The 57671-nt window shown below is 69.5% G+C and carries 36 protein-coding genes and 3 rRNA genes (2 of these 39 only partly in view); 18 read left to right on the forward strand and 21 right to left on the reverse strand.

The features are described 5' to 3' along the window. Nucleotides 1-462, forward strand: the 3' portion of a protein-coding gene (locus tag TA3x_RS17180; RefSeq protein WP_435015882.1) for a hypothetical protein. The gene continues 657 nt to the left of window position 1, outside the view; only the last 462 of its 1119 coding nucleotides appear in the window; its start codon lies beyond the left edge, outside the window; it ends in the stop codon at nucleotides 460-462. Between the two features lie 44 nt (nucleotides 463-506). Here TA3x_RS17180 and TA3x_RS17185 read toward each other — a convergent pair whose 3' ends face one another. The 3 genes from TA3x_RS17185 to TA3x_RS17195 form a co-directional block, all read right to left on the reverse strand. Further along, nucleotides 507-749 carry a hypothetical protein gene (locus TA3x_RS17185; protein ID WP_435015883.1) on the reverse strand — a complete coding sequence of 81 codons (243 nt, stop codon included), beginning with the start codon at nucleotides 747-749 and terminating at the stop codon, nucleotides 507-509. A 424-nt stretch (nucleotides 750-1173) separates the two neighbouring features. Next, nucleotides 1174-2127 carry an ROK family protein gene (locus TA3x_RS17190; RefSeq protein WP_435015884.1) on the reverse strand — a complete coding sequence of 318 codons (954 nt, stop codon included), beginning with the start codon at nucleotides 2125-2127 and terminating at the stop codon, nucleotides 1174-1176. Continuing rightward, on the reverse strand, nucleotides 2124-2735 hold the full coding sequence (locus TA3x_RS17195) for an SIS domain-containing protein (protein WP_435015885.1): 612 nt from the start codon (nucleotides 2733-2735) through the stop codon (nucleotides 2124-2126). The genes TA3x_RS17190 and TA3x_RS17195 overlap by 4 nt, the downstream gene beginning before the upstream one ends. A gap of 133 nt (nucleotides 2736-2868) precedes the next feature. Here TA3x_RS17195 and TA3x_RS17200 point away from each other — a divergent pair, with 133 nt between their 5' ends. From TA3x_RS17200 to TA3x_RS17220, 5 genes are all read left to right on the forward strand, one after another. Beyond that, nucleotides 2869-5073, forward strand: coding sequence for a glycosyltransferase family 39 protein (locus TA3x_RS17200; protein ID WP_435015886.1), 2205 nt, complete (start codon nucleotides 2869-2871; stop codon nucleotides 5071-5073). A gap of 115 nt (nucleotides 5074-5188) precedes the next feature. Continuing rightward, on the forward strand, nucleotides 5189-7096 hold the full coding sequence (locus TA3x_RS17205; protein ID WP_435015887.1) for a hypothetical protein: 1908 nt from the start codon (nucleotides 5189-5191) through the stop codon (nucleotides 7094-7096). Further along, entirely contained in the window at nucleotides 7093-7899 is an 807-nt protein-coding gene (locus TA3x_RS17210; protein ID WP_435015888.1) for an inositol monophosphatase family protein, read from the forward strand. Before TA3x_RS17205 ends, TA3x_RS17210 begins: the two co-directional genes overlap by 4 nt. A 216-nt stretch (nucleotides 7900-8115) precedes the next feature. Further along, nucleotides 8116-11529 (forward strand): hypothetical protein, encoded by a 3414-nt coding sequence (locus TA3x_RS17215; RefSeq protein ID WP_435015889.1) that lies wholly within the window; start codon nucleotides 8116-8118, stop codon nucleotides 11527-11529. Beyond that, on the forward strand, nucleotides 11526-18464 hold the full coding sequence (locus TA3x_RS17220) for a hypothetical protein (protein WP_435015890.1): 6939 nt from the start codon (nucleotides 11526-11528) through the stop codon (nucleotides 18462-18464). The genes TA3x_RS17215 and TA3x_RS17220 overlap by 4 nt, the downstream gene beginning before the upstream one ends. Nucleotides 18465-18536: 72 nt before the next feature. On the opposite strand, the gene TA3x_RS17225 is transcribed toward TA3x_RS17220, so the two are convergent. Together TA3x_RS17225 and TA3x_RS17230 are read right to left on the reverse strand one after the other, a co-directional pair. Beyond that, nucleotides 18537-19829, reverse strand: a complete 1293-nt coding sequence (locus tag TA3x_RS17225) for a DUF1501 domain-containing protein (RefSeq protein ID WP_435015891.1) — start codon at nucleotides 19827-19829, stop codon at nucleotides 18537-18539. Between the two features lie 85 nt (nucleotides 19830-19914). Beyond that, nucleotides 19915-21546 carry a DUF1553 domain-containing protein gene (locus TA3x_RS17230; RefSeq protein WP_435015892.1) on the reverse strand — a complete coding sequence of 544 codons (1632 nt, stop codon included), beginning with the start codon at nucleotides 21544-21546 and terminating at the stop codon, nucleotides 19915-19917. A 363-nt stretch (nucleotides 21547-21909) separates the two neighbouring features. On the opposite strand from TA3x_RS17230, the gene TA3x_RS17235 reads away from it, so the two are divergent. Continuing rightward, on the forward strand, nucleotides 21910-22398 hold the full coding sequence (locus TA3x_RS17235) for a hypothetical protein (RefSeq protein ID WP_435015893.1): 489 nt from the start codon (nucleotides 21910-21912) through the stop codon (nucleotides 22396-22398). Between the two features lie 31 nt (nucleotides 22399-22429). Then, nucleotides 22430-23902 carry an RtcB family protein gene (locus TA3x_RS17240; protein WP_435015894.1) on the forward strand — a complete coding sequence of 491 codons (1473 nt, stop codon included), beginning with the start codon at nucleotides 22430-22432 and terminating at the stop codon, nucleotides 23900-23902. A gap of 54 nt (nucleotides 23903-23956) precedes the next feature. Here the strand turns inward: TA3x_RS17240 and TA3x_RS17245 are convergent, their stop codons facing one another. The 6 genes from TA3x_RS17245 to TA3x_RS17270 all read right to left on the reverse strand — a co-directional run bounded on the left by TA3x_RS17245 (nucleotide 23957) and on the right by TA3x_RS17270 (nucleotide 32312). Further along, on the reverse strand, nucleotides 23957-26266 hold the full coding sequence (locus TA3x_RS17245; RefSeq protein WP_435015895.1) for a redoxin domain-containing protein: 2310 nt from the start codon (nucleotides 26264-26266) through the stop codon (nucleotides 23957-23959). Nucleotides 26267-26960: 694 nt separating this feature from the next. After that, nucleotides 26961-27521, reverse strand: coding sequence for a PEP-CTERM sorting domain-containing protein (locus TA3x_RS17250; RefSeq protein WP_435015896.1), 561 nt, complete (start codon nucleotides 27519-27521; stop codon nucleotides 26961-26963). 324 nt (nucleotides 27522-27845) lie between these two features. Then, nucleotides 27846-29294 carry an adenylosuccinate lyase gene (gene purB, locus TA3x_RS17255; RefSeq protein ID WP_435015897.1) on the reverse strand — a complete coding sequence of 483 codons (1449 nt, stop codon included), beginning with the start codon at nucleotides 29292-29294 and terminating at the stop codon, nucleotides 27846-27848. Continuing rightward, a complete protein-coding gene (locus TA3x_RS17260; RefSeq protein WP_435015898.1) occupies nucleotides 29275-29817 on the reverse strand; it encodes an SUKH-3 domain-containing protein in 543 nt (180 codons plus the stop codon). Before TA3x_RS17260 ends, purB begins: the two co-directional genes overlap by 20 nt. Before the next feature lie 132 nt (nucleotides 29818-29949). After that, nucleotides 29950-30444 carry a DUF2948 family protein gene (locus TA3x_RS17265; RefSeq protein ID WP_435015899.1) on the reverse strand — a complete coding sequence of 165 codons (495 nt, stop codon included), beginning with the start codon at nucleotides 30442-30444 and terminating at the stop codon, nucleotides 29950-29952. 638 nt (nucleotides 30445-31082) lie between these two features. Beyond that, nucleotides 31083-32312: a Glu/Leu/Phe/Val family dehydrogenase gene (locus TA3x_RS17270; RefSeq protein WP_435015900.1), complete on the reverse strand. Its 1230-nt coding sequence runs from the start codon at nucleotides 32310-32312 to the stop codon at nucleotides 31083-31085. A gap of 130 nt (nucleotides 32313-32442) precedes the next feature. On the opposite strand from TA3x_RS17270, the gene TA3x_RS17275 reads away from it, so the two are divergent. The 4 genes from TA3x_RS17275 (at nucleotide 32443) to crcB (ending at nucleotide 35473) form a co-directional block, all read left to right on the forward strand. Then, nucleotides 32443-33210 carry a creatininase family protein gene (locus tag TA3x_RS17275; protein WP_435015901.1) on the forward strand — a complete coding sequence of 256 codons (768 nt, stop codon included), beginning with the start codon at nucleotides 32443-32445 and terminating at the stop codon, nucleotides 33208-33210. Between the two features lie 33 nt (nucleotides 33211-33243). Continuing rightward, entirely contained in the window at nucleotides 33244-34167 is a 924-nt protein-coding gene (locus TA3x_RS17280; protein ID WP_435015902.1) for a copper-binding protein, read from the forward strand. 359 nt (nucleotides 34168-34526) lie between these two features. Beyond that, nucleotides 34527-34886 carry an ArsR/SmtB family transcription factor gene (locus TA3x_RS17285; RefSeq protein ID WP_435015903.1) on the forward strand — a complete coding sequence of 120 codons (360 nt, stop codon included), beginning with the start codon at nucleotides 34527-34529 and terminating at the stop codon, nucleotides 34884-34886. 143 nt (nucleotides 34887-35029) lie between these two features. After that, on the forward strand, nucleotides 35030-35473 hold the full coding sequence (gene crcB / locus TA3x_RS17290; RefSeq protein WP_435015904.1) for a fluoride efflux transporter CrcB: 444 nt from the start codon (nucleotides 35030-35032) through the stop codon (nucleotides 35471-35473). Between the two features lie 26 nt (nucleotides 35474-35499). Here crcB and TA3x_RS17295 read toward each other — a convergent pair whose 3' ends face one another. Further along, entirely contained in the window at nucleotides 35500-37929 is a 2430-nt protein-coding gene (locus TA3x_RS17295; RefSeq protein WP_435015905.1) for a DNA topoisomerase 3, read from the reverse strand. Nucleotides 37930-38703: 774 nt separating this feature from the next. Here TA3x_RS17295 and TA3x_RS17300 point away from each other — a divergent pair. The 3 genes from TA3x_RS17300 to rrf all read left to right on the forward strand — a co-directional run bounded on the left by TA3x_RS17300 (nucleotide 38704) and on the right by rrf (nucleotide 43922). Then, nucleotides 38704-40214, forward strand: a 16S ribosomal RNA gene (locus TA3x_RS17300). Nucleotides 40215-40813: 599 nt separating this feature from the next. After that, nucleotides 40814-43621, forward strand: a 23S ribosomal RNA gene (locus tag TA3x_RS17305). A 192-nt stretch (nucleotides 43622-43813) separates the two neighbouring features. Continuing rightward, nucleotides 43814-43922: ribosomal RNA gene (gene rrf / locus TA3x_RS17310) — 5S ribosomal RNA — on the forward strand. The 16S, 23S and 5S rRNA genes sit together here, the layout of an rRNA operon. Nucleotides 43923-44036: 114 nt before the next feature. Here the strand turns inward: rrf and pap are convergent. Further along, nucleotides 44037-45512 carry a polyphosphate:AMP phosphotransferase gene (pap, locus tag TA3x_RS17315; protein WP_435015906.1) on the reverse strand — a complete coding sequence of 492 codons (1476 nt, stop codon included), beginning with the start codon at nucleotides 45510-45512 and terminating at the stop codon, nucleotides 44037-44039. A 767-nt stretch (nucleotides 45513-46279) separates the two neighbouring features. Here pap and TA3x_RS17320 point away from each other — a divergent pair. Further along, complete coding sequence (locus TA3x_RS17320; protein WP_435015907.1) at nucleotides 46280-47194, forward strand: YybH family protein; 915 nt, start codon at nucleotides 46280-46282, stop codon at nucleotides 47192-47194. Between the two features lie 200 nt (nucleotides 47195-47394). Next, a complete protein-coding gene (locus TA3x_RS17325) occupies nucleotides 47395-48669 on the forward strand; it encodes a hypothetical protein (RefSeq protein ID WP_435015908.1) in 1275 nt (424 codons plus the stop codon). A 7-nt stretch (nucleotides 48670-48676) separates the two neighbouring features. Here the strand turns inward: TA3x_RS17325 and TA3x_RS17330 are convergent, their stop codons facing one another. Further along, a complete protein-coding gene (locus tag TA3x_RS17330) occupies nucleotides 48677-49135 on the reverse strand; it encodes an SgcJ/EcaC family oxidoreductase (RefSeq protein WP_435015909.1) in 459 nt (152 codons plus the stop codon). A gap of 285 nt (nucleotides 49136-49420) precedes the next feature. Here TA3x_RS17330 and TA3x_RS17335 point away from each other — a divergent pair, with 285 nt between their 5' ends. Continuing rightward, entirely contained in the window at nucleotides 49421-50581 is a 1161-nt protein-coding gene (locus TA3x_RS17335; protein WP_435015910.1) for a formylglycine-generating enzyme family protein, read from the forward strand. Here TA3x_RS17335 and TA3x_RS17340 read toward each other — a convergent pair. The 7 genes from TA3x_RS17340 to TA3x_RS17370 form a co-directional block, all read right to left on the reverse strand. Next, a complete protein-coding gene (locus TA3x_RS17340) occupies nucleotides 50575-51852 on the reverse strand; it encodes an FAD-dependent oxidoreductase (protein ID WP_435015911.1) in 1278 nt (425 codons plus the stop codon). The two genes, TA3x_RS17335 and TA3x_RS17340, sit on opposite strands and share 7 nt — an antisense overlap. Further along, entirely contained in the window at nucleotides 51849-52145 is a 297-nt protein-coding gene (locus tag TA3x_RS17345) for a (2Fe-2S)-binding protein (RefSeq protein WP_435015912.1), read from the reverse strand. The genes TA3x_RS17340 and TA3x_RS17345 overlap by 4 nt, the downstream gene beginning before the upstream one ends. A gap of 43 nt (nucleotides 52146-52188) precedes the next feature. After that, a complete protein-coding gene (locus tag TA3x_RS17350) occupies nucleotides 52189-53304 on the reverse strand; it encodes an NAD(P)/FAD-dependent oxidoreductase (RefSeq protein WP_435015913.1) in 1116 nt (371 codons plus the stop codon). Beyond that, nucleotides 53301-54248 carry a 4-hydroxyproline epimerase gene (locus TA3x_RS17355; protein WP_435015914.1) on the reverse strand — a complete coding sequence of 316 codons (948 nt, stop codon included), beginning with the start codon at nucleotides 54246-54248 and terminating at the stop codon, nucleotides 53301-53303. The genes TA3x_RS17350 and TA3x_RS17355 overlap by 4 nt, the downstream gene beginning before the upstream one ends. A gap of 67 nt (nucleotides 54249-54315) precedes the next feature. Continuing rightward, complete coding sequence (locus TA3x_RS17360; protein WP_435015915.1) at nucleotides 54316-54663, reverse strand: hypothetical protein; 348 nt, start codon at nucleotides 54661-54663, stop codon at nucleotides 54316-54318. A 50-nt stretch (nucleotides 54664-54713) separates the two neighbouring features. Beyond that, nucleotides 54714-55625 carry a dihydrodipicolinate synthase family protein gene (locus TA3x_RS17365; protein WP_435015916.1) on the reverse strand — a complete coding sequence of 304 codons (912 nt, stop codon included), beginning with the start codon at nucleotides 55623-55625 and terminating at the stop codon, nucleotides 54714-54716. 109 nt (nucleotides 55626-55734) lie between these two features. Next, nucleotides 55735-57671: the end of a PVC-type heme-binding CxxCH protein gene (locus TA3x_RS17370; protein ID WP_435015917.1), read on the reverse strand. 2521 nt of this gene lie beyond the right edge of the window; 1937 of the gene's 4458 nt are visible here — the last part of the coding sequence; its start codon lies off the right edge, out of view — the gene reads right to left on this strand; it ends in the stop codon at nucleotides 55735-55737.

Below are 57671 nucleotides of genomic sequence, written 5' to 3' on the forward strand. Positions count from 1 at the left end.
GCCGGGCTCGGGTTCGCCGACGTGGTCGATCTGGCGGGCCGGGTCGAGCCGAGGGTGGATGCCGACGTCCGGGTCTGGCTGTTTCACATCCTCCGGTCGGGCCGATCGTTGGCCATCCCCGCGACGGACCCGGAGGCCCCCGGCATCGGCCTGGCGATCTGCCACGCCCGCGAGGCGAGCTTCCCCCGGCCCCTGGACGGGCCCGGCCGCGTCGACCCGGTGACGGTGGTCCACGAGGTGCTCCACCTGTTCGGCGCCTCGGACAAGTACGGGACCCGGCTGGAAGCCTACCCGCGCGGGTCCGTCGGGGCCCGCGACGTGATGAGGCTCGACCATGCGACCCTGGATCGCCTGGTGGTGGGGCCGCTCACGGCGGCGGAGATCGGCTGGCTCGGCCGGGTCGGTGACCGGCGACGAAAACCGCCCGCCGCGACCGAGGCCGGTCGGGGCGGGCGGGAATGAGGCCGGGTTAAGGGGGTCCATCCGGGATCCGACCGGGGGTCGGATCAGTTCGCGTCGGCCGGTACTTCCGACCTCGCGATGGTGTTGGCCAGGTTCGCCGCGTCCGAGGCGCGACGGACATCGGCATATTTCGCGAGCGGGGCGGAACGCGTCCCGTCGACGTAAACGCCGTACACCGCATATAGACCATGCAACTGACCCGTCTCCGCACGCTGGAACAGCCCCGAACGGATCAGGGATGCGAGGTTCCGCTGCCAGAGCTGGGTTTCGGCCAATTTCGTCTGCATGGCGAGCCCCTAAATCAAGAGTGGATGGACCGCTCCGTGGCCGAAGGGCGACGGTCAAACACCGTTCGCCCTTTCCTATTCTAAACGCTCATTCCGTCATCGCCGTCCTGTCCCGTCGAAAATCGAAAAAGGACTCGTCATCTCCATGATTGCCATCGTCGCTCGAACGTCCAGAGGGGAGTTGTCGCGGGGAAGTTCGCACAGATCCGAAAAAGTTGCAAAGCCAAGTTGGCAAACCGTTCCCGCAATCGCCCCGATTTGTCCTATCGGCCGCATTTCGTGGCAATCGCCAGGTGATCTAGCGAATCCTGGGCCATCGTCCAGCACGATCCGGCCCATCCCCCCTCTGATCTGGAAAAATACGCAGGGGAGCCCCCAAATTGCGGCGGTCACATTCCGCCGACGTGAAGGGGGCTGCCGCGATTCATGGCGTGGTGCCCGACTCGTGCTCATCCGAGGGCAAGGCATGGCGGGCCAGGGCCAGGGCGCCGTGGATCACGACCGACTCGCCCAGGGCGGCCGTGACGACGTCGAAGGTGCCCCGGACCGGGGGGAAGGCCCGCTCGTCGATCCGGCGGCGGATCGGCTCGATCCACCAGGGGTCCGGGATCAGGGAGACGCCGCCCCCCAGGATGATCCGCCGGGGGGCGATCATCGTCACGGCATGGGCCAGCACGGTGCCGACCGCTTCGGCCGCCTCGGCCAGGATCGCCGCCGCCCCGGCATCCCCCGCGACGGCGGATCGGGCGACCGTCTCGGCGGTCGCGCAGGGATCGCCCCGGCGGTCTCGCGCCGTCTTGCCGATCGACCAGCCGGAGGCGATCGACTCCAGGATCCGGGGGCCGTCCGGGCCGTCGACCCAGACGTGGCCGATCTCGGCCGCGCCGGAGCCGGCCCCGCGATAGATCCGCCCACCCACGATCAGGCCGCCGCCGATCCCGCTGCCGATCGTCACGTAAAGGATCGGGTCCAGCCCCACCCCTGCGCCGAAAAGGGCCTCTCCCAGCCCGGCGGTGTCGGCGTCGTTCTGGATCGCGACGCGGCCGACGCCGAGGGTGCGGCCCGCCCATTCGGCCAGCGGGAAGCCATCCCAGCCGTCGACCTGGTGCGAATGTGTGACGATCCCCCGGGCCGCATCGACCGGCCCGCCGAAGCCGATGCCGACGGCCTCGGGGCGTGCGCCGCCGGCCTCGGGGCGATCGAGCAGGGCCCGGTACGCCTCCTCGATCTGGGCGAGGATGCCGGGGGCTCCGGCCTCGGGGCGGATCGTCCTCCGCTCCAGGGCCGGGATCCGGCCGTCGCCGCGTCCCAACCCGAGCTGGAGCTTGGTGCCGCCGATCTCGATGCCGACGACCAGGGGGCCGGGCGTCGGGCTCAATGCGAGGCCGACAGGCTGGGGGAGGGCATCGCCAGGGCGAACCGGCGGTTGAGGTCGTCGATGATCCAGTGGTAGGCGACCTGGTGGATCGACTCGACGATCCCCATGTCGTCGCTGGCGACGTGGAGGTTGTGGTGGCCCATCGTCTTGAGGACGCCGCCGTTAAATCCGGTAAAGCCGACCGTGGTCAGCCCGTTGGTGTTGGCCCACTCCACGGCGCGGAGGATGTTCGGGCTGTTGCCCGACCCCGAGATCGCGATCAGCAGGTCGCCGGGCGAGGCCAGGTTCTTGAGCTGCTCGACGAAGATCCGCTCGTAGCCTTCGTCGTTGGCCCAGGCCATGATGCCGGCCGTGTTATCGGTGAGGCTCAGGACCTTGAGGCGCTTCTGGGCCTCGAAGTCGCGGAGCGTGCACTTGGCCAGGTCCTCGCAGAGGTGGGACGCGTTGGCCCCGGAGCCGCCGTTGCCGATGATGAAGACGAACCGGCCGGTCTGGTAGACGTCGTCGATGAGCTGGCTGACCGTCTCGAGCTGGGTGAGATCGAGGGCCTGGATGTCGCGACAGACCTGCTCCAGGTAATCCTTGGCGCCCAATGTCGATCCCAACATGCCGATGGCTCCTCCGCTAGCATCCGTCCTGGGCTCTGATGACGATCCGTGGGCCGATTGTAACCGCTGCCCCGCCGACGGACAATCGACGGTCAAGCGGGCCGATCGATGCGGGAAGGGCGAGGGCGGACGGATGATGGGATGGGCGTGGTTGGTGCCGGGCGTCGGGTTGCTGGTCGTCGCGGCCTATCTGATGGCGGGGCGGGGGTTGCGCCTGCCGGCGGGGGCGCCGGCCCGGCTCGGTGCCGTGTTGATCGGCTGGTGCTGGGCCACGCTCGGCGTGGAGGCGTTGGGTTCGTTCGGGATGCTCCGGCCGGGGCCGCTCACGCTCTGGTCGGCGCTCGGGCTGGCGATCGCCGCCCCCATCGCCCACCGGCGGGGCCGGATACCTATCGGCGAAACGAAGCCAACCGGCGGGCCGTGGGAAGCGTCCGCCGTGCTGAGCCTGGGGCTGGTGATCTGGGTGTTCCTCCGGTTCGGGCTCCCGTCCCTGCTGATGCCGGTCAAGGTGGTGAGCGACGGGCCGATCTATCACCTGTACATGGCCGCGCGATGGTGGAAGGCGGGGCGGGTCTTCCCGGTCGCGACCCCGTTCGGCGAGGTGGGGGCCACCTACTTCTGGGCCAACGGCGAGGCCTGGTTCGCCTGGCTCATGACCCTGCAAGGGGGCGACCGCCTGGCCCGGGTCGGACAGATTCCATTCCTCGTCGTCGGGGCGATGGCGGCCCACGCGATGGCCCGGCGGTTGGGGTCCGGGACGAGCGCCGCCCTGATCGCCGCCGGCTGGTTCGTGACGCTCGGACCCCTGATGATCTTCGGGTGCGAGCCCAACGTCGACGCCCAGTTCGTGGCGGGTTACCTGCTCGCGGCCTATTTCTTCCTCCGCTACGCCCTGGAGGACGACGGGGCGACCTCGCTGGCCCTGGGGGCGGTCGCGGCCGGGCTGACCTGGGGGACCAAGCCGACGGGAATCGTCTTCGTCCCGGTCCTGCTGGCCGGGGTGGCCGTGCTGATCGTCGCGCGTCCGGCCCCGCTGTGGACCCGGATCGGGCACCTGGCCCTCCTGATCTTCATGCCGCTGCTGGGTATGGGCTACTGGGCGGCCCGCAACGCGGCCCTGACCGGCAACCCGTTTTATCCGCTCCACCTTTCGGTGTTCGGCCGGGTGATCCTCCGGGGCTGGTTCGAGCCGGAGGTGATGCGGTTCAGCGTCTACTACATCCCCCGCGAGGACTGGCGGGCGTTCGTCGATATCCTGGTCTCGGTCCTGGATGCCCGACTGGCGCCCGCGTGGCTGGCGGCGATCGGCGGGGCCTGGTGGATCGGCCGCCGCGATCGCGTGGATAGGGCGCGGTGGGTGTGGGCCCTGTCCGGGCTGGCCGTCCTGATCGTCGCCCTGTACTGGCTGGTGATCCCGTACCGGACCCAGCAACGGTTCATGCTGCCCGCCTTCGGCCTGGCCGTCACGCCCCTGGCGCTGACGCTGGACCGGGCCCGGTGGCTGAGGTGGGCCGGGGCGGGCCTGCTGGCCGTCCACGTCCTGACCCCCCAGCCGTGGCCGCTCTCGGGGCCCGACGACCGGATCCCCTGGGACATGACGCCGGTCATCGCCAATGCCATCCCGGCGCCGATCACCGTGCCGACCGGCCCGCCCATGTGGCGGCAGCTCATCGCGGAACCGGGCGGGATGGCCCAGGCCGTGAGCCTCGGCCTGTGGGGGCTGGGCGCGATGGCCGTCGCCTGGAGCTGGTCCCGGCTGGCACGCGACGGCTCGCGCCGGGCCTGGGTCGTGGCGGGGGGGCTGACGGCGGCGGTCACGCTCGGGTCGGGCTGGGCGATCCGCGTCGGGGCGCCCCCCTCGCCGTTCCCGTTCTTCCGGGATTACTTCGTCGGCTGGACCGAGCTGGAGGCCCGCGCCGGGGCGACGGGGGCCCGGATCGCCTATGCCGGGACCAATATCCCCTACTACCTGATGGGCGGGGACCTACGCAACGAGGTCCGCTACATCAACATCGACGCCCATCGCGACTGGCTGATGCACGACTACCACCGGGCCGCGTCGTCGCTGGGGCTGCCGGAGACCTGGCCGAACCCCTATCCCGGCTGGGATCGGATGCGGCCCGACTACGCGGCCTGGCTGGCCAACCTCCGTGCCGCGGGGATCGAGATCCTGGTCGTGGCCCGGGCCAACGTCTCCGAGGGGTCGCACAACGTGGCCGACGCCGAGGGGTTCCCCGTCGAGCGGGGCTGGGCCGAGTCGCACCCCGAGTCGTTCCAACCCCTGTACGGGGTCAACCCGCCCGATCCCCTGTTCCGCTTCTATCGGGTCGCCCCCTGAACCCTTTTTCCGAATCCGCGACGGATTGCCCCGCGAGATCGCACTAACCAAGGAGAGAAGTCCGTCCCGCGTCTTGGCGGGAGGCGGGCGAGGACGGTTCCCGGAGGAGAGGACGATGCGGTTGACTTTGCGGACCCTGGTCGCCTGGCTCGACGACACATTATCTCCCAACGAGGTCCGGACGATCGGGCAGCAGGTCTCGGAGAGCCCGTTCGCCCAGGAGCTGGTCGAGCGGGTCAACCGTGTGACGCGGCAGAGGCGGCTGGCGGCCCCCCTGACCACCGGCCCCGACTCGACCGACCCCAACGTCGTGTCAGCTTACCTGGACAACGAGCTGTCGCCCGACCAGGTGGCCGAGTTCGAGAAGAAGTGCCTGACCTCCGACGTCCATCTCGCCGAGGTCGCCAGCGTCCACCAGATCCTGAGCCTGATCGGCCACAAGGCCAAGGTGCCCGCCGACGCCAAGGCCCGGATGTATCGCCTGGTCAAGGGCCGGGAGGCCAGCCCCCAGGCGCAGCCCCCCGCCCGCGAGCGGAAGCCCTCGCCGGCGCCCGAGCCGGAGCCCGCCGCGCCATCGATCGGCGTATGGCACCCGTCGGCCGCCTCGCCGGGCCGGTCGATGCTCGAACGGTTCGGCCCGTTCGCCGTGGTGTTCGGCCTGATCGCCGTCCTGGGCTGGACGGCGGCGCAGAGCCTCCGGAACGAGCCGGCGCCCGTGGTCGTGAAAAACGAACCCAAGCCCGTGGTCGAGCCGGTGGCCCCGGCCCCCGTCGCCCCCAGGCCGGCCCCCGAGATCCCCAAGGCGATCGAGGTCGCGGAGGCCCCGCCGGCGATGCCGGCCGAGCCGGCCGAGGATGGGACGGTCGCCACATTCGACGAGATCCAGGGCGTCGTCCTCCGGTTCGTCCCGGAATCGGCCTCGTGGGAGCGCCTGGCGGCCAAGGAACCGATCAAGGCGAAGACGCGGCTACTCAACCTCGCCCCGTTCCGCAACACCTTGAAGTTCCCCAAGGGGGACGTGGACCTGGTCGAATCGACCGAGGTCGTCGTCGACCAGCCTGAGGCGGAGCAGGCCGGGCGGCTGGACCTGCACCGGGGGATGCTCGCCCTGCGCAGTTCCGCGACGCCCGCTCCCTTCGCGATCGGCCTGGACGGGCAGGTCGTCTCGATCCGGCCGTCGGGCGGGGCCGACATCGGCGTGGACCGGCTCCCGACCCTCCGGCCGGGGCAGGCCGAGCCCTCGGCCGGCAAGCTGCGGATCTACATCCCCTCCGGGGAGGTGGTGCTCCGTTCCGGCGAGGCCGAGGAGCGCATCAGCGGGCCGGGCGGGATGGCATTCCTCGCCTCGGGTAAGTTCGACGAACGGTCGCACCAGCCAGCCCCGACCTGGGTCGCCGACCCGTCGCCGACGTCGTTCGCCAAGGAGATCGGAGACCAGTTCGTCGCCTACTTCCGCGCCGACCGGCCGATCCTGGCCAACCTGGTCGAGGCGATGGACGACAGCCAGAAGGACGTGAAGCGGATGGCCGTCCAGGCCCTGGCCGGGATCGGCGACCTGGAATCGGTGGTGGCCGTGCTCGAAGGCGAGGCGGACGCCTCGTCCCATCGCGCGGCCGTGGATGCCCTCCGCACCGGGCTGGCCCAGGGGGGCGAGCCGGCCAAGGCCGTCCGCGAGAGCCTGAACCGCCAGTACGGCGAGGAATGGGGCGTGGTCACCGAGAGGCTGCTGGTCGGCTACCCGGCCGAGTCCGCCAGGGACGAGGCGATCATGTCCCAGCTGGTCGGCTATCTCGGCGCGGCCCCGGGCCGGGGCACCCGCTCGCTGGCCCTGGACAACCTCTGCGAGCTGACCCACCGCGACAGCATGGAGTACGACCCGTCCCAGCCCGAGGGGAAGGGGCTCAAGGCCTGGCAGGACTTCCTCAAGAAGGAATTCAGCTCGTCCTCCCGGAACCCCTCCGGCCCCCGCTCCGAACGCCGCCCCGATGCCTCGATCCGGGCCCGAACGGGGGCCGGGGCATGATCGTCGACCTTGGTCCCCACCTCCGGGTCGCCGAAACGGCGGCCCGCGAGGCCGGCTCCGTGCTGCTCGGCCTGTACGGGAAGGTCGCCGCCCGCGAGAAGCGGCCCGGCGACCTCGTCACCGAGGCCGACACCGCCAGCCAGGCGCGGATCGCCGCGATCCTGGCCGACGCCTTCCCCGACCACACCCTGCTGGCCGAGGAGGACAACGTCCAGCCCGACCCGGCCAACCCCTGGCGCTGGGTCGTGGACCCGCTCGACGGCACGATCAACTTCGCCCACGGCTTCCCCTTCTGGTGCGTGTCGATCGCCCTGGAATATGCCGGGCGGCTGGTGGTCGGGGTGATCCACGACCCCCTGGCCGGCCGGACCTATTCGGCCCGGCTGGGCGGCGGGGCCACGCTCAACGGCGAACGCCTCCGGGTCGGCCCAGCCCCCAGCCTGCGCGAATCCTTGATCTCCACCGGGCTGCCCACCGACTTCGCCGACGACGCCGACCGCCAGCTCGCCCTCCTGAGTCGGATGTCGACCGGGACCCACTCGGTCCGGCGGACCGGGTCCACCGCCTTGAACCTGGCGTTGGTGGCCGCCGGCGGGCTGGATGCCTTCTATGCCACGTCGATCCACCCGTGGGACGTGGCCGCCGGGGTCGTCCTGGTCCGCGAGGCGGGGGGCATCGTCTCGGCGCTCTCCGGCGGGCCTTATGACATGTACCGCCGGCAGATTCTGGCCACCAACGGCCTGATCCACGCCGAGGCGGCGGCGGCCCTGGTCTCGGCCTGGCCGGACCTGGCCGCGATCTGATCCTCCCCGATCTCGGTCATTTCACCCAAAGCCCCAACAAATGGGCCTCGCCCCGCGTAGTGGTGGCAGCGTGGGGCGAGTCCCGGATCGTTGGCCGGGGCCCGCGAGCCGTGGTAAAGTTGACCGGACCGGCGAGGTCGATGCGAACTCCGCCATCGCCCCGCGCCGGCCCGATCTCCCGGAAGGTCATGACCGTTGCGTCATCCGAACCGACTGTTGACCTGGGGAATGGCCGCCGCGCTGCTGGCCTTCGGGGTGTCTCCGGCGCCCGACGGGCCGCCCCGGGCCGAGGCCCCGAAGACGTCGGCGGTCCCGTTCTTCCTGGACGTCCCGGCCGACCGCGAGACGTTCTGGAACCGCTTGCTGCGGCCCGACTTCGTGGTCGTGGATGGCGCCGAGTTCCAGGGCCTCCGCGATCGCGAGGCCGCGAAGCCCCCGGGCGGCACGAGGCCGCCGATCATCCTGTCGGTGGCCGCCGCGGGGCGGGTGGATGGCGACTGGGCCCGGCTTTCGATCGCCTTCGGGATCGTGGTCGAGCGTGACGGCCCGGCCTGGGCCACGGTCCGGCTCGACGGCCTGACGCTGGCGAGGGCCTCGGTGGGCGGCAAGGATATCCCCGCCCGGGTCGGCGAGGATCGGGCCTGGCAGGTAGAGCTCCCCGGGCGGGGCGAGCACCTCGCGACGATCGAGGTCCTCGCCCCGGTCCGGGGCGCCGCCGACTCGCGCCGGCTCGACCTGGCGATCCCGCCCGCCGCCTCGACCCGGATCGACCTGGACGTCCCCCGCGACGTCCTGACCGCCTCGACCGCGGCCAACGAGCCGATGGCCGTCGCCCACCCGGGCGGGTCCGACGGCCCGGCCTCGCGGATCTCGGCGCGGCTCAACCCCCGGGCGAAGCTGGAACTCGTCTGGCGCGAGCGGGCCAACCCCGCCGTCCTCCTGCCGACGCTGCTGGCCGTCCAGGGGGAGATCGCCCTGGAGGTGGAGCGCGGGTTCCTCCGGACCCGGAGCCAGTGGATCGTCTCGGCGGTCCGGGGCTCGGTCGACCGGATCTCGTTCCGCGCCGGGCCGGGCGAGGAGGTCCTGGACGTCGAGGTCGACGACGAGCCGGCGGTCTTCGAGGGGCGGGCCGAGGCGGGCCGGCTGGTGGTCCTGATCCCGCTGGACGAGCCCCTCCGGCCCGATCGCCCGAGGCGTTTGCGGGTGACCGCCCGGCGGGCGATGGCCTCGATCGACGCGACCCGGGTCACCTTCCAGGGCTACCCGTTCGACGAGGCGAAGGTCCAGACCGGCGTCCTGGCCATCAGCCGGGCGGGGCCCCTGTTCCCGGTCCCCACGGCGGGCCGGGGCCTGCGGCGGATCGACGCCCGCACCGAGCTGCCCGAGCGGCTGCGGGCCCGCCCGGACATCCTGATGGCCTTCGAGTTCACCGCCCAGCCGTTCGAACTCGGCCTCCAGATCGAGCCCGAGCCCCCCCTGGTGCGGATCGACTCCCGGGCCACCGTCACCCTGGAACCCCAATCGGCCCGGGTCGATTCCCGGTTCGACTGCCGGGTCACGCAGGGGCGCCCCTTCGAGCTGTCGTTCCTGATCCCGGAGGGCCTGGACCTCGAATCGGCCGGGCCGCCCGAGGTGGTCGAATCGTCCCGGGTGGTGGCCGAAGGCCCCGCCCCGCCCCCGGGCTCGCCGCCGATCGCCGGCGCCCGGGTGCTGACGATCGCGCTGGCCCGGGCGGCGCGGGAGGCCGAAACCTTCCAGGTCTCCCTGAAGGGCAGGGCGGAGATCGACGCCGGCCCGCCGGTCTCGATCCCCCTGTTCTGCCCGCGCGAGCCATCTTCGGGCAGCGTGGTGGTCGTGGGATCGCGCGACCTGGCCATCGAGCCCGGCGACGGGCGGCCGTCCCCCTTCCAGGTCAACTGGGGCGCGGTGCCGCCCGGCTGGGCCTGGCCGGGCGGCGCGGCCCCCCCACCGGAGGCGTCCCTGCTCTGGTTCCGCCACGACGCCGGGGCCCGGGATCTTCCGCTCCGGATCACGGCCCGCCCGCTGTCGCTGCGGCACGGCTCCGCCACGACGGCGACCATCGATCGCCGGGGGGCCGACGTGGTCGATGACATCGAGGTCGCGGTCGCCCACGGGGCGATCTCCGGCCTGGACGTGATCCTGCCCCCCGAGGTCCCGGACCGGTGGGAGGTGGACGGGGTCGACCTGGCCGGCCGGGACCCGATCGGTCAGGAGCCGGACGGCTCGCGCCGCCATCGGCTCCGCTTCGCCCGGGAGGTCTCCGGCGGGTTCCACCTCCGGTTCCGCTATCGCCTCCCATTCGCCGAGCCGGTCGCCCAGGGGCGCGACGGCTCGTTCCGCCTGGCGACGATCCGGCCCGCCGAGGGGACGTGCACCGGGCGGCAGGCCCGGCTGGCCTCCCAGCCCGGCCTGGCGATCGAGGCCCAGGCCCCGGGGTGGACCGCCGAGCCGCCCGAGCCCGCCGCCCCGGCGGAGGCCGGCCCCTCGACCCGCCGGGTCCTGGAGCGGGCCGACGATGCCCACGCGCCGATCACCGTCATCGCCCGGGCCGAGGTCGCCGTCCCGCTGCCCGCGACGATCGTTTCGCGGGCCTGGATCCGGACCCTCCAGCGCTCCGACGGCGACCTGGAGACGGCGGCCTGGTTCCGCGTCGAGTCCCGGGACAACGCCGTCTCCGTGGCGCTGCCCCCCGGCTCCCGCTGGATCCGGGCCCGGGTCGCGGGGGCCGAGGCGGTCGCCAACGACATCGAGGTGCTGGACGCCGACCGCTATCGCATCCGGATCGCCCCCGGCGTCAACCCGGGCCCGACCCTGGTGGGATTCGAATACGTGGTCCCGGCCGCCGCCAACGTCGGCCCCCTCCTGCCGCCGGTCATCCTGGGCGATGCCGTGGTCCAGCAGACCTGCTGGGAAGTGCAGGTCATCGGCACCCGGGTCGGGGTCGGGGTCCCGGCCGGCTGGACCGACGAGAACCAATGGTATCGCGACGGCGTGATCTGGAAGCGGAGGCCCTGGAAATCCTCGGCCGAGATGGCCGCCTGGGTGGCCGGCGCGGACACCTCGCCGGCGACCCCGCACGACCTGGGCTCGGGGGAATCCTACGGGCGGCACGGCTACCTGTTCAGCCGGGCCGGATCGTCGGCGCCCCTGCCATTCCGCATCGAGTCGAGGTTCGCCCTGGTCGCCATCTGCTCCGGCCCGGTGCTGGCGATCGGGCTGCTGGTCCTCGCCCGGAGGCCGCCCCCCCGATCGCTCGCGATCCTCGGGCTGATCCTGGCCTTCCTGGCCGGGACGTTCGGCGAGGTGAGCGTGATCCTCCTGGTCCTGCAATCGGCGAGCCTGGGGCTGATCCTGCTGGTCGCCGCGGTCGTCATGCAACGCTTGATCGCCCGGGGCGACGTCCCGCCTCGCCCGGCGGCCGCGGCCCGGATGGTGGTGAGCCCATCGGCGGCGTCTTCCCCGCAGGGGGAACCCGACGAGTCGACCGTGATCCGCGCATCGAGGCCCGCCGATGCGATGTCGACCGCCGACCATCCCGCCTCGGATCCGGCCTCGATCACGAGGAAAACCCCGATCGCCCCGTCCACCGCATCACTGGGCCCGCAATGAGCCGACCCCGGCCCCGCAAAATTCCGGCCCGGCCCGTCGCCCTGGCCTTCGCCCTGCTCGCCGTCGCGATCGGCGGGGGCGCGGACCTGCCGGAGATCGTCCGGGTGCGGGTGCCGTCGGCGAAGGTGTCGTCGCTGTTCCCCCCGGGATCCGACCTCCGGGTCCTCCCGTTCGACCAGTTCGAGGACCTGATCGGCCGCGCGGCCGCTCGGCCCGGTCCCGCCCCCACGCCTCGGCTGGCGCGGGCCCTCCACGCGGCCCGCTGGGAGGACGGGATCCTGTCCGGGCGGTCGGAGCTGGTGCTCGGCCCCACCCCGCCGCCGGGGCCCGGCCTCGTGGTCCTCGACCCGTGGTCCCCCGCCGTGACCGGGGCCGGGGACGGGGCGAATCCCCGGGCCACCCCCGATGGCCGGCTCGCACTCCAGGTCGGCCCGGGCTCGCCGGGATCGGCGGCCCTGGACTGGAGGCTCCGCGCCCGGACCGGGTCGGAAGGGCGGGTCTTCTCGTTCGACCTGCCGGACGTCGAGGCCTCCCGCCTGGTCCTCGACCTGCCCCCCGACCTCGTGCCGGAGCTGGACGTCGGCAACCGGCTCGGGCCGACCCCCGGGCCCGCCCCCGGCCGCCTGCTCTGGGCCTTCGAGGCGGCCCGGGGCCGGATCAACCTGCGGCTCCGCGAGGGGTCCGGCCGGGAGCCCGGCGGATGCTGGGTCGAGGGGATCGTCCGGATCGACCTGGCCGCCACCCCCACCAACTGGCGCGGGGACTGGACGGTCGTCCGGCCGATGGAGGCATCCGGCCCCCTGATCCTGGAACTCGACGCGGGCCTGGAACTGGTCGAGGTGGCCGGGCCACGGGTCGCCGCGTTCCGGGCGGAGGACGCCGGGGCATCGACCCGCGTCGTGGTCACCCTGGCCGAGGAAGGGGAGATGACCTTCCCGCTCTCCGTGGTCGCGATCGCCCGGGCCCCGGCCGAGGGAAGGTGGTTGGTCCCTTCGGCCCGGTTCCCCGGCTCGGTCTGGATCGGCGACCGCGTGGCGATCCGCCCGGATGCCGGCCGGGTGATCGACGCCTGCGCCGAACGCCAGGGCCGTCGGGTCGCGGCCCGGCCCGAGGACCCGTTCGAACGCGATGCGGTCGTGTTCGAGTCGGACCTCCAGGGGCATGTCGCCGAGATCACCTTCCGCCGCCCCGTCCCCGACGCGGTGGTCGAGGTGCGGGGGATCCTGAGCCTCGGCGACGGTCCGCCCCGGCTCGAAGCCGCGACCACCTGGACGATCGCCGGGGGGAAGATCCCGGATCTGGTCATCCCGCTGCCGGCGGGCTGGGCCATCGATCGCGCCACGGGGGCCGACGGCGCGGCGGTCCCCTGGCACGCCAGCCTCGACGCCGGCGGGGCCTCCCGGATCCAGTTCCCCCCCACGGCGATCGGCGATGCCTCGAAGCCCGCCCTCCTGACCGTGTTCGCCACCGCGCAGGGCGCGGGCTCGACCGGGCCGATCGACCTGCCCCGCATCCGGCCGGCGGCGCCCGGCGTCCGGGTGTCCGACGAGGTCTGGACGGCCGACCTGGGCCCCGGCCTCGCCATCCGCCCCCTGGAGGCCGAGGGCCTGGCCTGGATCGACGCCCCGGCCCCCGCCCGGCCCACGGTGCCATCGCCGCCCCGGCCGGAGGTCGCCCGCGAGCCCCTGGCGTGGCGCTGGACCGGCGACGACGAGGCCCGCGCCCGCGTCGAACGCGAGCCGGACCGGCCCGCCCCCCGCGCCGACCTCCGGACCGTCGCGACGGTCGCGGCGGGCCGGCTCCGGGTCGACTGGACGATCGCCATCGACGCGACCGACGAGCCGGTCCGCTCGATCGCGCTGCACGACGACGGGACGAACGACCTGTCGCAGGCTTGGCGATGGGCCGAAGCCGCCGGGCCGGCCATCGAGACGCGGCCGGTCGATTCGGTCGATCGCCGCGAGGCGGGATTCCCGGCCGGGGGCCGCACCTGGGTCGTCGAGTTCACCCCGCCCCTGAAGGGCCGGGGCGAGTTGAAGGCGCGCATCGAACGCCCCTGGGACGGGGGCGGCCCGGTGCCGATCCTGGGCCTGGATCGACGGTTCCGGCCCCGGGGCCTGGTCGCGGTCGACGTCGAGGCCTCGGCCAGGGTCCGGGTCGACTCGACCGGCTTCGTGGCGATCGACCCGCTGTCGAGCCGGGCCGGCGACGCGGGGCCCGGCCCGCTCCATCGCCGGGCGGCGTTGCTGGTCCGCCGCTCCCCCGAGGCGTCCGTCCGGCTCTCCGCCGAGCCCGGGGTGCCCGACCCGGCGGGGGGCCTGATCCGCGAGGCGACCCTGACCACCCAGGTCTACCCCGGCAGCCGGTCGCGCCATCGCCTCGACCTGCGGATCGCCAACGACTCCGCACGGTCGATCGCGCTGACCATGCCCCCCGGCTCGGAGCTGGATCGGGTCCGCCGGGACGGATTGGCGATCGCCGCGACCCCCGCCGGCCGCTCGATCTCGGTCGCTCTCCCCGCCCCGACCGCGACCCGGCCCACCTGCATCCTGACCCTCGACTACCGGACCGACGAGGGCGGGAAGACGGCCCGGATCGATCCCGTCGGGCTCCTGCCGACGTGCTCCTTCGGGTGCCTGTCGCTGGTCTGGGAGTTGACCCTGCCCGCCCCCTGGGAGGTCGGATCCGCCGGGCCGGGCCTGACGGCCGTCGCCCCCCGCCCCGATCCGTCGCGCTGGTCGCGATGGCTCGGCGTCGCGGCCTCGGACGCCGAGACACCGGCCCGGGCGGCATCGGCGGAGGGACGGGCGGCCATGCTGCGCGATCTGGACGCCATCGCCGAGGGGATGACCCCCGGCGAGACGGTTTTGGGCGACTACCTGATCCGGCTCGACGCCGGGCGCCGGCCGGTGGTGGTCGACCGCCTGTCCCTGGCCGATGCCGGGCTGGGCCCGCGCTCCCGGCTCGACCTCGGCGAAGACCCCGGCCCCGCGCTCGCGACCCTCAAGGCCCTGGGCCTGGAGGTCGAGCCGGTCGGGGGCGATCTCCTGATCCGGGGCCGTGCCGACGCCGCCCGACCGCTCTCCGGCGAGGAGGCAGACCGGATCCATCGGGCCGCGACGACCCGATCCGACGAGGCGGACCGCTACCAATCGGCCTCGCGGTGGTGGGGCGAATCGACGCCCCGCGCCCTGTCGGTCGGCGAGACGGCCCAGTCGCGCGCGGACTCCGCCGGCTGGCGGACCTGGCGGTTCGTCTCCCCCCGCTGGCCGACGCCGGGCCGGTGCGGCGTCGAGATGATCGATGCCCGTCGCGACGCCTGGATCGGCTGGACGATCGCCGCGGCCGCGCTGGCGACGGCCATCGCGATGCGGGGCGGGTCGATCCGGCGACGCTGCGTCGCGCTGGCGGCGGTCGCGCTGGCGGGCACGCTGGTCATGGCCTGGTCCTGGCCCGAGCCGTCGCCGGTCGCGTCCGGCCTGGCCCGGGGCGCGCTGGCCATGATGGCCTGGTGGGCCGGCCGCCTCGCCATCGCCCCGCCATCATCCCTCGGGGGCGGCGGCACGACCCGGCCGACCGGGACGCGTGCCCAGGGCTCGACCCGCCTGGCCGGGATTCTGGCCGTCCTGATGCTGTCGACCGCCTCGCCGGCCGCCGATCCGGCGGGCCCCGCCCCGATCCGGGTCGTCCTCCCCTACGACGGCCCGCCCGACCCCGACGCGAAGCCCGACCGGGCGGCGATGCTCCTGGCCGACTTCGACCGGCTGACCCGCCTGGCCCGCCCCGAGGCCCCGGCCCCGTCGCCTTCCGCCACGCTCACCGCCGCCCGCCACGCCGTGACCCGGGAGGCGGAGGGGCGGGTGATGGTCGAGAGCCAGTATGACCTCTGGGCGGAAGGGGAAGGGGAGGTCGCCTGGCCCCTGCCCATCGGGCCGGCCCGCGACCTGGAGGCCACGGTCGACGGCAAGCCCACCCCGCTGACCATCGCCGCCGACGGCTCCGAGGCCCTGGCCCCGCTCGGGGGCCCCGGGGCGCACGCGATCCGGTTTCGCCGCTGGGTGCCCCTCGCGGCGATCGGCAACCAGGGGGAATACGCCCGGGTGCCGATCAACCGGGCGGCGTTCGCCCGGATCATGGTGGCCCGCGACGCCCGGGCCCATTGGGTCGAGATCCCCGAGTCGCCGGGCTCCCCGAGGATCCTCGATGCGGGGATCGAGGGGACGCTCGGCCCGGTCGGGCAGCTGGAAGTCCGCTGGTATCCGGAGCCGAGGCCCGACGCCTCCTCGTACGGGCGGGCCGTCGAGATGGCCGCCCTGTGGGACATCCGGCCGGCCGGGAACCTGGTGCGCTACCGCCTGACGCACGACGAGGAAGACGGGGTCTCGACGATCCGACTGGCCCTGGACCCAAACCTCGTCGTCCGAGAGGTTTCGATCCCGAACCTGGTGGCGACCCGCCGCGAGGGGACGCCGTCCCGCCCGGTCTGGGTCGCCCACGTCGACCCGCCCTGGCCCCGGGGGGTCGCGATCGAGGTGGCCGCCTGGAAGTCCGTCGCCCGCGATGCGGCCGAACGCCGCCCGCCCCGCGTCGGCCCGGTCGGCGCGACCCAGGTGCTCGGCACCCTCTCCCTGCGACGGCCGGCCGACTGGTCGGGCCGGTTGGCGATCGAGGGCGGGCTCGTCCCGTCGGCCGAGGCGTCCGCACTGAAGGCGTGGGGCATCGCCCCGAACGGCGATCGCCTGATCCCGTCCGGTACGGCCCGATTCGAAGGCCGCCTGCCCGCCGTGGCGGTCGCGTCGGCGCCCATCCCGGCGAGGCGGACCGCGAAGAACCGGGTCGTGGTCACGCCCCGCCCGGGCCGGCTGGACGCCACCATCGAGGCGGCGATCGTCGACGTCGAGGGGCATGCCTATGATGCCGAGGCGGCGTTCCCGGCCGGATTCCGGATCCTCCGCGTCGAGGCGGATGGCCTGACCTCCTGGCGACAACCGGCCGCCGACCGCATCCGGCTCCGGTTCGACGGGCCGCCGAAGCCCGACCGCTCGGCCCGGATCACCGGCTTCCACCCCCTCAAGCTCGACCCGTCGCGGTCCTTCCAGTGCCCGATCCCCTGGCCGACCTGGGAGGATGCGGCGGAGGAGCCCGGGACCCTGGTGGTGGCCGGACCGACCCGCTACCCGGTCGCCCCCGACGGCGGCGTCGTCGTCGCGACCGCCCCGACGCCCTCGGATGTGGCCGCGGGCCGGACGACTTTCCGGGTCGAACGCCCCGCGAGCCTGGCGCCGATCCGCTGGACTTCCCCCCCGGCGCGGGTGGATATCGCGATCGACAGCGACCTGACCCTGTTCCCCGCCTCGGTGGCCTGGACGGCCGCGATCCGCTGCAACGTGTCGGGAGGGCCGGCCGAATCCCTGACCTGGACCCTGCCGACCGCCTGGGCCCGGGAGGCCCGCCTGGAAATCCTGGGGCAAGGCCATCGCCTGGACCTGGAGACCGACGGCGACTCCACCCGCTGGACGGTCGTGCCCGACCGGCCGATCTGGGGCCGGGCCCGGATGATCCTGAGATCGTCGAGGCCGTTCGAGCCCGGCACGGAATTCCTCTTCCCCAACCTCGCCCCCCTGGCGACGCCCGGCCGGGGGTCGATCGGCCGCTACGACCTGGGGATCGCCAACGTGTCCGGCCTGCCGCTCGAGGTGGCCGGGTCGCCGGGGCTCCGGGAGGAGGACGCGGCCCGGCACCGCATCGAGGAGTCGCCGCTGCCGGCCGGGCCCGCCGATCGGGCTTTCCAGGTCTCGGGCGAACGCTGGTCGCTCCGCTTCTCGGCGGGGAGCGAGGACGACACGGGCCGCGACCCCGGCGACCCGCCCGGCGCCGAGGTGCTCCAGGCCCTTGTGGATTGCTCGCTCGGGTCCGACGGGCAGGCGTCGGGGCGTGCCACCTACGAACTGGCGAGGCGGCCGGCCCCGTTCCTTGCCGTCCGCCTCCCCGCGGGCAGCCACATCCCCTGGGCCTCGGTGGACGGGAGGATCGTCGCGGCGATCCGCGACGGCGAGGCCCGCTGGCTGATCCCGATCGGCGCCCGGCCGGCCCGTCGCGCCTGCGTGGCCTGGCAAGGGCCGCCCGTCCCGAAGGATCGTGCGGGACGCGGCCCGGCCCCGCTGATCCTGCCCGCGCCGGAGCAGGAGGACGTCCCGACCCTGGTCACGACCTCGGCACCCGGGTCGATCGTCGTGACGACCGGGCCCGGCCGGTTCGAGCAGATCACCGGGTCGACGTGGGATGTCGAGGGGGCCGAGCGGCTGGCCCGGATCATCGTGGATGGCCTGGCCGAGTTCGACCGCGAATCGGCCGCCGACCGGGAGGCGATGGTCGCCGACCTCGTCGCCTTCGAGTTGAAGGCGCGGGCGCTGGACCGGGCCGAGCCCCCGAGGACCACGGCCGATCGGTCGATGGTCGAGGCGAGGGCGTCGCGGATGCTGGCCGCCCGGACCTCGATCGCCGAGGCGACCCAGGCCACCGGCCTCGACGACCTGATCCAGGAGGCCCGGATGATGGTCGGGCTGGCCGCGATGGACGACGAAGCCTATGCCGAGGCGGCCCCCTGGCCGCCCGATACGATCCGGATCCGCCGGATCGGCACCACCTCCTACTTCCGGGGGACGACCCCGTCGGCCGACCGCCCGACCGGGCTGATCACGGTGGCCGGACCCTCCCCGGCCCGGCTCCGGCCGGGCGGCGGGCTGTTCGCCGACCTGGCCATCGGCCTGGGCCTGACGATCGCCCTGCCGTGTGCCCTCCTCGGGCTGGCCCGACCGGGGCGGCGGGCGGCATGGGCAGCGATCGGGCTGATGGCCCTCGGCCTGCTGGCCGCGAGCCCGGGCCTGGGGGTGGCCGCCCTGGCGATCGGGCTGATTGGCCGGGCCGGCGATTGAGCCGGCGCGCAAGGGCGGGGGCCGGCCCCGGGTGAGGACGGCCCCCGCATCGGTTTCGCCGGGTTCGGGCGATCAGGCCCGGGAGAACAGCTGCTCGATCGGCTTGCCGCCATCGACGACCTTGATCGGCCGGCCGCGCGGGGTGGTGTAGGAGGTGCTCTGGTCGATCCCCATCCCCTTGGCCATCGAGGCGACCAGGTCCATCACGCCGACCGGGTTGTCGGTGATGTCAACGCCGTCCTTGTCGGTCGCGCCGATGGCCCGACCGCCGACCATGCCGCCGCCGCCCATCACGACCGACCAGCTGCGCGGCCAGTGGTCGCGGCCGGCGTTCTGGTTGATCTTCGGGGTGCGGCCGAACTCGCCCATCCAGACGACCATCGTGTTCTCCAGCAGGCCGCGCTGGGCGAGGTCGGCAACCAGCGTCCCCATGCCCTTGTCCAGCTCGGGCAGGAGGCGGTCCTTGAGCGTGGTGAAGGCGTTGGCGTGGGTGTCCCACCCGCCGAGGGAGACCTCGACGTAGGTCACGCCGGCTTCGACCAGGCGACGGGCCATGAGGCAGCCCGAGCCGAACGACCCCTTGCCGTAGGCATCGCGGACGGCGGCCGGCTCATCGGCGAGGTTGAAGGCCCGGGTGTAGCGCGAGTTCATCATCCGCAGCGTCTTGGCGTAGACCGACTTGTGATCGATGGCGCCCTGGCCACGCTTCTGGGCGACGAAGTTCCCTTCGGTCATGCTGAGCATCTTGACGCGGCGGTCCATCCGCAGCTCGTTGACGCCGGCCGGGGGCTCCAGGTTGGCGATCTTGCTGTTCGGGTTGTTGACCACGAACGGGGCGTGCGCCATGCCCAGGAATCCCGCCCCCTGGCCCGATGAGTTGATCGAGATGCAGTGGGGCAGGTCGAAGTTGTCCAGCTTCTCGCCCAGCTCGTAGGAGAGCACCGAGCCGAACGCCGGGTGGACGACGGTCGGGTTGGGGGCGTAGCCCGTGTGCATCATGTACGAGCCGCGGTCGTGATTGCCTTCCTTGGAGTTCAAGGACCGGATCACGTTGAGATGCTTCATCTCCTTGGCGATCGTGGGCAGGTGCTCACAGATCTGGATCTCGGAGGAGGAGGTGGCGATCGGCTTGAATTCGCCGCCGTTCCGGTCGCTCTCCGGCTTCAGGTCCCACGTATCCATGTGGCTGGGCCCACCGCCCATCCACAGGACGATCAGGCTCTTGTTGTTCTTGCGAAGCTGCTGCGCGTTGGCCTGCATGGCCCCGGCGAGCTGCATCGCGGGGATGGCCATCGCCGTGGTCGCCATGTGCCCCATGAAGTGGCGGCGCGACATTCCGGCGGGGACGATGAGGCGGTCGGACATCGGACGGAACCCCCGGTTTGCCTCTCGGGCGAGGCGGCCCATGCCGGGGCGCCGCCGACGGGCGGCGCCCCATTCCCCGATCAACCTAGCGATTCAGCACGAATTCGTTGGAGTTGAGCAACGCCCAGAACATGTCTTCCATGACGTTGATGGTGTCGTAGTTGTTGGAAAGATAGGCCCGGGCCGTGTCCAGCTCGCGCCGGGTCGGGGACCGGCTCAGGGCGGCCATGTAGAGGGCGTTGACGACATACCCTTCCACCGACCCCTTGGCCTGGAGCTGGGCACGGTCCAGGAGGTCGCGGAGGAAGCTGCCGTTCTTGCCGCCGACCGCCTTTTCCATCAGCTCGCCGTTCATCATCATGAGGGCCTGGGGGATGGTCCCCTGGAAGCTCGACCCTTCCTCCCCCTCGTCGTTGGCGAAGGCGAAGATGAACTGGCCCATCCAGGCGTCGCGGCGCTTGGTGTTGTCCTCGCCGCCGCCGGCCTTGTGGGCGGCCGTGGCCACGATCAGGGAGTCGAACAGCTGCTCGGGCGACATCGGCTTGAGGGCCATGTGGCTGAACAGGGTCTCGTCCTTCTCGTTGTCCTTGGTCGCCTGGCTGGTGAGCTGATAGGCCTCGCTGTTCATGATCCAGCGGATCAGGTTCTTGATGTCGTAGCCGCCGTCGCGGAACTCCTGGCCGAGGCGGTCGAGCAGCTCGGGATGGCTGGGCGGGTTGTGGTCGCCGAAGTCGTCCACCGGCTGGACGAAGCCCCGGCCCATGAAGTGGCCCCACATCCGGTTGACGAACGCCTTGCTGAACGCCTCGTTCTTGGGCTCGGTGATGAAGTCGGCCAACGCCTTGCGGCGATTGACGTCCTTATCCTGGCTGATCTTGCGGCCGTCCAGGAAGGTCGGGAAGGCGATCCCCAGCCGGGCGTCGCGGCGCTCGAACGAGGCGAATTTGTCGGTCGGCACGTCGCTCAGCAGGGTGTGGTCGTACTTCTCGGTCCCGGCGGCGTCGGCCGCCATCACGTCCTGCTTCTTGAGGCCCTTGTAGAAGGCGTTGATGCCCCAGAAGTCGGCCTGCTTCCAGTCGTTGGACGGGTGGTCGTGGCACTGGGTGCACTGGATCTGCTGGCCGAGCAGGACCCGGGTCGTGATCGACGTGAGGTTGACGGCCCCCTCGTCCATGTGGGCCAGGGTGAAGTTGACCGCGCCGTTCTCCTTGTTCGAGCCCTCGGCGACGATGAGGTCGCGGGCGAACTCGTTCCAGGGGCGATTCTCGGCGAACCCGCGGCGGAACCAGGCGGTCAGGGCGTCGGGGTCGACGTCGCGATCCGGCCGCTTCCGGCCCAGGAGCGTCACCTTCCACAGGGTCGCGAAGTGCTTGGGATAGTCGGGCGACGCCAGCAGGTAGTCCACCAGCTTGGCGCGGCGGCCCGGGTCCTTGCCGCTGGCGAGGAAGCTGGTCGCCTCCTTGATGTTCGGGATCCGGCCCAGGACGTCCAGGTAGGCCCGGCGGAGGAATTCCTCGTCGGTGGCCGGGCGCGACGGCTTGATGCTGGCGGACTCCCATGACTCGCGGATCATGGTGTCGATGTAGTCGAGCCGGACGGCGGCGGGGGCGGGATTCGTCCCGGACTTGGGGCCGGCGGCGAGGCTCGTGGAGGCGGCGATCAGGGCGAGGCCGCCCGACACGGCCCACGACCAGCGGCGGAGACGATGCGGATTCATCGCCCTGCTCCTGTGGATGGCAACGGATTCGACCGAAGAATGGGCGAGACGAGGGCCGGCAGCGAATGCTCGGGACCGGACCGGTTCACGGTAAGGCACGGAAATCGCTGCGTCAAACGGAAACCCCGGCCGGCCCCATGGCGATGGGCATGAATGCGATCGTGTGACAACGCAGGGTCATTCCCAAGGGTTGTACTCGCGTGGTCCCTGTTCGTGACGCCGACCGCACGGAATGCCCCCTGGCACCCCGGCCACCGATCGTCTCGGGGATCATCGAGGACGCGACCCATGATCCAACCCCAAGGGCCTCGTAAGGTTTCGCGAGAGCGGACGATTCGGGCCCCCTGGCGACGGACGGGCTCGGTGATGTGGGTGACCCTGTGCGTCGCGATCGTCTCGCTCCTGATGCGCGGGTGTTCCAGGAGGATCCCCGACGCCGTCCTGTATGGGGTCTGGGCCCCCCTGGCCATCGTGATCGGGTCGCTTGGCTTCCTGATGGCACGCGGCTTCCTGTCCATGCTCGCGGAGACGGATCAGGGCCGCATGACCGGGATCTGCGGGGAATGCAAGGCCGGGTCGCTCCAGACGCTGGCCCGCGCGAGGCCGGGGCGGGCTCCGGTCTGGGTGGGATCGCGGTGCCGCAATTGCGGGACGACCTATCGTCGGGTGGACGGGCGGATCGTGGGCTTCCCCGCCCCGGTCCCGCCGGATCACCCCGATCCGCAGGGGATCGTGTTCGAGGACGCGGCGGTGGGGCCGCTCGGGATCACCTTCCTGGAAGAGCGGCATCGTGAGCTGGGGGCAGGGGGCGAACAAACCAAGTCCGGCCCGTGTCCGGACTCGCCGGGTTGATCCAAGGCTGAGGGAAAGGACGAGGTCGACGATGGGCAGCAAGGGCGGATTCGCGGGCCCTCTGGAGCAGGTGGGGCCGTGCCACTGGCGGATCGACAAGAGCTACCGCGCCGACATGCGCGTCGATGGCCTGATCTTCGCCGACGAGCACCTGATCGACCAGATCCGCAAGGACCAGGGGCCGGAACAGGTGGCCAACGTCGCCACCTTGCCCGGCATCCAGCGGGCCAGCCTGGCGATGCCCGACATCCACTGGGGCTACGGCTTCGCCATCGGCGGGGTCGCCGCGACCGACCCGGAGCAGGGGGGCGTGATCTCGCCCGGCGGGGTGGGCTACGACATCAACTGCGGCGTCCGTTTGCTCCGCTCCGACCTGGAGTGGGCCGACGTCAAGCCGCGGATCCGCGAACTGGTCGACCGGCTGTTCCGGGACATCCCGACCGGCGTGGGCCAGTCGGGCAAATATGCCTTCAACAAGCCCAAACTGTCCGATCTGATGCACCGGGGGGCGGCGTACGTGGTCGACCAGGGCTGGGGGACCGCCCGCGACCTGGACTTCACCGAGGCCGGCGGCCGGCTCGAAGGGGCCGACCCGGATCGGGTCAGCGAGCGGGCCTACACCCGAGGCTACGACCAGTGCGGGACGCTGGGATCGGGCAACCACTTCCTGGAGGTTCAGGTCGTCGACCGCGTGCTCGACGAGGCCGCCGCGTCCGTGATGGGCCTGCGCGAGGGGCAGATCACCGTCCTGATCCACTCCGGGTCGCGCGGGCTGGGCTATCAGGTCTGCGACGACTTCCTGGGCGTCTTCAAGGGGGCGCCGAAGAAGTATGGGTTCGATTTGCCCGACCCCCAGCTGGCCTGCGCCCCGGTGCATAGCCCCGAAGGACAGGCCTACCTGGGGGCGATGCGGGCAGCGGCCAACTATGCCTGGTGCAACCGCCAACTGCTCGCCCACCAGGCCCGCGAGGTGTTCGCGAAGGTCTTCGACCGGCCGTGGGAATCGCTCGGGCTCGACCTCATCTATGACGTGGCCCACAACATCGCCAAGTTCGAGGACCACGACATCGGCGATGGCGGGCCGTCGCGCGAGGTCTGCGTCCACCGCAAGGGGGCGACCCGGGCCTTCCCGCCCGGCCACCCGGAGATCCCCATGCCCTACCAGGGCATCGGCCAACCCGTCATCATCCCGGGGAGCATGGGCACTGCTTCCTGGGTTTTGGCCGGCCTGCCCGGGAGCATGACCCAGTCGTTCGGCACCACCTGCCACGGCGCCGGGCGGATGATGAGCCGGACCGCCGCCGTGAAGCTCGCCGCCGGACGCCGGATCGACCAGGAGCTGGATGCCATGGGCATCATCGCCCGGGCCCGGGGCTTCAAGGGGCTCGCGGAGGAACAGCCGGCGGCCTACAAGGACGTCGACCAGGTGGTCGAGGTGGTCGACAAGGCGGGGATCTCCAAGAAGGTCGCCCGCCTCAGGCCGGTCGGGGTCATCAAGGGTTGAGCGACCCGAGGCGGGAAGGACCGTTCCCTCCCGCCTCCGCTTCGGCGCTCGATCTCACCGGGCGAGGTTCTTGACCCGCTCGGCCTCCTTCTTGAGGAAATCGACGTCGGTGAACGGCTCGGCCGAGACGCGGGCGAAGCGGATGTTGCCCTCGGCGTCGATCAGGAAAGTCCCGTGCATCGGGGAATCTTCGAAGTCGTCGTGGGCGCGATAGGCACGGAACAGGTCGAGGTTCGGGTCGGCCAGGAACGGCATCGGGAACTTGATCCCATCGGAGTTCCCCTTCAGCTCGCGAGCGGACTCGTCGGTGTCGGTGCCGATGGCCACGACGTCGGTGCCCGCCTTGCGGAGGGCATCGACCTCGGCCCCGACCTCGCGAAGCTGCTGCATGCAGTGGGCACACTTGCCGCCCAGGTAGAACAGGACCAGGACGTTCCGGCCCTTGTGGTCGGCCAGGTTCCAGGGCTTGCCATCCGTGTCGGGCAGGGCGATCGCGGGGGCGGGCGACGGGGCCCAGAGGAGCGGGCCGAGCGGCTCCAGGGGGACGCGGGCATCGTCGGCGGACGGCTCGGAGGCCGGGGCGGCGAGCCGTCCGGACTCGCGCCAGCCATCGACGATCGGGCGGATCCGGGCCAGGACGGGCAGGTCCCGGTCGGCGTGGCGGAGCATCGGTTCGAGCTTGAGGTAGGCCGCGCGGGCCTCCTCGTCCTGCCCGCAGGCGGCCAGGACCTCGACCAGCGCAGCCATCGGGGCGAACTGGTCGGGCTGTTTGGTCACGGCGGAGCGGGCGGTGGTCGCGGCGAAGCCGAAGTTGCGGGCCTTGAGGTGGGCCCGGGCCAGGGCCTCGGGCCTCATGGTCGGCACCTTGGCGAACTGCTCGAAGGCGGCTGCCACGTCACCATCGAGGAGCTTGACGTATCCTTCCAGCTCGGCAACCGCCGATTCCGAGGAATTCATCCCCCCCCCACGCGGGCCGGGCGGGGTGCCGGCGGCCGGGGCCGGGGTGGGCGAGGCCGCCGCGGTCGTCGCCGTGGCGGGGGCGGGTGTCGGGGCGGGCGGGGGCGTCGGGTTGCGGCGGGGGCCGGAGGGCTCGATCGCCTTGAGCTTCGCGAGTCGTTCGGCGAGCCGGGCCTTGTCACCCAGGGCGGCATAGGCGAGGCCGAGCGTGCGATGGCGCTCGACCCGTTCCGGGCCGGTGTTGGACCAGTCGAGGGCGCCGGATTCGGTGGCGGCGATCAGGTCGTTCCAGAGCTCGAACTTGACCAGGGCCTCGGCCCAACGCTGGCGGCCACTCCGCTGGCCCGACCCGCCGTCATTGGGCCCGTTCTTCTGAGGGTCGCGGGGCTGCTCGACCAGGTTCCGGGCGACGGCGATCGCGTCGCGGGCGCGGCCGACGTTTCCCAGCGAGGTGGCAAGCCACTGGTTGTTGTGGAAGTAGTTGTGGATCTCGAACGGCATGACCCGATCGCGGATCATGTAGGCGTGGTCGACGCGGGCCGAGCCCTCCTGCTGGTAGGCGGCATCGGCGTAGCGCCTCAGCTCGGTATAGGTGTGGCCGGGCATGTGCCAGGCGTGGGCGATGCCGGGGGCCGACGAGGCGTAGGCGGCCGCGGCCTTCTCCGCCCGGGCCACCTTGACGTGATCCCAGAGATGGATCCGGTAATGGTGGGCGCCCGGGTGCAGCGGCTCTCGCTCCAGGATCGACTCGATCATCAGGTCGATCGCCTGGCGGCTGCCGATGCCGTCGCTCCCGGCGTTCTGCCAGGTCACCATCGCCAGCCAGGCGCGGGCGTCGAGGTCGCCAGGGAACTCGGCGAGGACCGCTTCGAGCCCGAAGAGGTGATTCTTCTTACGCGTCTTTTCGTCGCCGGCTTCAGCGTACAGTGCGTCCAGCGCGTCGACGTAGAGTTGCTCACGCCGCGACAGCTTCGACGCCTCGGCCTTCTTCTTCGCCTCCTTGAAGAAGCCCTTGGCCCGTTTGGCGTTGTTGACGTTGGCCATCGCCATGCCCCAGTAGGCCATGGGGCAGGCCGGCGAAAGCTTGGCCGCCTGGCGGAACGACCGTTCGGCCTCGAAGTAGAAGAAGGAGTGGAGCTGGGCCACCCCCTGATCAATGAACGCCTGGGCCTCGGGGGACGCGTGCGTGACGGGGAACGGCGTCTTGCCCATGCCGGGGATCAAGGTCGCGGCGGTGCGGGGGCCGGCGTCGAACGCCTCGCCGTGGACCGAGTGGCCGGCGGCGGGCGCGGCCGGGTTCGCCTCGGTGGCCGTCGCCGTGGGCTTGGATGGCTCGTCGCCGCGCGTCGGGGCGACGCCCCCGATCACCAGGGCCACGCCGAGTCCTACGATCCGATCCAGTCGCATGGTGCGATCTCCGAGATGGGGGCAAGCCGATCCGAGGCGGGCCGGGCGGGGGAGGGCCATCCCAGTGTAACCGACGCCACGCATGGGCGCAGCATCGATTCTCGGGATCGGGTCGGCCCGGCCACGGAGCCTCGATGAGACGTGGGGATCGGGGCCGGCATCGGATTCAACACGGCCACCGCGAGCGTCCCCGGCCCGGGCGGCAGGGCGATTGGGACGCAAATCGCCCGGGCCGGTGGGAGGTAGGCTCCGGGACGTAGACCTTTGCGCCAAACGAACCCAGCGGAGATTCTGGCTCGTCCGCCGGCTCGTGAGCAGGTTGGGATCGATCTCCGGTTCGGCGAGTGGTCGAACAGGGCCGGCGATCCCACCCGGGCCGCGACGGAGCGGGCGACATCGAGCCAGGCGAAGCTTGGCCGCGACAGGCCCATGCTTCCGGGCGATGCCGCGAGAGCGGGCCTGGGCTTCGGGAGAGTTCGGACTGCTGCTGCGGACGGCGTTCCGGCGATCCGCATCGAGGCGGGCGAGCGATCAAGGCATGGCGCATTGGCCCAGCGAAGGCGGTCGAGACGCCACGCCGAACCCGGCGTTGGCGCCCTTCAACCCACCTTCGCCGCGAGATTCCGATCCAAGCGGATCAAAGAAATCGGGCCTTTCGAACGGGCCCGATTTGCGGAGTCTTCGCCGGAGTCAATCAGGCCCGCGCCGTCTTCCGACGGCTCCTGTGCCAGGCCAGGCCGGCGGCGGCCAGGGCGAACACGGCGACCGAGGCAGGTTCCGGGACGACCTCGACCTCATACGCGTATGTCACGGTCCCGGTGTCGGCCCCGAACTGGGCGACGATCGTCTGCCCCAGCTTCACGTCCGAGATCGGGTAGGGGAAGTCGGAGTAATAGCCGACCCCGAGGATGATCATCTTGGGATAGCCCAGGCCCGCGGAGTCATAGGAGATCCGCAGGTCACCGGATCCGTCCGGGTTGATGGTCCCGTTGATCGTCCCCCGGATGTGGAACCCGCCCTCGTGGACGCCGGACAGCGGGTCTTCGGGCATCGCGAACCAGTCCAACGAAGGCGTACGGGCGATGATCGTGAACGGGGTGTTGTCGAAGGTCGTCGTGGAACCGGCCACGGGTTTGATCACGAACTCGCCCAGGCGAACGGTCTTGCCGGGTTCGATCGAACCGGATTCTACGCCCTGGAACCGGATGGCTTCCGGTCCGGTGATCGAACTCTTCCAATCTTTGACGCCCGTCATGGGCTGGTCGACCGTTGTGTCGAGCAGGCCAGTTGAGTTGAACACAAGCGATGCAGCGTGCAGAGGTTGTGAACCGACCAACCCCAATACCGCGACCACGCTCGACACCGCCAACATCCGTGTCATCGCCATCATGGCTCGGCTCTCCAAGTGATGCATCCTGCCCAGTCGGGGATTCTACACGGAACAAATGGCCCGAACAAGAGGTCATTGATGGAACCGCTCCGCACCAGGGATGGGCGGGTCCGCCAAGGGATGTCGAAGGGGATCCGACCGGCCCAACCGCGCAGGCCGGGCCGATCGGATCATCGCACGCCGTTCGGCTCAGACGTGGACGTCTCGGGTCTGGCGGAGCCGTTCCGGGTAGCGGAGCCGGACCGGCTCGATCTCCTTGCGGATGAAGGCGTCGACCTGCTCGGGGGAGCGGCCGACGAACTGTCGGGCGTCGAGCACGGCGGCGAGGTCGACGTCCTTGAAGGCCGGGTCCTGGCCGATCCGCTCCAGGAGGTCGTTCGTGCCGTCGCCCTGCTTGATCCGGGCGGCGGCGGCCAGCGAGTGGGTGCGGATCCGCTCGTGGACGTCCTGGCGGTCCCCCCCGGCGCGGACGGCGGCCATCATGAGGTTCTCGGTGGCCATGAACGGGAGTTCGTCGGCCACCCGGCGGGCGATCACGGCGGGGTGGACGACGAGGCCCGGGACCACGTTGAGGTAGAGGGTCAGCAAGGCGTCGACCGACAGGAACGCCTGGGGCAGGGTGAGCCGACGCACGGCGCTGTCGTCCAGGGTCCGCTCCAGCCACTGGGTGGCGGCGGTCTGGCCGACGGCGGCGGGCAGGGCCATGGCGAACCGGGCGATCGAGCACATCCGCTCGGCCCGCATCGGGTTCCGCTTGTAGGCCATCGCCGACGAGCCGATCTGATCGGCCTCGAACGGCTCCTCGACCTCACGCTCGTGGGCGAGCAGGCGGAGGTCCGAGCCGAACCGGTGGGCGGTCTCGGCGATGCCGGACAGGGTGGCCACGACCTGCGCGTCGACCTTGCGGGTGTAGGTCTGGCCGGAGACGGTGTGGACCTCGGAGAAGCCGAACGCCTCGGCCACCTTGCGGTCCAGGGCCTCGACCTTGGCGTGGTCGCCGTCGAACAGGGCGAGGAAGCTCGCCTGGGTGCCGGTCGTCCCCTTCACGCCGAGGAACCGGAGGTCCTCCAGGCGACGCTCGACGTCGCGGAGGTCCATGGTCAGCTCATAGGCCCAGAGCGTGGCCCTCTTGCCGACCGTGACCAGCTGCGCCGGCTGGAAGTGGGTGTAGCCCAGGCAGGGGAGGTCGCGGTATTTCTCGGCGAACGTCCCCAGGGCGTCGATCGTGCCGACCAGCCCGTCGCGGACCATCGTCAGCCCCTCGCGGAGCAGGATCAGGTCGGTGTTGTCGGTGACATAGCAACTGGTCGCGCCCAGGTGGATGATCGGCCGGGCCGTCGGGGCGACGTCGCCGTAGGCGTGGACGTGGGCCATCACGTCATGGCGGAGACGCTTCTCGTGGGCACGCGCGGCGGCGAAGTCGATCTCGTCGACCTTGGACCGCAGTTCGGCCACCTGGGCCTCGCTGATCGGCAGGCCGAGCTCACGCTCCGCCTCCGCCAGCGCGACCCAGAGCTTGCGCCACGTCGAGAACTTGGTATTGGCCGACCACAATTCGGCCATCGCCCGGCTGCTGTAGCGGGCGACCAGGGGATTTTCGTAGACCGAGGCGTCGGGTTCAGGCTTGGGAGATGGCATCGTCGATCGGTGGTTCGAGGAAGAAAAATGGAGAGGTTGGACCCAGGCTCCAACTCAGTGGCTTCAAGCCGTCGGCCCGAAGGATTCGATTGAGCTCAACACGACTTGCCCATGTACGCAACACGAGCCACTTGAGGGCCTTCACGAACGATGAGGCCAGAAGGTCGAGGTCCGCCGTAACATCTGGCTCGGGTCCACCGTCCAGCGTGAGGTGATAAATGTAGCCAATCTCGTCCGCGATGAGGTATTCCACATCCTGTTGTTGCATGGAACCCAAAGGATACATCGAGCGACCGGTGGCCATCTCGGACCAAGATATCTGATTCTTGATTTCTTCGCCCACGAACGGGTCGAGGAGGGCCCACTCAATCGAATCTCCGAATCTCAGGTTGCCATATTCCGAGAGGATTCGCTTCGCCTCCGGGAACACCCGAAAAGTGCCAGGTAAATGCAGCCGCTCCCAGACATCTCGACGTGGGTGCCAACCGGCCATCAGGAGCTTTAACCAGAAGATCAAACGCATCACTGGTTTGACCCTTGGTGCGTCCGTGGCTGGGTCTCGACCCAGGATTTGAAGGCTGAGTCTCGACCCGGCTTGAGGAGGGAGGCGATTGCTGGGTCTCGACCCAGCCTACGAGACTGCCACCCGGTTGTTTCAGGAATTACGCGACGAATAAAGGTAGGGAGTCTCCAGGTCGGTCAGGCGAATATTGCCGAATTCTTCGGCGATCGTGATACGCATCTTCCAGCCGCCGTGGGGGGCCGAGATGAAGATTTCGCTGGCGTCGTCCGTCTCCCAATGAGCCTCCCCGAGGTACAGCCTCTCGATCCATAACTCCTGACCCAAACACGAGGGTTCCTCGAGTTCCCAGCGGACCTCAGAAACAGGGCTGATGGTGAGTCGGGATCTGGCGATATGAAGCTCCGATGATTTGGAATGCTTCGTCAGACCAAGTTCCCAGCAGTCTCGCTGGACGACAATCGTCAGCCTTTTCCCTCGGCGAACCACCTCCGTGTGTTCGAAACGAGCATCATGCAGATAGCTGGAAAGGTATTGGATGTCGTGCGCATGGTTCGCCAATCCGCGTACTTTGAAGCGGAGCGGCTTGACCTGATCGCGGCGAAAAAAGTCCGAGAAGTTGGGCAGCACAATCCAAGGCTCGATGCGGGTGGCTGTGGTTGGCTTGCCAACCACAGGGCCGGCGAGCAGGCTTGGGGGACTTCCTATTTGGTGCGTGATTGAGGTCGGCCGTAACGTCGGCCGATCTCGCACCGCGTAGTCACTGGCACTGTGGTTGGCAAGCCAACCACAGCCACCCGGCGACTGCGATCATGATCGTCCCAAAATACCATCGAGGTAATGCTTGAGGTCGAGAACATCGTGACTCTCAAACGCCGCCTCGTCGAGTTGGATGTTTGAGAATAGTTTCACGATATCAAAACTCAGCCCAATCGAGAGGGATGGGCAATCGCTGGGCGTCGCTTGCAGATCCTCTTTGGAGAGGGCACAGCGGAGGCACTTCATGTAAAGCAAGTTGGGGTCGAATAACGGCTGAATTTTGTGCCGATGACCTCGTATCACTTCGAAGCACGGGGTCGATGATTCGGGAGAATATTCGATCAGATATTTGTGATCCGGGTCGGGCCCAGTATGTGACGCCGAACCCCTTTACGGTTGTGTCAATCTGATCGGGAAATTGTTTCTCCAAATCTTTCTCCTGACAATCGCCTTCACAGGCAATGGGGTGGGTCAAGTCGCGGCCTCACTCGCACATCGGCCGCTCGACACTAAATCCCTCCCAGCACCCGGGCGCGGCCGACGCGGGCGATGGCGAGCATGAAGGCGGCGGTGCGGAGGCTGGTGCCCTTGCGGCGGGCCATGTCGTAGACGGCGTTGAAGCTCTCGACCATCCGCTTTTCCTGCTCGCGGCGGACCTGCTCCAGGGACCAGCGGAAGTGCTGAAGGTTCTGGACCCACTCGAAGTAGCTGACCACCACGCCGCCGGCATTGGCCAGGATGTCCGGGACGACGATGATCTCGCGGGCCTCGAACACGTCGTCGGCGTCGGGCCACGTCGGGCCGTTGGCCGCTTCGACGATCACGCTGGCCTGGACCTCCTTGGCCACGTCGGCGTCGAACACGCCGCCCAGCGCGGCGGGGATCAGGACGTCGACGGGCGTGACCAGCAGGCGGTCGTTGGTGATCGCCTCGGCCCCGGGGAAGCCGACGACCGAGCGGGTGGCGGCCACGTGCTTGTCCAGCTCGGGGATGTTGATCCCCTCGGGCAGGAACAGGGCGCCGTGGGCGTCGGACACGGCGATCACCTTGCCGCCGCCCTGGAACAGGCTGCGGGCGGCATAGCTGCCGACGTTGCCATAACCCTGGATCGAGAAGGTCGTCCCGGCGATCGTCCGGCCGAGCTTGCCGAGCATCTCGCGGGCGATCAGCGAGACGCCGAAGCCGGTGGCTGCCTCGCGCCCGGCCGACCCGTGCAGCTCGACCGGCTTGCCGGTGACGCAGGCGGGGTGGAAGCCGTGAAATTTGGAATACTCGTTCATGATCCAGGCCATCACCTGGCCGTCGGTGCCGACGTCGGGGGCCGGGATGTCCTTGTCGGGGCCGATGAAGTCGTGGATCTGGCCGACGAACTTCCGCGTCACCCGCTCCAGCTCCCCGCGGGACAGGAGGTTGGGGTCGCAGTTCATGCCCCCCTTGCCGCCGCCGAACGGGAGGTCGACCACGGCGGTCTTCCAGGTCATCAGGCTGGCCAGGGCCCGGGCCTCGTCCTGGTCGACGTGGGGATGGAAGCGGAGGCCGCCCTTGAACGGGCCCCGGGCGTTGTCGTGCTGGACCCGGTAGCCGATGAAGTTGCCGACCTGGCCGGAATCCATCTCGATGGCCACCTCCACCCGCAATTCGCGGTCGGGGGTGATCATCAGCGTCCGCATGTTCCCGGTCAGGTCCATGAGGGCCGCGGCCCGGTCAAAATAGTGGTTCGTGGCCTCGAAGGCTTGCATCCGTCGATCGATCCCCGATAAATGAAAGGCGGAGACCACCGGCCGGCCCCTCCTCCCGGATCGTACCGGACCGAGCCTCCGCTCCGCAATGGCGTCCGCATCCGGCCCGCATCGCAGGAAGATCGATCGCATGAATACTTGGGAGTTGCACGAGACCAACTACGGCGAGATTAAGGAGGCCCCTCCGTTCGAGGTCGCCGTGCTCCCCCTGGGGGCCACCGAGCCGCACAACCTCCACCTCCCCTATGGGACCGACACGATCCAGGTCGAGGCCATCGGCCGCCTGGCCTGCGCCCGGGCCCACGAGCGAGGGGCCCGCGTCGTCCTGCTCCCGGCCTTGCCCTACGGCACCGAGACCAACCAGATGGCCTTCCCGATGGCCATGAACCTCCACCCGTCGACCGTCTGCCGGGTGATCGCGGATCTGGTCGAGTCGCTGGCCACGCACGGCGTCCGCAAGTGCGTCCTGCTCAATGGCCACGGCGGCAACGAGTTGAAGTGGATCCAGCGCGAACTGCTGCTGAAGACCCCGGTCAAACTGTTCGCCTGCCACTGGTACAAGGTCGCCGCGGACACCTACCGCGACCTGTTCGAGGACCCGGGCGACCACGCCGGTGACCTGGAAACCAGCATGGTCCTGGCCCATGCCCCCGAACTCGTGCGGATGGACCAGGCCGACCCCGGCTCCCTGGCCGTGACCCGGTTCGACGCCGTGAACCGGGGCTGGGTCGAGATCACCCGCCCCTGGGAACTCCTGACCACGAACTCCGGGGCCGGCGACCCCCGCCAGGCCACGGCCGCCAAGGGCGAGGCCGTCACCCGGACCGTCGTCGATCGCCTCAGCAGCTTCCTGATCGACCTGGCCGCCAGCCCGATCGACGACCGATTCCCGTTCTAAACCGACCGAATCGCATCAAATTGAGATCATTTCATGGCCCGTCGCCTGATCGTCGCGATCGCCCTTGGGCTCGCCGCCGCCCCGGGGTGCGAGAAGCCCACGCCCCGCGCCGAAACGCCCGCCTCGCCGGGCGCGAAGACCTACCAGCTCACCGGGGTCGTCCGCAAGGTCGACCAGGCCTCCGGAGAGGTCGTGATCGCCCACGACGAGATCCCGGGCTTCATGCCCGCCATGACCATGCCCTTCACCCTGGGCGACAAGAGCCTGCTGGACGACGTCCGCCCCGGGGACGAGGTCGAGGCCCCGCTCAACGTCGTCTTCGACGAATCGGGGAAGGCCCGCGACTACAAGCTGGGCGGCCTGACCGTCTCCAAACCCGCCCCCGAAACGGCCGTCTCGACCGACCCGCCTCGCCCCGAATCCGCCGTCCTGAAGATCGCCGATCCGGTCCCCGACTTCGCCGTCACGCTGGAAGATGGATCGTCGGCCCGCCTCTCGGACTTCAAAGGCAACGTGGTCGTGTTGACCTTTATTTACACGCGATGCCCCTTGCCCGATTTCTGCCCCGCGGTCGACGCGAAGTTCGCCGAAATGGCCCGCCAGCTGTCGGCCCTGCCCGGTCGGTCCGACCGCGTCCGACTGCTCTCGATCAGCTTCGATCCCGAGCACGACGACCCGGCCGCCCTCCGGGCCCACGCCCGCCGCGTGGGGGCCCGTGCGCCCCTCTGGCAGTTCGCCGTGGCATCGCACGACGAGCTGCGCAAGGTGGCCGAGCCGCTGGGTTTGAGCTATGCCCCCGCCGGCCGGGAGATCATCCACAACCTGTGCACGGCGGTGATCGGCCCGGACGGCCGCCTCGCCCGCCTCGAGGCCGGCTCCCAGGGTCGACGCTGGCCCCCCGAGGAGATGCTCAAGGCGATCCGCGAGGCCGGACAGGCATCCGAAGCCCGCCCTTGAACTCCCCCGGGGGTGCCGACTTGCACGGGGGAGGATTCCTGCTAAACTAGGCACCGCAGCAATCCCTCTCAATATAAGATAAGTGGATTCTCAAGGATCTTTCAAGTCTACGCACCGAGACACGAGCGTGACCGGATCCCACGGGGACGATTCCGCGGGGCGTGAGACATTGACAGCGCCTTGAGTCATGCTATCTTTTACCCAGTGGCCCTTTCATGGGACGATTGTGAACAATCTCCTATATGTGTAGGTCCTGGGCGGGCGGCGGCGAGCCGGAAGGGCGTCGCGAGATCGCCCGGGATCCATGATCGAACCATCAGGCCCGGCCCCGATGCCATGCCGGGCGGGAGAGACGAATCGTGCCGACGACGAAGATCACGCCGGGCAAGCAGGCCATCGCATCCCCGGCCAAGCCCCGGACGACGAAGGCCGCCGGCCAGAGGTCCGCGAAGACCAAGCGGGCCTCGATCCGCCTCAAGCACATCAGCGACCCCACCCGTCTCCATGTCGTCCTGCTCCTCGCCGAAGGCGAGCAGCACGTCGGCGCCCTCTGCGAGCGACTCGGCCAGAGCCAGCCGGCCGTCAGCCATCACCTGGCCCTCCTCCGCCACGGCGGGATCATCTCGCCCCGCCGCCAGGGCAAGAACAACTTCTACAGCCTCACGGACATCGGCGTCCTCCTGTCCGGCGTCGCCCGGAAGTTGGTCGCCAACGCCTGATCCGCCCGACCGAGCCGCGACGGATCGTCGCGTGCCATCCGGTCCGGAACCTGGCCTGGCCGCCCCTGCCAGGCTCCGAACCCCCGCAACGGTCCGGATTCCCATCGGGCTCACACCGGGTCCGGGAGGTCGGAGTGCTCTCGATGGAACTTTGGCTGCGGATCCTCGCCCTCTCCGCGGGCGGGGCCCTGGGGGTCAACGCACGCTACTGGCTGACCGCGGCGATCGAACGCTGGGCCGGGGCCCGCTGGCCCTGGGCCACGTTCCTCATCAATGTCTCGGGGTCGTTCCTGATCGGCGTCGCGGCCACCTGCCTGACGCGGCGGGATCCCCACGCCCTGTCCCGCCTGTTCCTGATCACGGGCTTCCTGGGCGGGTACACCACCTTCTCGACCTTCGCCCTGGAGATCCGCACCCTGGGGATGCGCAGCCAGTTCGCCGACTCGCTGACCTACGGGGTCGGCAGCGTCCTCGCCGGGGTCCTGGCCGTGGTTCTAGGAGTCGCGACGGCCCAAGCCCTGCAAACCACCGCGGTCGAGCCGCCCACGGCCGGGGCCAAGGTCGAAGGGGATCGGCCACTCGGCTGAGGATCCCGCCCTCGCCCCCGGGCATTTCACGCCCCGAAGTCGAAGCGAACCTCCCCTCCATCGACCTTGAGCCTGGCATCGAAGGGCTTCCCCGACTTCGACTCGAACCCTTTCAGGACCGGGGTCCGGCCCTTGGTCAACAGGGTTTTGGCCGTGCGGACCCCGATCCGCTGGCCGGCGATCGTCTTCCAGATGGCGAATTTGCACCCGCCTCGCCAGCCGCTGCAACGATACGACTTGTCCTGCACCGTGACCTCGGACTTGCAGACCGGGCAGGGCCCGAGCGAAACGGCCGATCCCGGCGCGGCCTCCGCCTCGACCTTCGGTTCCTTCGCCCCCTTCGGTTTCGCGGCCGAGGCCCCTTTCCGCCGCGTCCTGGGGGCGGCCTTCGCCCCGGACGGCCGACGGCCCGCCGACTCCCCGAACCGCCGGGACCGATCGACCGGGATCGGGATCTCGGTCAGCGCCCCCTGGTCGGTCAGGTGCAAAAGCTTCGATGCATCCGATGGCAGGACGAGGTGGCGATGCTGGAGCAGTTCGCGCACCTGGTCCTCGCCGAGCGGGTGCCCCTCGTACTCGCGCCACAGGACGAAGGTGCATCCATCCCGCCAACCCGAACACCCGAAGCCGCGCTTGCCCGCGATCACGGGACGCTGGCAGCGTGGGCAATCCCCCAGCCGCTCCGGGTCGATCGCCGATGTGAACCGGGATCGCACCAGGTCTCCCGTATATCGGACGATCTCCGCCATGAACTGGCGAGGGTCGAGTGCCCCTCTCTCGATCTCGCGAAGGCTCGCCTCCCATTCCCCGGTCAGCTCGGGCGACTTGAGCCCGCGATCCTCGACCACTGCGATCAGATACCGCCCGGAATCGGTCGCGGTCAGCGTCTTCCCGTCCCGCTCGATATAGCCTCGCGTCAACAGGGTCTCGATGATCGAGGCCCGCGTGGCCGGTGTCCCCAGCCCCTTCGCCTTCAACGCCTCGCGCAGTTGCTCGTCGTCCACCAACCGGCCGGCCGTCTCCATGAATCCCAGCAAACTATCTTCATTGAATGGTTTGGGCGGGACGGTCTCCCCCCTGACCACCTCGGGGGAGTGAGGGCCGGACTCGCCCGGACGAAACGCGGGCATCTCCTGCATCGCGTCCCCCTTCTTCGGATCCTCCTTGCGGGGGTACAGGACGGTCCATCCGGGCTCGACCACCCGCACGCCCCGTGCCCGGAACGGTACCCCGGCGGAGACCGCCGACACACTGGTCACCTCCTTCACGCACGCGGGATAGAAGGCGGCGATCAGCCGGGTCACGACGGCGTCATAAACTTTCTGCAGGGCAGGGGCCAGGCCGGCCGGGCGCTTGCCCGTGGGGATGATGGCGTGGTGATCCCCGACCCTCGCGTCGTCGACGATCCGCTTATGGAAAGACAGTGCGTCAAGGTCCAACGCGCCGATCTCGGCCGGCTTCAGGGGCCGCAGATCTTCCAAGATCTTGGCGACCTTCCCCTTGAGATCGTTGCCGATGTGCCGCGAGTCGGTCCGGGGGTAGCTGATCAGCTTGGCTTCATAGAGGGATTGTGCCGCCTTGAGCGTCGCGTCCGCCGACAGGCCATACCGACGGTTCATGTCGCGTTGGAGGTCGGTCAGGTCATAGAGCTGAGGGGGCAGGGCCCGTTCCGGCTTCTTCTCGACCCCCTGGATGGTGAGCGGCTCCCCATCCACCCGGGCCAGCAGGTCGCGCGCCTCATCCTCCTTGGCGAAGCGCTCCCCGACGAACTTGAAGGAGACCTCGCGGTAACGCGTCATCAACTCCCAGAATGGTTCCGGCTTGAAGCAGCGAATTTCATCATCGCGCCTCACGATCATCGCGAGCACCGGGGTCTGGACCCGCCCGACGCTCCAGAGCACCCCTCCGGCCCGATGCTTCACGGTGTAATACCGCGTCGCATTCAGGCCGACGAGCCAGTCGGCCTCGCTCCGGCACCGCGCGGCCGCATAAAGCGCATCGTACTCGGCCAGGGGCTTCAATCGACCGAACGCATCACGGATCGCCTCGCGCGTCAGCGAGCTGAGCCACAGTCGTCGTGCCGGCTTGGCTTCACAATCCGTCAGTGCCAGGATGTACCGGAAGATCAACTCCCCTTCACGGCCCGCATCCGTGGCGCAGATCAACTCATCCGCCTGGCGGAACAATCGCCGGATGGCCGCGAGTTGCTTGCCCGCCCCCGCCTGGTCCAACGGCTTCAGCCCGAATTCCCCCGGGACAATCGGCAGCGAGTCCATCGACCACCGCTTCAAAGCCGGGTCGTAATCTTGCGGCTCCTTGAGACCGACGAGATGCCCGAGCGCCCAGACAACCTGATACCCCTTCCCCTCAAAGTAGCCATCGCGGCGCGCATCGGCACCGAGGAAGGAAGCCAGTTCCCTCGCGACGGAAGGTTTCTCTGCGAGCACGACTTTCATGGTGCAGAGACATCGAGGCCGGGCCGATGCCACTCCAATGAAGGTGGGAGGATCATGAGTCGAGCACAATCGAAATCGCGACAAGATGATTGTACAAGTTTCCACGAGAGATAGTCAGTGGTCGGCTGTAACGGAATGAGGTCGAGGCGATCGAACTCAAGGATGGCGAAGAATTCGTGAACCACCCGGTTGACGAGACGGAAATCGTCGGTATGATCTCCCTTGTCGCCTGTGAGACGGGACGACGACGCGAGGCGGGGGCGAGAGTCGCCGCGGAGCGGGCCGAGAAGAAAAAAACGAAGTGATTGACTTCGCGACATCTTCCCGGTAATATCTCACTCGTCGCCGACACAAACCGAGTCATACAAATGACTTGCGAGTGGTACCGGCGACAATCACCACCGAAGCCCTCGATCAGGGCGGCCCGCGAGGGTCGCTTGCTGCGTCTCAGGGCGGGTGGAAAAAGCGAGGTCGCGGGGAGTCCATCGGACGAGCCGCGGTCGCGTGGGTCGGGGGGAAGCTCTCCCGGTCCCTTCTTTGACAATTCGGTCGATCGTCTGCAAGCAGACACACGCATGTGAGCGGGCCCTTGAGGGGAGCCGGCGTGGGAGGATCGGGATGAGCAGGGTGGGGCCTCGGCCTCGCCGTGTTGTCCGGGTCGGATCACGCAGCACTCGGTGGCGAGGTCGGGTTCATCTCCGACCGATCGGACCGGGGCGACCAGTTAGTTTTTCCTCGACCCGAGGAAATGGGAGCGGACTCGTCCGCTCTCCCATCTCGAAGGGTTTGATCCTGGCTCAGAATGAACGTTGGCGGCGTGGATTAGGCATGCAAGTCGAACGCCCCGCAAGGGGAGTGGCGCAAGGGTGAGTAAGGCGATGGTAACCAACCTCGCGGACGGGCATAGCCGGGGGAAACCCCGGGTAATTCCCGGCGACGCAGTGAGCCGGCATCGGCTTATTGCCAAAGGCTTCGGCCGCCGCGAGACGGGCCGTCGTGGTATTAGGTTGTTGGTGGGGTGACGGCCCACCAAGCCTGCGATGCCTACCGGGTGTGAGAGCATGGCCCGGCACACTGGGACTGAGACACTGCCCAGACTCCTACGGGAGGCTGCAGTCGAGAATCTTCGGCAATGGGCGCAAGCCTGACCGAGCGACGCCGCGTGGAGGACGAAGGCCTTCGGGTTGTAAACTCCTGTCGAGGGGGAGGAAGGCGCAAGCTTGACCGATCCCTGGAGGAAGCACGGGCTAAGTTCGTGCCAGCAGCCGCGGTAAGACGAACCGTGCGAACGTTATTCGGAATTACTGGGCTTAAAGCGCGTGTAGGCGGGCCGGCACGTCCGACGCTGAAATCCCCCGGCTCAACCGGGGAAGTGGCGGGGATACGACCGGCCTCGAGGGGGGTAGGGGGACCTGGAACTTCCGGTGGAGCGGTGAAATGCGTTGAGATCGGAAGGAACGCCCGTGGCGAAAGCGAGGTCCTGGACCCTTTCTGACGCTGAGACGCGAAAGCCAGGGGAGCGAACGGGATTAGATACCCCGGTAGTCCTGGCCGTAAACGATGAACACTGGGTAGGGGGCTCGCCGATGGGCTCCCTGCCGTAGGGAAACCGTGAAGTGTTCCGCCTGGGGAGTATGGTCGCAAGGCTGAAACTCAAAGGAATTGACGGGGGCTCACACAAGCGGTGGAGTATGTGGCTTAATTCGAGGCTACGCGCAGAACCTTATCCCGGGCTTGACATGCACGGATTAGCCGGCGGAAACGTCGGTGAGGCCGCAAGGTACAACGTGCACAGGTGCTGCATGGCTGTCGTCAGCTCGTGCCGTGAGGTGTTGGGTTAAGTCCCCTAACGAGCGCAACCCCTGTGTCTAGTTGCCAACGGGTCATGCCGGGAACTCTAGACAGACCGCCGGCGTTAAGCCGGAGGAAGGCGGGGATGACGTCAAGTCCTCATGGCCCTTATGCCCGGGGCTGCACACGTACTACAATGGGCCGGACAGAGCGTCGCCAAGCCGCAAGGCCGAGCTAATCGCATAAACCGGCCCCCAGTTCGGATTGCGGGCTGCAACCCGCCCGCATGAAGCCGGAATCGCTAGTAATCGCGGATCAGCATGCCGCGGTGAATGTGTTCCTGAGCCTTGTACACACCGCCCGTCAAGCCACCAAAGCGGGGGGCATCCGAAGTCGCCGGAGCCGAAAGGCAGGCGCCGAAGATGAAACCCGTGATGGGGACTAAGTCGTAACAAGGTAACCGTAGGGGAACCTGCGGTTGGATCACCTCCTTTCTAAGGAAACTTGGAAAATCTTCATCCACGCCGGAGTACACGCCGCACCGAGGATCCCGTATCCTCACCGCGGTGCCGGGCCGTGAGATGACATCGGCCCGTCCCGGACACGATCCCCGACGCCGGCCCCCCTTGCGGGCCCGACTCGATAGAACGTGGTCTACGCTTGCAGCAGATCGATCGAATCCCGGGATGCCGGGGATGGGGCGAACGCCCCTTCCCCGGCCCTCCCGTCGCTTCCCTCTCCGCTCCCCCACCGGGTGCGGGGCGGTGCAGGTCCCCCAGGGATGCTGCGTCGCCCCCTGGCCGGTGGCCAGGTGCCCGGGGCGTTGGCCCCGACGCATCGGATCTTTCACAATTCGGCGGTTGGTCACACACACGCAAGCGAGTGCAAACTCGAAAGTGGTAGTGGCACAGAATCATCCACGAACGTGGACCCTTTTGGATCCGCATGGGGACTAAACCATCCCATGCGAGGATCGTTACTCCGAGGGAAGGAGCGTCGCGAGACGCGCCGGCCTCGAATCGATGGGACTCAAGATTCATGCGATCACGGCCTCCTGATCCTTCACGGGATCGGGGCGGGCACGGGTCGGCGTGGTCAAGTCCTTAAGGGCACGGGGGGGATGCCTAGGCGTCATCAGATGACGGGCGTGTTGGCTGCGATAAGTCCGGGGGAGCTGCCCAAAGAGCGTCGATCCCGGAATGCCCGTCGGAGACCCGGGGAACTGAAACATCTCAGTACCCGGAGGAAAAGAAATCAACCGAGACTCCCTCAGTAGCGGCGAGCGAACGGGGACCAGCCTAAACCGGGTGGGACACCACCCGGGGTCGTGGGGCCGGAGCCATGGAATGAGCCAGCGTCAGCCGAAGTCCGCTGGAAAGCGGCACCAGAGCGGGTGACAGTCCCGTAGGCGACGATGCGAACTCTCCTATCCGGTACCCGAGTAGGGTCGGGCACGTGAAACCCGGCCTGAATCGGCGGGGACCATCCCGCAAGGCTAAGTACTCGATGACGACCGATAGCGAACCCAGTAGGGCGACCGAACGGTGGGAAGAACCCCGATAAGGGGAGGAGACTGAACCTGAAACCCCGTGCCTACGAGCGGTGGGAGGGCGTCTGGCCTCGGCCGGCCTGACCGCGTGCCTTTTGCATAATGATCCGGCGAGTTACTGTGTCCGGCTTGGTTAATCCCTTCAGGGGAGGAGCCGCAGCGAAAGCGAGTCCTAACCGGCGACGATGTCGGGCGCAGTAGACGCGAAACCAGGTGAACTACCCATGGGCAGGTTGAAGCGGCCGTAACAGGCCGTGGAGGACCGAACCCACCGATGTTGAAAAATCGGGGGAGGACCCGTGGGGAGGAGTGAAAGTCTTATCAAACCTGGAGATAGCTCGTTCTCTCCGAAATGGCTTTAGGGCCAGCCTCGGGCAGTACCTGACGGGGGTAGAGCGACGGAATTCGGCCGGGGGGCTTCCCGCCTACCCGCCGAAACCCAACTCCGAATACCGTCAGGCGGACCCCGGGAGTCAGAGCGTGGGGGATAAGCTTCACGCTCGAGAGGGAAACAACCCAGACCGCCGACCAAGGCCCCCAAGTTGACGCTCAGTGGCAAAGGAAGTGGGATCGCGGTGACAGCCGGGATGTTGGCTTAGAAGCAGCCACCATTTCAAAAGTGCGTAACAGCTTACCGGTCGAGCCATCCCGCGCCGAAAATGACGGGGACTCAAGCGTCACGCCGCAGTCGCGGGTTCGATTTATCGAGCAGTAGGAGAGCGTCGCCATCCGCGGCGAAGCCGTACGGGGACGAACGGTGGAGCGATGGCGAGTGCGTATGCCGGAACGAGTAACGATAAGACGGGTGGGAAGCCCGTCCGCCGAAAGCACAAGGTTTCCTGGGGAAGGTCAATCCGCCCAGGGTCAGTCGGGACCTAAGTCGAGGCCCAAGGGCGTAGACGATGGGCAGGCGGTTAATATTCCGCCACCCGGTGGTGAGGTTGAAGCGGCGAGGACGCCGGGAAATGAGGGGTCGGGGCGTTAGATTACCCCGTCCCGCAAGGGCGACGGCATTCGATCCGGAAGCCCCTCTTCACCCGGCCACGAAAAGCCCGCCGTGGACGATCCATCGGCCCGTACCGCAATCCGACACAGGTGTGCTAGGCGAGCATCCGAAGGCGTTCGGGAGAACCCTCGTGAAGGAACTCGGCAAAATGACCCCGTACCTTCGGTATAAGGGGTGCTCATCCCGCGAGGGGTGAGCCGCAGAGAATCGGCTCTAGCGACTGTTTATCAAAAACACAGGACTCTGCCAACTCGCAAGAGGACGTATAGAGTCTGACGCCTGCTCGGTGTCGGTAGGTTAAGGGAGCCGGTTAGCGAAAGCGACGCTGGCGACCGAAGCCCCGATAAACGGCGGCCGTAACTATGACGGTCCTAAGGTAGCGAAGTTCCTTGTCGGGTAAGTTCCGACCTGCATGAATGGCGTAACGACTGGAGCGCTGTCTCCACGAGGGACCCGGTGAAACTGTAGCCGTGGTGAAGATGCCACGTACCCGCGGTCAGACGGAAAGACCCCGTGAACCTTTACTGCAGGTTGACACTGGCCCAGCGTCGGTTTTGTGTAGCATAGGTGGGAGGCAGCGACCCGGCGGCGCCAGCCGTCGGCGAGCCATCGGTGAAATACCACCCTGAACCGACGTTGGTCCTCACCGATCCGTGGCCCGGATCGGGACCGTGTTCATCGGGCAGTTTGACTGGGGCGGTCTCCTCCCAAAGCGTAACGGAGGAGTGCAATGGTACCCTCGGCCCGGTCGGCAATCGGGCAACATGAGCGCAAAAGTACAAGGGTGCCTGACTGCGAGACCCATCAGTCGAGCAGGGACGAAAGTCGGCTTTAGTGATCCGGCGGTGCTGGATGGAAAGGCCGTCGCTCAACAGATAAAAGGTACTCCGGGGATAACAGGCTGATCTCCCCCGAGCGTCCACAGCGGCGGGGAGGTTTGGCACCTCGATGTCGGCTCATCGCATCCTGGGGCTGGAGAAGGTCCCAAGGGTTTGGCTGTTCGCCAATGAAAGCGGTACGCGAGCTGGGTTCAGACCGTCGTGAGACAGGTCGGTCCCTATCTGCCGTGGGCGTTGGAAACTTGCGAAGGGTCTCCCCTAGTACGAGAGGATTGGGGAGGACCGACCTCTGGTGTTCCGGCTGTCCCGCTCGGGGCATCGTCGGGTAGCCAGGTCGGGAAAGGATAAGCGCTGAAGGCATCTAAGCGCGAAGCCCTCTTCAAGACGAGGTTTCCGGCAGCGATATGCTGCGAAGGCTCCTGGAAGACGACCAGGTCGATAGGCCGGGAGTGCACGACGGGCGACCGTCGCAGCCGACCGGTCCTAACAGCCGAGCGGCTTGACCACCCCGACTCGTCGCCGCCCCCAACAGGGCCGCGATCATTCGGGATCTCAGGCCCATCGACGACGATCCATGATCCTCCACGGGTCCGCGACCGAGATGATCCCGTCCGCCATCACGACGCGTGTGTGCGACCACCCTCCGCGGACGATCCGAACCACCGCGGCCGCGGGGAGCTGACCCTCCCCCGGCCGACTTCCGGCGACGATACTGGCGGGGCCCCACCCGTTCCCATCCCGAACACGGCCGTTAAGCCCGCCAGGCCCATGATAGTGCCCCTGGCGCGAAAGTCGGTCATCGCCGGATCCCACACCAGCCGCCGCCCGGCATCCCCCACCAGGGATGCCGGGCGGCGGCTTTTTTCGTTTCGAAGGCGTCCGGACCGGGTCGGCGCCTCCTCATCCGGTCCCGATCGCCCCTTCAAAGCTGGGCCTTGAGGCGACGGACCACCGTCTCGATCACCTTGATCCGGGCCCATTCCTTGTCGTCGCCCTCGACCAGGATCCACGGGGCCATCTGGTTGCCGGTTTTCTCGATCATCTCGCAGGCGGCGGCTTCGTAACTTTCCCACCGATCGCGGTTCCGCCAATCTTCGGGAGTGAGTTTGTACTGCTTGTAAGGCACCGACTGGCGCGCCTCGAATCGCCTGAGTTGCTCATCGGGCGTGATCGCCAGCCAGAATTTGATGAGGATCACTCCGGAATCCAGGAGCTGTTCCTCGAACGCGTTGATCTCTCCGAAGGCGCGCGACCATTGTTCGGGCTGGGCGAACCCCTCGACCCGTTCGACCAGAACTCGTCCGTACCAGGATCGGTCGTAGATGGTGACTCGCCCGGCGGGCGGGAGTTGTCGCCAGAACCGCCAAAGATAAGGCCTCGCCTTCTCTTCATCCGTCGGGGCTGCGATGGAGACGACGCGATAATCGCGAGCGTCCATGGCCACCGTCAGCCGGCGGATCGCCCCCCCTTTGCCGGCTGCGTCGGGCCCCTCGAAGACGAGGATGAGCGATCGGCCCTTCTTGCGAAGGCGCCTCGTCAGTCGTCCGAGCTTTCCCTGGGCGCGGGCCAGCCGCTTCTTGTATTCGGCCGGTTCGAGCCTCAGCGTCATATCCAGCACATTGATGACGTTGATCGCCGGGGGCGTCAGATGGAACGGTTCCGGCTTCGGGGCGGGCGGGGCGGATCGGTAGAGTTCCAACCGTCGCTGCAACGCATCGAGAAGGGATTTCGCCACCGTGAGGTGGCAATACCTGCGATCCGTGGCCTCGACGATCGTCCAGGGTCTCGTCGAGCCACCGGTCCGACGAAGGACATGCCCGGCAACGCATCGATATTCTTTATAGACCTTGAAGAGTTTCCAATCCCGCTTGAAACTCCTCCAGCGGTGACGCGGGTCGGCTTCGAGCTGGGTGATCCGATGCTTCTGGCCTTCTTGCGAGAGGTGGAGCCAGAACTTCACCACCAGCACCCCCTCTCGATCCAGCATCTCCTCAAATTCGATGATCCGATCGAGCGTCTGGTCGAGTTCGGGGCGGGTGATCTTCCCGAAGACGTGATCGAGGAGGGGCCGGGCATACCACGCCCCGAATGAGATGGCCGTCTGCCCGCGAGGCGGGAGTTCCTGCCACGATTGCCACATCGTGGGGCGGCGGCGGTCCTCGGCCTTCGGCTCCTGCATGGCATGCGTCCGAATGCCGCGGGCGTCGAGCCACTCCAGGAGCAGGTTGACCGTGTCGGACTTGCCCGCCCCACCAAAGCCGGTCACGATCACCACGACGGCTAGGTCGGCGGCGGCCAGCTCCCGCTGGGCGGCGAGGAGGTCGGCACGGACCTGGGCGGACTCGGCCTCGAAGTTGGCCTTATCAATCCGGTGGCCCAGCTCGGCGTTCTCGAACATGCGTTCTAGGACCCTGGATGTATCGGTCTGTCCATGGCGTAAGGGTCCGCTCGTCCTCCCCAGGATACCAGGCAGGAGGATGATCGAGGAGATGATGACCCCAGAAACCACCCGTTCGCCCGGAGGTCTGGGACAGCCCCTTCAAGACTTCGAATCCGAATGCGACAGCCGGACATCTCCAACCCGCCTCGACAAAGAGCACGCCTGAAGGAAATGCCATATGCGGCAGGGCAAGCTCGACGACGAATGGAGCACATGCCCAATCCGCGCGAGCGTATGTATCGCGTCCAACCTGCTGATGAAAACTTAGCCTCAGATCATTTTCGTAGGCGCCTGATCGAGAGGCCAACGAAACTGAGTTGTTTAATTAGCTCTCGACTGATCGACCGGATCTTATCGGCCGATGCCTCGAACTGGGGGTAAACGCCGAGGATGGGCGGATGGCCCTTCGGCCCTCATGTCGCGGCTGCATTTCAAGCGGCCAGGAGGGGCGGCCGCCTCGTCATCAACCCTGCTCCGCCGTCCGGATGATCTCGATCGACTGAGGGTGGCGGCGTCCCGATCGAATCACCCCAGTCGGGATGGACGGCCGGATTTCATCCGTCGGTGTCAAATCCTTGGCCATCTTCGCTTTTTCTTGAAGTCCGACCTAAAGTCTCGTTACCGTGGCCCGTAGGGACCTGGGACGGACGCCGCGAGACTTGACGACATCAACACGACTGGCCCCGCCGAATGCCCGACGCCCGGCGGCCAGGGGGGATCTCCCGATGAACTGGACGCCGATCCTCGTGGCCGCGCTCGGATGCGTGGCCGGCCTGCCGGCCTGGGCCCAGGATGCCCCGGAGACGCCCCGTCGTGAGGCCGATGAGGCGGCCATCCGGGCCATCTCCCAGGATTTCGCCCGCGCCTTCGAGAAGGGGGACGCCGCGGCGGTTGCACGCTTCTGGACCGAGGAAGGGGAATACATCGGCGACGACGGTAAGGTGATCCGGGGGCACGCGGCCATCGCCTCCGCCTATTCGTCGCTGTTCGCCGGTCGGACGGAGATCAAGGCGGAGTCGAAGACCGATTCGATCCGGTTCGTCGGAGCCGACACCGCGATCGAGGAGGGGACGTTCCACGTCACCGCCAAGGACTCCGAGCCCGATCGCAATCGCTTCAGCGCCGTCTATGCCCGCCAGGGCGGCAAGTGGCTGATGGCGTCGCTCAGGGAGTCGGCCGACGACACGGCCGATCGGCCGACCCTGCAAGACCTGGCCTGGCTGGTCGGCGAGTGGGAAGGGGGCGGCGATGATGGGAATGCCCATGTCACCTACGAGTGGTCCCCGACCAAGGCGTTTCTCCTCGCCCGATTCGAGATCAAGCCCAAGAAGGACGAATCGGCCCCGACCGCCGGAGGGATGCAGGTCATCGGGGTGGACCCGGCCGAGGGCGTGATCCGGGCCTGGACGTTCGCCCCGGACGGGGGCTTCGGGGCGGCGACCTGGATCCGCGACGGACAGGGCTGGTCGATCGAGTCCGAAGCCACCCATGCCGACGGGTCGCGGACCACCGCCCGGAATCGTCTGGCCCCGGAGGGGGACGACGCCTTCACCTGGAGTTCGGTCCGACGCCCGGGCGCCGGCACCGACGAACCCGCTCCCACTTCCATCAAGGTCCGCCGCGTGCGCGACGGCAAGTGACGGCCGCGAGGCCAAACCCGGGAGACTCCCCGGGGAAAGGACCGATCATGAAGCGGCATGACTGGCGGCCCGCGATCGCGGCGGGGATCCTGGCCTTCCTGACCATCATCCCCTCGCCCGCGGTCGCGGGGCGATTCGGAGGGGGGGGGGCCCGAGGGGGGGGCGGGGGTGGATACCGAGGCGGAGGATTTTCCGGGGGCATGGCTCGCGGAGGGTACTCCGGCGGGTATGGCGGATACCGGGGCGGCTATTCCGAGGCAGCCGGCGGCTTCCGGGCCGAGGGTTATCGCGGGTCTTATTCGGGCGGGTCGGCCTATGCCCACGGCCCCTATGGCGGGTCGGCCGAGGCGGGGCGTTACCGCGAGTCCGGCTCGGGGTTCGGCGGGGCGGGGATGAGCGCCGGGCGGGGCGGTTCGGTCACCGGGGCGGGGGGGACGACCGCATCCGCGGGCGAGCGGGGCGGCGTCTACACCGGCCCCCGAGGCGCCGTGGCCATCGGCGGGGAGGTAGGACGGAGCGTCACCGGGCCCGGCGGCAACACGATCGCCGGGGGCCGGGCCGGGGGCGTGGTGGTCGGCCCCGAAGGCAACGTCCGGGCCGGGTCCGAGCGGGGCGGGTTCGCGACCGGGGCGAACGGGACCGTCGCGGCCGGCCGGCGAGACGGGATCGCGACCGGCCCGGGCGGGACCGTCGCGGGCATGAGCCGGGGGATCGCCGCGGCGGGCATCGGGGGGGCCGCCTATGCCGGGACGAGGTACGTCTCCCGGTCCTCCTTGAATGTCCAGGGGACCACGATCCGGAACAATTTCGGCTATCGCAATGCCTTCACCCCCGGCTGGTACGGACGCTACCCGGGCGCCTGGTTCGCCGCCGGATGGGGGGCGGGCATGGCCTGGAATTACCTGCCCTGGGGCGGATACACCAGCTATCTCGGCTATCCCGCCACCGTCCAGCCGTCGTACTTCGACTACGGCAACACCGTGACGTACCAGGGCAACCAGGTCTATTACGGCGATCAGCCGGTAGCCACCGACGCCGTCTATGCCCAGCAGGCCGCCCAGATCGCGACCGCAGGGGCCCAGGCCACCCCCGACCCGGCCGCCGATGCGGCCGCCGACGCGTGGCAGCCGCTGGGCGTGTTCGCGATGGTGCAGGGGGACGAGACCACGTCCAACGACATCTTCCAGTTGGCGATCAACAAGGCGGGTGCCGTCCGGGGGAACTATTACAACGCCGTATCCGACTCCACCACGCCCCTGACCGGCGGGCTCGACAAGGCAACCCAGCGAATCGCCTGGACGATCGGCGATCGCAAGGATCCGGTCTACGAGACCGGCCTGTACAACCTGACCCAGGATCAGACCACGATCCTGGCCCACCAGCTCGACGGCAAGACCGCCCAGTACAAGCTGTTCCGCATCCCGTCGCAGGACGGCCAGCAGGGCAGCCCGGCGGCCCCGGCCCTGGCGCAATAACGCCCCCTCAACTCGGCGGCGCGGGCAGCATGTTGCGGATCGCCGCGATCCGCCAGGCTGCCCCGTCGCGACGGAGCGTGATCGTCGTCCACATCACCCGGTCCGGGGCGCCGGCCTGACCCTCCTGGCGGTAGCGGCCGTCGACCAGGGCCACGTCGGCCGCGAGGAAGCGGACCGCCTCCACGGCGATGGTCCGCTTCGCCGCGTTGCGTCGCGACGATTCGAGCATCCCCTTCACCAGCACCTCGCGGCCCTTCCGCCACGTCCCGTCCGAGACGAGCTGGTCGGCGTCCTGGGTGAACAACGCCTCGATGGCGGCGGGGTCCCGGGCCTCGCGGGCCTCGACGTACTTCCGGACCACATCGCGAACGGCGGCCTCATCGCCGTCCGCGAAGGCGTGCGGCGCGGTGGCCGCCAGCAAGAAGCCGAGGAGGAGCGGGACGCGGGCCGGGCAAGGGCGGATCATGGCGGACTCCCGACGGGGCCGGAGGGGCGGTCCGCCCCGCGATCGGCGCGGCCTCCCCCAGTGTCGCCGACGCCCGGCCGAGGTGCCAGACCGCACGACGGCCCGGGTCGGCGTACCCTCCGCCGCAGGAGATGGCCCGACGGGCCTGGTGTGGTCCCCCGGCGGGGGTGTACCGGACCCGTAGGTCGCGGCCCCTTGACCCTCGCGATCCCGGCCCGGATACTCGATTGGTCGGGCCGGGTCGCGCGACCCGGCCCGGTCCGAGGGCCGGGGGACCGCAGGACGATGAAGCGATCGAAGCCGGGGCAGGTATCGGACATCGATCAGGGCGTGGCCGCGGCTGCTCCGGGTCGCGACGGATCGGGCGGTCGGGCCCGGATCTTCGAGATCGCCATGTTGACGATGGCGGCGGTCGGGGTGGCGTTCGGGGCGACCCGGCTCTGGGGACACTTCCAGGGCGCGTCGGCGAAGGCCGTGCCCCCGGGCATGGTCTGGATCCCCGGCGGGACGTTCACGATGGGGACGTCCGACGACCAGGCCTGGCCCGACGAACAGCCCCCGCACCGGGTCAAGGTCGCCGGCTTCTGGCTCGACGAGCACGAGGTGACCAACGCCGAGTTCCGCGCCTTCGTCAAGGCGACCGGCTACCTCACCGTGGCCGAACGGAAGCCGACCGTCGAGGAGATCCTCGCCCAATCCCCTCCCGGCACGCCGTCGCCCCCGCCCGAGGTGATGGTCCCCGGCGCCCTGGTGTTCCAGCCCAGCGCCGGGCCGATCGACCTCCGCGACATCTCGGGGTGGTGGAAGTGGGTCCCCGGCGCCAGCTGGCAGCATCCTTCCGGGCCGGGCTCCAACATCGATGGGCAGGACGATCACCCCGTGGTCCAGGTGGCCTGGGACGACGCCAAGGCCTACGCGAAGTGGGCCGGGAAGCGGCTCCCGACCGAGGCGGAATGGGAGTTCGCCGCCCGGGGCGGGCTGGAGGCCAAGCCCTACGCCTGGGGCGACGCCCCCTACTCGGACGAGAAGCCCCAAGCCAACATCTGGCAGGGGGACTTCCCCAGGGCCAACTCCGCCACCGACGGCTTCGCCCGCACCTCGCCGGTCAAGAAGTACGCCCCCAACGGCTATGGCCTGTACGACATGGCCGGCAACGTCTGGGAGTGGTGCGAGGACTGGTACCAGCCCGACCTCTACGCCGCCCGGGCTCACCTGGGGACGGCGACCAATCCCACCGGCCCCGCCGGCCCGGCCCGGCCGAGTTCCGGGGCCTTCGCCGCCCCGATGCGGGTCCAGCGGGGCGGGTCGTTCCTCTGCAACGACACCTATTGCTCCCGCTATCGCCCCGGCGCCCGCCACGGCTGCACCCCGGACACGGCCGCATCGCACGGCGGCTTCCGATGCGCCCTGGACGCCCCTCCGCCCGCCTCCGCCAAAGCTCACTGAGCCTCGGCGAGCACCGTGGCCAGGTTGTCGAGGCTGGTCGGGTAGATCGGCGGGCGGATCGAGCCCCGCGACCAGCCGTGGAGGAAGGCGACCGCCCCGCCGCAGACCCGGCCCTGGCAGGGGCCCATGCCCAGCCGGGTCTGGAGCTTGGCGTCGGTCCAGCCCGAATGGCCGGCGATCGCGGCGGCCCGGACGTCCTCGCACCGGCAGACGATCGTGTCGGGCCGGGCCAGCTGGCGGAGTTCGGGCCGGAGGGCGAACGCCGTCTCCAGCGACCGGGCGAATTTGCGGGCGTGGTCCCGGGCCGCGAACAGGGGCCGGGCCAGATCATCCCGGTCGATGGCGGCATATCCGGCGATCTGCCCCTCGACCAGCGCCGCCTCCACGCCGCCCACGCCGGTCGCCTCGCCGGCCGCGAAGATGCCGGGGACCGACGTCTGCTGACGGTCGTCAACCCCGACCGACCCGCGATCGATGGCGCAGCCCATCACGGTCGCCAGTTCCAGGTTGGGGACCAGGCCGAACCCGCAGGCGAGCAGGTCGCACCGCTCGACGCGGGTCGAGCGGCCATCGGTGATCGCCACCGACTCGATCGGGTCGTTGCTCCCGGGCCCCTGGGCCTCGACCGGCCACCATCCGGCCCGGAAAGGGACGCCGCCGAGCCCGGCCCGCAGGCCGATCGCCTGGCGAATCTTGCCCGGGGCCGACCAGAGGCCGAGGCCGAAGCCGACGAGCTTGCCGAGCGGGGCCTGCTCGACGATCGCCGCCACGGTCGCCCCGCGTTTGCGGAGCAACGCTGCCACCGCCAGGAGCAGCGGCCCCGATCCGGCGACGACGATCCGGCGTCCCTCGACGGGCAGCCCCGCCTTGACCATCGCCTGGATGCCGCCGGCCCCCAGGACGTTGGGCCGGGTCCAGCCGGGGAAGGGGAGGAACAGCTCGCGGGCCCCGGTCGCCAGGACGAGGCGGCGGAACCCCAGCTCGACCACCCGGCCGTCCGCCTCGGCCAGCAGCGCGTCGGGACCCGACCGGGCGAGGATCCGGGTGCCGGGCAGGACGACGGGGTTGGCTTCATAAGCCCGGCGGAACCAGCGGGCGGCCTCGGGGTCGTGGGGCGCGGCCCTCTCGCCACGCCAGATCTGGCCGCCGAGGTCGGGGTTGTCATCGACCACGCCGACGACGCGGCCGTCGCCCGAGGCGGAGATCGCGGCGGCCATCCCGGCCGGCCCCGCCCCGATCACCAGGACGTCGAACTCGCGCCCGTGCTTCATCGGGCCGAGGCGTGCTGGAGATCCGGGACGTCCCGGGCCTCGCCGAGGTCGGTCCGCACGTCCATGCCGGCCCGGCAGAAGATCTGGCAGGTGGCCCGCTGCTCGCGGCCGTCCACGGTGGCCCGGCATTCGAAGCAGACGCCCATGCCGCACAACGGCCCGCGCCGCTCGCCGGTCGCCGACTTGCGGAACGCCGGGCCCAGGCTCCGGACCAGGGCGACCGCGACCGAGGTCCCCGCCCGGACCTGATACTCCCGGCCGTCGATCTTGATCGGAATCGTCTCTGGCTGCATCGCGTGACCATCCGTTGGGTGCGGAGTCAGTTGAGATCGTGTCTCAATGATACGCAAATCCGCGGGACGGAAGATAGGGGTCGCGCGAAATAATCGACGGGCGGCCGGCGACGTGGTCGGCGATCAACTCGGCGGTCCCCAGCGACGTGGTGATCCCCAGCCCCTCGTGGCCGGTCGCCACCAGCAGGGCGGGGTCGTCGGGATGAGGGCCGATCAGGGGCAGCGAGTCGGGCGTGGCGGCGCGGAAGCCGGTCCAGGCGCGGATGGCCGAGACCCGCCGCAGGTCGGGCATGTAGAGCAGGGCCCGGTCGACCATCTTGCGGAGCATCTCCGGGTCGATGGCCCGGTCCGTCACGCCGTACTGTCGCGACGATCCGATGAGCAATTGCCCGGTCGGCCGGGGCTGGACGTTGAAGGCCACCGAGTCCTGGTCCGACCCGTGGGCGCTCTTGAGGTAGCCCAGTTCCAGGATCTGGTGCCGGGCCATCCCGGGGTGGCGGTCGGTGATGACCAGGTGCCCCTTGCGCGGGCGGATCGGCAGGCCCGGCGTGAGGGCCACCGCGCGGGCCCCGCCGGCGTTGACCACGAGGTCGGCGGCAATCGTGGTCCCGTCGGCGAGGCGGACGGAATGGCCCGAGATCGCCGCCACCGATGGGCCGATCCGGACGGTCGCCCCCAGGGCGGTCGCCTCGTCCAGGAGGAACCGGGCGGCGGTGGGCGGGTAGACCACCGAGTCGCCGGGGATGCGGAGGCCGCCGGCCAATCCGGGGCGGAGGTGGGGCTCGGCCGCGGCGAGTTGATGGGGGTCGAGGACCTCGGCCGGGACGCCGCGATCGGCGAAGAACCGGGCCTTGCGGCCGACCTCGTCCATCTCGTCGGCGTCGGCCGCGACCCAGAGGGTGCCGAACCGGGTGGACTCGACCCGGCCGCCGCCCCGCGCCACCAATTCATCCCAGAGCGTCTGGGAGCGGCGGCAGAGGGCGAACTGGGCCTCGGAATCGTCCATCGCCACGACGTGGCCCATGCCGGCGGCCGTGGCGCCGCTGCCGACCGGGCGGTCGTCGACGACGGTCACGGCGAGCCCGTCGACGGCCAACGCCCGGGCGCAGGCGGCCCCCACGATCCCGGCGCCCACCACGACCACGCGGGCGCGGCTCACGGGCGGATCCCGTCGCGGAACGGGTCGGCCGGGTCGAGCAGGAGCGTGGCCTCGGCCGTGATGAAGGCCGAGCCCCGGACGTGCGGGATCGTCCGGCCCTCCTCGACGGTGGCGAACCCTTCGAAGACGCTGCCGATGATGCTCTCCTGACGCCAGCGGCGGCCCTCGGGCAGCTTGCCGTCGGCCACCAGGCAGGCGATCTTGGCGCTGGTGCCGGTGCCGCAGGGGGAGCGGTCGTAGGCCTTGCCGGGGCAGAGGACGAAGTTCCGGCTGTCGGCCGCTTCGGATGGCCCGAACAACTCGATGTGGTCGATCTCGCCGCCGTCGGCGCCGGCGATCCCGGCCCGCTCCAGACCTTCGCGGACCTTCCAGGCCACGTCGGTCAGCCGCTCGATGTTGCGGAGTTGGAGGTCCTGGCCGTGGTCGTCGACCAGGAAGAACCAGTTGCCGCCCCAGGCGATGTCGCCGTGGACCGTGCCATGCCCCTCGACCTCGACCGCCACGGCCTTGGCGTGGCGATACCCCGGGACGTTGCGGACGGTGACCTCGTTGTTCTCGTGGAGGGTGGCGGCCACCTCCCCCACCGGCGTCTCGATCCGGTGGACGCCGGGGCCGATCCGCCCCAGGTGGGCCAGGGTCACGACCAGCCCGATCGTGCCGTGGACGCACATGTTGAGCACGCCCACGTTGTTGAAGAAGATCACCCCCGCCGCGCACGCCGGGTCGACCGGCTCGCAGAGCAGGGCCCCGACCATCGCGTCGGAACCCCTCGGCTCGTTGCACACCGCCGACCGGAAGGTGTCGAACCGGTCGCGGAACAGGGCCCGCCGCCCGGCCAGATCCCCGGTCCCCAGGTCGGGCCCGCCCGAGATCACCACCCGGGTCGGCTCCCCCCCGGTGTGGGAGTCGATCACCGCCACCCGCCCGATCGCCGACAGGCTCATGAAAGATCATTCTCCAAAAAGGCGAGATGTGGTTCGAGGGGGGAGCAGGCGTGTCGATGCTTCGAGATCAGCCGAAGAAATCCGCCTCGACGGGCTTCGGGGTCGCGCCCCCTTTGGCGTCGATGTCGGTGGCACAGTAGGGGCAGTAGCGCAAGCGTCGATCGATCGCGATCAGGAATCCCGTCTTCCAGATGAAGGCGTCCCAGGGCCCCTGGCAGTTGGGGCAGCGGAAGGCGAAGTGTTGGGCATAGATCAAGCAGACGAAGACCCCTCCGAGGATGGGGAGGATGACGATGGGGGCCAGGACGCCCAATTTGGTCGTGAGCAGGGCGCTGATCGCGAAACAACCGGAGCAGGCGAGGGCGATGAGAGCGACCCGCTTCTTCTTGCGGTTCATGAACTCACGGATCGTCATCGCCTCGGCCCTCGCCCCGATCATCGGATCGAATGAGCGTCAAATCCCCGTCACGCGGTGGCGAAGTCGATCGTGGGCCGGTCGGCGATGGCCTTGCGGATGATCCTGAGGATCTGCTCGCGTTCGGCGCCCTGGATCGTCTGCCGGGGGGCGCGGACGGTCTCGGTGCCGTAGCCGCACTCGGCCGAGGCGAGCTTGATGTACTGGACCAGCTTGGGCAGGGTGTCCAGGTGGAGCAGGGGGGTGTACCAGCGGTAGACCTCGACCGCCTCGGTGTAGCGGCCGGCGGTCAGGAGGTCCCACAGGAGGCGATTCTCGCGCGGGAAGGCGTTGACCAGCCCGGAGATCCAGCCCTGGATCCCCAGCAGGTAGCTTTCCATGACGAGGTCGTCGACGCCGCAGAACAGGAGGAACCGGTCGCCCACCTCGTTGCGGATGTCGGTGATCCGCCGGGGGTTCTCGGACGACTCCTTGATTGCCACGACGGTCGGCTCGTCGGCCAGCTCGGCGAACAGGGGCGGCGGGATGTCGACCCCGTACGAGACGGGGTTGTTGTAGATCATGATCGGCAGCTCGGTGGCCCGGGCGACCGCCTTGAAGTGGGCGACCGTCTCGGGGCCGTCCGACTTGTAGACCATCGCGGGCAGGACCATCAGGCCGTCGGCCCCGATCCGCAGGGCGTCGGCGGCGAACCGGCAGGCCAGGGCCGTGGTGTACTCGGCCACGCCCGAGAGGACCGGGACCCGGCCGGCGACGTGGTCGACGGTGGCCTTGAGCAGCTCGCGCTTCTCGACGGCCTCCAGCGAGCAGTTCTCGCCGACGGTGCCCAGCATCACCAGCCCGTCGATGCCGGCCGCGAGCATCGCCTCGACGTGCTCCAGGGTCGCGGGGATGTCCAGCGACTCGTCCTCGCGGAACTGGGTGCACGCCGCCGGGAACACGCCCTGCCAGGTCACGCTCATGGTCGTCTTGCCTCGGTCGGAGAACGGGGACGGGGACGCCGCGAGAGAGGGTCCGCGGCGTCCCCGGAGATTGTCGGGAAGTCGGCTCGATTTCGTCAAGCCGCCGGTTTTACTGCGGCAATTCCACGGTCACGGCCATCACGATCGGGGCCGTGTCGTCGGGCCCTTTCACCAGCTCGATCGCCCTGATCGGCTCGGCCCGGTCGGGCTGGACCGACAGGTAGCGGACCTGCTTCCCCCGGAGCCGGAACGCCAGCTTCGAGCCGGGCACCTCGATCGGCCGGATGTAGTCCGCGAAGTGGACCCCATCCTTGAGCGGGATGTCCTGCGTCTTGCCGTCGGCGTAGTGGAGCCGGACGATCATCGAGACGGTGTGGTCGCCGTCCGGGCCCGTGGCCCCCCAGCCGCTGATCCCGCTGAGCAGGTGGATCGCCCGGGCCGGCAGGTCGCAGGGGATCGTGACGCTTTTCGGCATCTTGGGGGCGTTGGTCCCGTTGGGGCCGTAGAGCATGACGGCGTTGGGGATGCGGTCGCCCCGGGGGTCGACCAGGACGAACGGCACGCCCTCGAACGTCTTGGGAGTCCAGTCCGGGAAGACCAGGCGCTCGATCGACGAGTCGGGGTCGAAGAACATCCCCCTGGTCGTGACGACGTCGGCCACCTTGGCGAGGTCCAGCGGCAGGTACTTGCCCCTCTGGGTGAGGAAGGCGAGCAGGTCGGCCATCCCCTCGTTGCCGAGCTGCTTCTCGAAGCCCTCGGGCATGAGCGACTTCTTGGACGCGGCGAACTCCTCGACGTTCTCGCGGAGGACGTTGGTGGTCTTCCCCTCGGCGTCGAGCAGCTCGATGGCGTTCTTGGTCTCCGAGGCGAGCAGGCCGTTGAGCACCCGGCCGTCGTCGGTGGCCAGGGTGTACTGGACGAAGTTCCCCTCGACGCTCCGGCTGGGGTCGAGGATGTGAATCAGCAACTCCTCGCGAGGGTGGGAGGCCATGCCGGAGAGGTCCGGGCCGACCTTGCCCCCCTCGCCCGAGTGCATGTGGCACTTGGCGCACTGCTGGACGAAGGCGGCCTTGCCCTTCGCTACGTCGCCCCCCTTGAGGGCGACCTTGGCGACCTCGTCGATCACCTTCTGGCGGTCGGCGTCGGGCATGGCCCCGCCCTTGGCGACCACGGCCCGGGCCCGGCGGGCGATGGACCGGTCGGGGAACGCGGCGAGCTTCTGGGACTGGGGCAGGCTCAGTTGGGTCAAGGAGACGTCCCCCTTCTCGATCGCGTCGAGCAGGGCGTTGGCCCACTCGGCGCGGCCGAGCAGGGCGGTGATGGCCTGGTCGCGGACGGCCGGGCTCATCGCCGGGATCCGCGAGAGCAGGGCGGGCGCGGCGCCCGCCGCCTCGCCCCGGCCGACCGCCTCGACCAGCCCCACGGCCAGCGCCGGCGGGGTCCTGGGGGAGAGGAGCGAGAGCAGGGTCTCGACGGTGGCGTCGTCCTTGATCCGGAACTCGACCAGCCGCCGGGCCGCGTCGACCCGCGCCGCGTCGGTCTGCTTCTCGTCGCGGACGGTCGCCAGGAAGGCCTGGGCGATCTCCGCCGCGTTGGCCTCCAGCGACTTCGAGCCCCAGCGGCCGGCCAGGTCGATCAGGCGGGCCCGCGAGCCCGGCGACAGCCGGGTCATCAGGGCGGCCATCGCCTTCTCCGACGCCTCATCGAGCTTCGGGGCCTTGTCCTTGGGCCAGCCCCGGGCGAACCCGGAGATCACGGCCTCGGCCACCCGGGGATCGGCCTCGGCGAGCTTGGCGAGGATCGCCCCCGACGAGCCCGCCTCGACGCCCCGGGCGTAGTGCTCGGCCACCCGGCCGGCGAGGGCCGCGACGGCGGGATCGAGGGGGGGCAACGGGATCGGGGCGCCGGGCTTGATGGCGTTCTCGGGCTTGAAGTCTTTGAGCGGGCCTCCGCTCACGACGAGCGGCTTGCGATCGCCGAGCGAGTGGTCCAGAAACGGGTTGGTCACGAAGCCTGGGGTCGCCAACCGTTCCAGGAATTTCGCAT

The organism is Tundrisphaera macrotermitis (genome assembly GCF_051175315.1).
In the GTDB taxonomy this organism is placed as follows: Bacteria; Planctomycetota; Planctomycetia; order Isosphaerales; family Isosphaeraceae; genus Tundrisphaera.

Excerpts from the sequence above, each read along its gene's own strand:
- TA3x_RS17185 (WP_435015883.1), bottom strand. The coding sequence starts at position 749 with ATGCAGACGAAATTGGCCGAAACCCAGCTCTGGCAGCGGAACCTCGCA.
- TA3x_RS17195 (WP_435015885.1), bottom strand. The coding sequence starts at position 2,735 with ATGTTGGGATCGACATTGGGCGCCAAGGATTACCTGGAGCAGGTCTGT.
- TA3x_RS17200 (WP_435015886.1), top strand. The coding sequence starts at position 2,869 with ATGATGGGATGGGCGTGGTTGGTGCCGGGCGTCGGGTTGCTGGTCGTC.
- TA3x_RS17205 (WP_435015887.1), top strand. The coding sequence starts at position 5,189 with ATGCGGTTGACTTTGCGGACCCTGGTCGCCTGGCTCGACGACACATTA.
- TA3x_RS17210 (WP_435015888.1), top strand. The coding sequence starts at position 7,093 with ATGATCGTCGACCTTGGTCCCCACCTCCGGGTCGCCGAAACGGCGGCC.
- TA3x_RS17220 (WP_435015890.1), top strand. The coding sequence starts at position 11,526 with ATGAGCCGACCCCGGCCCCGCAAAATTCCGGCCCGGCCCGTCGCCCTG.
- TA3x_RS17225 (WP_435015891.1), bottom strand. The coding sequence starts at position 19,829 with ATGTCCGACCGCCTCATCGTCCCCGCCGGAATGTCGCGCCGCCACTTC.
- TA3x_RS17230 (WP_435015892.1), bottom strand. The coding sequence starts at position 21,546 with ATGAATCCGCATCGTCTCCGCCGCTGGTCGTGGGCCGTGTCGGGCGGC.
- TA3x_RS17240 (WP_435015894.1), top strand. The coding sequence starts at position 22,430 with ATGGGCAGCAAGGGCGGATTCGCGGGCCCTCTGGAGCAGGTGGGGCCG.
- TA3x_RS17245 (WP_435015895.1), bottom strand. The coding sequence starts at position 26,266 with ATGCGACTGGATCGGATCGTAGGACTCGGCGTGGCCCTGGTGATCGGG.
- TA3x_RS17250 (WP_435015896.1), bottom strand. The coding sequence starts at position 27,521 with ATGACGGGCGTCAAAGATTGGAAGAGTTCGATCACCGGACCGGAAGCC.
- purB (WP_435015897.1), bottom strand. The coding sequence starts at position 29,294 with ATGCCATCTCCCAAGCCTGAACCCGACGCCTCGGTCTACGAAAATCCC.
- TA3x_RS17260 (WP_435015898.1), bottom strand. The coding sequence starts at position 29,817 with ATGCGTTTGATCTTCTGGTTAAAGCTCCTGATGGCCGGTTGGCACCCA.
- TA3x_RS17270 (WP_435015900.1), bottom strand. The coding sequence starts at position 32,312 with ATGCAAGCCTTCGAGGCCACGAACCACTATTTTGACCGGGCCGCGGCC.
- TA3x_RS17275 (WP_435015901.1), top strand. The coding sequence starts at position 32,443 with ATGAATACTTGGGAGTTGCACGAGACCAACTACGGCGAGATTAAGGAG.
- TA3x_RS17280 (WP_435015902.1), top strand. The coding sequence starts at position 33,244 with ATGGCCCGTCGCCTGATCGTCGCGATCGCCCTTGGGCTCGCCGCCGCC.
- crcB (WP_435015904.1), top strand. The coding sequence starts at position 35,030 with ATGGAACTTTGGCTGCGGATCCTCGCCCTCTCCGCGGGCGGGGCCCTG.
- TA3x_RS17295 (WP_435015905.1), bottom strand. The coding sequence starts at position 37,929 with ATGAAAGTCGTGCTCGCAGAGAAACCTTCCGTCGCGAGGGAACTGGCT.
- pap (WP_435015906.1), bottom strand. The coding sequence starts at position 45,512 with ATGTTCGAGAACGCCGAGCTGGGCCACCGGATTGATAAGGCCAACTTC.
- TA3x_RS17320 (WP_435015907.1), top strand. The coding sequence starts at position 46,280 with ATGAACTGGACGCCGATCCTCGTGGCCGCGCTCGGATGCGTGGCCGGC.
- TA3x_RS17325 (WP_435015908.1), top strand. The coding sequence starts at position 47,395 with ATGGCTCGCGGAGGGTACTCCGGCGGGTATGGCGGATACCGGGGCGGC.
- TA3x_RS17330 (WP_435015909.1), bottom strand. The coding sequence starts at position 49,135 with ATGATCCGCCCTTGCCCGGCCCGCGTCCCGCTCCTCCTCGGCTTCTTG.
- TA3x_RS17335 (WP_435015910.1), top strand. The coding sequence starts at position 49,421 with ATGAAGCGATCGAAGCCGGGGCAGGTATCGGACATCGATCAGGGCGTG.
- TA3x_RS17340 (WP_435015911.1), bottom strand. The coding sequence starts at position 51,852 with ATGAAGCACGGGCGCGAGTTCGACGTCCTGGTGATCGGGGCGGGGCCG.
- TA3x_RS17345 (WP_435015912.1), bottom strand. The coding sequence starts at position 52,145 with ATGCAGCCAGAGACGATTCCGATCAAGATCGACGGCCGGGAGTATCAG.
- TA3x_RS17355 (WP_435015914.1), bottom strand. The coding sequence starts at position 54,248 with ATGAGCCTGTCGGCGATCGGGCGGGTGGCGGTGATCGACTCCCACACC.
- TA3x_RS17360 (WP_435015915.1), bottom strand. The coding sequence starts at position 54,663 with ATGACGATCCGTGAGTTCATGAACCGCAAGAAGAAGCGGGTCGCTCTC.
- TA3x_RS17365 (WP_435015916.1), bottom strand. The coding sequence starts at position 55,625 with ATGAGCGTGACCTGGCAGGGCGTGTTCCCGGCGGCGTGCACCCAGTTC.